Annotated in this window: 48 protein-coding genes and 1 other RNA gene (2 of these 49 running past the window's edge); 12 read left to right on the top strand and 37 right to left on the bottom strand. The window is 72.4% G+C overall.

All coding sequences use genetic code 11. The annotated features are described in order from the left end of the window. Nucleotides 1-241 carry the 5' end (the start) of an FAD-binding oxidoreductase gene (locus ACP4IX_RS00435; protein ID WP_426554405.1) on the bottom strand. Its footprint begins 1,214 nt before the window's first position, so 241 of the gene's 1,455 nt are visible here — the first part of the coding sequence; its start codon is at nt 239-241; its stop codon lies beyond the left edge, outside the window. A gap of 91 nt (nt 242-332) precedes the next feature. Here ACP4IX_RS00435 and ACP4IX_RS00430 point away from each other — a divergent pair, with 91 nt between their 5' ends. Continuing rightward, complete coding sequence (locus ACP4IX_RS00430) at nt 333-1,730, top strand: tetratricopeptide repeat protein (protein WP_426554404.1); 1,398 nt, start codon at nt 333-335, stop codon at nt 1,728-1,730. Nucleotides 1,731-1,743: 13 nt separating this feature from the next. Here the strand turns inward: ACP4IX_RS00430 and hppD are convergent, their stop codons facing one another. Beyond that, nucleotides 1,744-2,889 (bottom strand): 4-hydroxyphenylpyruvate dioxygenase, encoded by a 1,146-nt coding sequence (gene hppD, locus ACP4IX_RS00425; protein WP_426516684.1) that lies wholly within the window; start codon nt 2,887-2,889, stop codon nt 1,744-1,746. A 124-nt stretch (nt 2,890-3,013) separates the two neighbouring features. Here hppD and ACP4IX_RS00420 point away from each other — a divergent pair, with 124 nt between their 5' ends. The 5 genes from ACP4IX_RS00420 (at nt 3,014) to ACP4IX_RS00400 (ending at nt 7,434) form a co-directional block, all read left to right on the top strand. Further along, the gene (locus ACP4IX_RS00420; protein ID WP_426516682.1) at nt 3,014-3,496 is read left to right on the top strand and encodes an Lrp/AsnC family transcriptional regulator; all 483 of its coding nucleotides are present in this window, start codon (nt 3,014-3,016) and stop codon (nt 3,494-3,496) included. A 27-nt stretch (nt 3,497-3,523) separates the two neighbouring features. Beyond that, nucleotides 3,524-4,171: an ABC transporter permease gene (locus ACP4IX_RS00415; RefSeq protein WP_426516680.1), complete on the top strand. Its 648-nt coding sequence runs from the start codon at nt 3,524-3,526 to the stop codon at nt 4,169-4,171. 13 nt (nt 4,172-4,184) lie between these two features. Then, nucleotides 4,185-5,534, top strand: a complete 1,350-nt coding sequence (locus ACP4IX_RS00410) for a betaine/proline/choline family ABC transporter ATP-binding protein (RefSeq protein ID WP_426554403.1) — start codon at nt 4,185-4,187, stop codon at nt 5,532-5,534. 128 nt (nt 5,535-5,662) lie between these two features. Next, nucleotides 5,663-6,466: an ABC transporter permease gene (locus ACP4IX_RS00405; protein WP_426517243.1), complete on the top strand. Its 804-nt coding sequence runs from the start codon at nt 5,663-5,665 to the stop codon at nt 6,464-6,466. Further along, entirely contained in the window at nt 6,463-7,434 is a 972-nt protein-coding gene (locus ACP4IX_RS00400; protein ID WP_426554402.1) for a glycine betaine ABC transporter substrate-binding protein, read from the top strand. The genes ACP4IX_RS00405 and ACP4IX_RS00400 overlap by 4 nt, the downstream gene beginning before the upstream one ends. A 55-nt stretch (nt 7,435-7,489) precedes the next feature. Here the strand turns inward: ACP4IX_RS00400 and ACP4IX_RS00395 are convergent, their stop codons facing one another. From ACP4IX_RS00395 to ACP4IX_RS00385, 3 genes are all read right to left on the bottom strand, one after another. Beyond that, on the bottom strand, nt 7,490-8,269 hold the full coding sequence (locus ACP4IX_RS00395) for a S16 family serine protease (RefSeq protein ID WP_426516674.1): 780 nt from the start codon (nt 8,267-8,269) through the stop codon (nt 7,490-7,492). Nucleotides 8,270-8,414: 145 nt separating this feature from the next. Further along, on the bottom strand, nt 8,415-9,080 hold the full coding sequence (locus ACP4IX_RS00390; protein WP_426516672.1) for an IclR family transcriptional regulator: 666 nt from the start codon (nt 9,078-9,080) through the stop codon (nt 8,415-8,417). Nucleotides 9,081-9,382: 302 nt separating this feature from the next. Continuing rightward, the gene (locus ACP4IX_RS00385) at nt 9,383-11,179 is read right to left on the bottom strand and encodes a DEAD/DEAH box helicase (protein WP_426516670.1); all 1,797 of its coding nucleotides are present in this window, start codon (nt 11,177-11,179) and stop codon (nt 9,383-9,385) included. A 436-nt stretch (nt 11,180-11,615) separates the two neighbouring features. Between ACP4IX_RS00385 and ACP4IX_RS00380 the strand changes: the two genes are divergently transcribed. After that, the gene (locus tag ACP4IX_RS00380) at nt 11,616-11,885 is read left to right on the top strand and encodes a hypothetical protein (protein ID WP_426516668.1); all 270 of its coding nucleotides are present in this window, start codon (nt 11,616-11,618) and stop codon (nt 11,883-11,885) included. Nucleotides 11,886-12,014: 129 nt separating this feature from the next. On the opposite strand, the gene ACP4IX_RS00375 is transcribed toward ACP4IX_RS00380, so the two are convergent. The 10 genes from ACP4IX_RS00375 to ACP4IX_RS00330 form a co-directional block, all read right to left on the bottom strand. Next, nucleotides 12,015-13,067 (bottom strand): SUKH-4 family immunity protein, encoded by a 1,053-nt coding sequence (locus ACP4IX_RS00375; protein WP_426554401.1) that lies wholly within the window; start codon nt 13,065-13,067, stop codon nt 12,015-12,017. Nucleotides 13,068-13,156: 89 nt separating this feature from the next. Then, the gene (locus ACP4IX_RS00370; protein WP_426554400.1) at nt 13,157-15,472 is read right to left on the bottom strand and encodes a xanthine dehydrogenase family protein molybdopterin-binding subunit; all 2,316 of its coding nucleotides are present in this window, start codon (nt 15,470-15,472) and stop codon (nt 13,157-13,159) included. After that, nucleotides 15,469-17,502, bottom strand: a complete 2,034-nt coding sequence (locus ACP4IX_RS00365; RefSeq protein WP_426554399.1) for a 2Fe-2S iron-sulfur cluster-binding protein — start codon at nt 17,500-17,502, stop codon at nt 15,469-15,471. The genes ACP4IX_RS00370 and ACP4IX_RS00365 overlap by 4 nt, the downstream gene beginning before the upstream one ends. Further along, nucleotides 17,499-18,392 (bottom strand): FAD binding domain-containing protein, encoded by an 894-nt coding sequence (locus ACP4IX_RS00360; protein ID WP_426554398.1) that lies wholly within the window; start codon nt 18,390-18,392, stop codon nt 17,499-17,501. Before ACP4IX_RS00360 ends, ACP4IX_RS00365 begins: the two co-directional genes overlap by 4 nt. 383 nt (nt 18,393-18,775) lie before the next feature. Continuing rightward, complete coding sequence (locus ACP4IX_RS00355; RefSeq protein ID WP_426516658.1) at nt 18,776-20,407, bottom strand: beta-N-acetylhexosaminidase; 1,632 nt, start codon at nt 20,405-20,407, stop codon at nt 18,776-18,778. Nucleotides 20,408-20,415: 8 nt separating this feature from the next. Next, nucleotides 20,416-21,261, bottom strand: a complete 846-nt coding sequence (locus tag ACP4IX_RS00350; protein ID WP_426516656.1) for a carbohydrate ABC transporter permease — start codon at nt 21,259-21,261, stop codon at nt 20,416-20,418. Continuing rightward, nucleotides 21,258-22,247 carry a carbohydrate ABC transporter permease gene (locus ACP4IX_RS00345; RefSeq protein ID WP_426516654.1) on the bottom strand — a complete coding sequence of 330 codons (990 nt, stop codon included), beginning with the start codon at nt 22,245-22,247 and terminating at the stop codon, nt 21,258-21,260. Before ACP4IX_RS00345 ends, ACP4IX_RS00350 begins: the two co-directional genes overlap by 4 nt. Beyond that, nucleotides 22,244-23,542 (bottom strand): extracellular solute-binding protein, encoded by a 1,299-nt coding sequence (locus tag ACP4IX_RS00340; protein ID WP_426554397.1) that lies wholly within the window; start codon nt 23,540-23,542, stop codon nt 22,244-22,246. The genes ACP4IX_RS00345 and ACP4IX_RS00340 overlap by 4 nt, the downstream gene beginning before the upstream one ends. Nucleotides 23,543-23,947: 405 nt before the next feature. Continuing rightward, nucleotides 23,948-24,235 (bottom strand): DUF3039 domain-containing protein, encoded by a 288-nt coding sequence (locus ACP4IX_RS00335; protein WP_398130873.1) that lies wholly within the window; start codon nt 24,233-24,235, stop codon nt 23,948-23,950. A 69-nt stretch (nt 24,236-24,304) separates the two neighbouring features. Then, complete coding sequence (locus ACP4IX_RS00330; RefSeq protein ID WP_426516650.1) at nt 24,305-24,877, bottom strand: YqgE/AlgH family protein; 573 nt, start codon at nt 24,875-24,877, stop codon at nt 24,305-24,307. 235 nt (nt 24,878-25,112) lie between these two features. Between ACP4IX_RS00330 and murA the strand changes: the two genes are divergently transcribed. After that, nucleotides 25,113-26,459 (top strand): UDP-N-acetylglucosamine 1-carboxyvinyltransferase, encoded by a 1,347-nt coding sequence (murA, locus tag ACP4IX_RS00325; protein WP_426516648.1) that lies wholly within the window; start codon nt 25,113-25,115, stop codon nt 26,457-26,459. Between the two features lie 78 nt (nt 26,460-26,537). Here the strand turns inward: murA and ACP4IX_RS00320 are convergent, their stop codons facing one another. The 9 genes from ACP4IX_RS00320 to ACP4IX_RS00280 form a co-directional block, all read right to left on the bottom strand. Further along, nucleotides 26,538-26,819 carry an HU family DNA-binding protein gene (locus ACP4IX_RS00320; protein ID WP_004987462.1) on the bottom strand — a complete coding sequence of 94 codons (282 nt, stop codon included), beginning with the start codon at nt 26,817-26,819 and terminating at the stop codon, nt 26,538-26,540. Between the two features lie 351 nt (nt 26,820-27,170). Then, on the bottom strand, nt 27,171-28,586 hold the full coding sequence (locus tag ACP4IX_RS00315; protein WP_426516645.1) for an NAD-dependent malic enzyme: 1,416 nt from the start codon (nt 28,584-28,586) through the stop codon (nt 27,171-27,173). Nucleotides 28,587-29,000: 414 nt separating this feature from the next. After that, entirely contained in the window at nt 29,001-31,337 is a 2,337-nt protein-coding gene (locus ACP4IX_RS00310; RefSeq protein ID WP_426516643.1) for a HelD family protein, read from the bottom strand. An 82-nt stretch (nt 31,338-31,419) separates the two neighbouring features. Further along, complete coding sequence (locus ACP4IX_RS00305) at nt 31,420-32,199, bottom strand: anti-sigma factor family protein (RefSeq protein ID WP_426554395.1); 780 nt, start codon at nt 32,197-32,199, stop codon at nt 31,420-31,422. Between the two features lie 71 nt (nt 32,200-32,270). Beyond that, nucleotides 32,271-32,795, bottom strand: coding sequence for a sigma-70 family RNA polymerase sigma factor (locus tag ACP4IX_RS00300; RefSeq protein WP_426554545.1), 525 nt, complete (start codon nt 32,793-32,795; stop codon nt 32,271-32,273). A gap of 184 nt (nt 32,796-32,979) precedes the next feature. Beyond that, nucleotides 32,980-33,570, bottom strand: a complete 591-nt coding sequence (locus ACP4IX_RS00295) for a CGNR zinc finger domain-containing protein (protein ID WP_426516639.1) — start codon at nt 33,568-33,570, stop codon at nt 32,980-32,982. Between the two features lie 173 nt (nt 33,571-33,743). Then, nucleotides 33,744-34,895 carry a uroporphyrinogen-III synthase gene (locus tag ACP4IX_RS00290; RefSeq protein ID WP_426554394.1) on the bottom strand — a complete coding sequence of 384 codons (1,152 nt, stop codon included), beginning with the start codon at nt 34,893-34,895 and terminating at the stop codon, nt 33,744-33,746. Nucleotides 34,896-34,999: 104 nt separating this feature from the next. Then, entirely contained in the window at nt 35,000-36,361 is a 1,362-nt protein-coding gene (locus tag ACP4IX_RS00285) for a nitrate/nitrite transporter (protein WP_426516635.1), read from the bottom strand. A 343-nt stretch (nt 36,362-36,704) separates the two neighbouring features. Then, nucleotides 36,705-37,082 carry a winged helix-turn-helix transcriptional regulator gene (locus tag ACP4IX_RS00280; protein WP_426554393.1) on the bottom strand — a complete coding sequence of 126 codons (378 nt, stop codon included), beginning with the start codon at nt 37,080-37,082 and terminating at the stop codon, nt 36,705-36,707. 134 nt (nt 37,083-37,216) lie between these two features. Between ACP4IX_RS00280 and ACP4IX_RS00275 the strand changes: the two genes are divergently transcribed. Then, nucleotides 37,217-38,092, top strand: a complete 876-nt coding sequence (locus ACP4IX_RS00275; protein WP_426516631.1) for an NAD(P)-dependent oxidoreductase — start codon at nt 37,217-37,219, stop codon at nt 38,090-38,092. A 156-nt stretch (nt 38,093-38,248) separates the two neighbouring features. Here the strand turns inward: ACP4IX_RS00275 and ACP4IX_RS00270 are convergent, their stop codons facing one another. From ACP4IX_RS00270 to ACP4IX_RS00255, 4 genes are all read right to left on the bottom strand, one after another. Next, on the bottom strand, nt 38,249-39,553 hold the full coding sequence (locus ACP4IX_RS00270) for an acyltransferase family protein (RefSeq protein WP_426554392.1): 1,305 nt from the start codon (nt 39,551-39,553) through the stop codon (nt 38,249-38,251). Beyond that, nucleotides 39,550-41,748, bottom strand: coding sequence for a polysaccharide deacetylase family protein (locus ACP4IX_RS00265; protein WP_426554391.1), 2,199 nt, complete (start codon nt 41,746-41,748; stop codon nt 39,550-39,552). The genes ACP4IX_RS00270 and ACP4IX_RS00265 overlap by 4 nt, the downstream gene beginning before the upstream one ends. Then, on the bottom strand, nt 41,748-42,965 hold the full coding sequence (locus ACP4IX_RS00260; protein WP_426554390.1) for a hypothetical protein: 1,218 nt from the start codon (nt 42,963-42,965) through the stop codon (nt 41,748-41,750). The genes ACP4IX_RS00265 and ACP4IX_RS00260 overlap by 1 nt, the downstream gene beginning before the upstream one ends. 620 nt (nt 42,966-43,585) lie before the next feature. After that, on the bottom strand, nt 43,586-44,557 hold the full coding sequence (locus ACP4IX_RS00255) for a LysR family transcriptional regulator (protein ID WP_426554388.1): 972 nt from the start codon (nt 44,555-44,557) through the stop codon (nt 43,586-43,588). 83 nt (nt 44,558-44,640) lie between these two features. On the opposite strand from ACP4IX_RS00255, the gene ACP4IX_RS00250 reads away from it, so the two are divergent. Further along, nucleotides 44,641-46,050: an MFS transporter gene (locus ACP4IX_RS00250; RefSeq protein ID WP_426554387.1), complete on the top strand. Its 1,410-nt coding sequence runs from the start codon at nt 44,641-44,643 to the stop codon at nt 46,048-46,050. Nucleotides 46,051-46,097: 47 nt separating this feature from the next. On the opposite strand, the gene ssrA is transcribed toward ACP4IX_RS00250, so the two are convergent. The 5 genes from ssrA to ftsE all read right to left on the bottom strand — a co-directional run bounded on the left by ssrA (nt 46,098) and on the right by ftsE (nt 50,093). Next, nucleotides 46,098-46,498: a transfer-messenger RNA gene (gene ssrA / locus ACP4IX_RS00245) on the bottom strand. A 126-nt stretch (nt 46,499-46,624) separates the two neighbouring features. Next, nucleotides 46,625-47,104 (bottom strand): SsrA-binding protein SmpB, encoded by a 480-nt coding sequence (smpB, locus tag ACP4IX_RS00240; protein ID WP_426516619.1) that lies wholly within the window; start codon nt 47,102-47,104, stop codon nt 46,625-46,627. A 102-nt stretch (nt 47,105-47,206) separates the two neighbouring features. Further along, on the bottom strand, nt 47,207-48,388 hold the full coding sequence (locus ACP4IX_RS00235) for a S41 family peptidase (RefSeq protein ID WP_426516617.1): 1,182 nt from the start codon (nt 48,386-48,388) through the stop codon (nt 47,207-47,209). Nucleotides 48,389-48,456: 68 nt separating this feature from the next. Beyond that, on the bottom strand, nt 48,457-49,374 hold the full coding sequence (ftsX, locus tag ACP4IX_RS00230) for a permease-like cell division protein FtsX (RefSeq protein ID WP_426516615.1): 918 nt from the start codon (nt 49,372-49,374) through the stop codon (nt 48,457-48,459). A gap of 29 nt (nt 49,375-49,403) precedes the next feature. Continuing rightward, nucleotides 49,404-50,093, bottom strand: a complete 690-nt coding sequence (gene ftsE, locus ACP4IX_RS00225; protein ID WP_053131878.1) for a cell division ATP-binding protein FtsE — start codon at nt 50,091-50,093, stop codon at nt 49,404-49,406. 253 nt (nt 50,094-50,346) lie between these two features. On the opposite strand from ftsE, the gene ACP4IX_RS00220 reads away from it, so the two are divergent. After that, nucleotides 50,347-50,538 carry a hypothetical protein gene (locus ACP4IX_RS00220; RefSeq protein ID WP_426516612.1) on the top strand — a complete coding sequence of 64 codons (192 nt, stop codon included), beginning with the start codon at nt 50,347-50,349 and terminating at the stop codon, nt 50,536-50,538. Nucleotides 50,539-50,664: 126 nt separating this feature from the next. Here ACP4IX_RS00220 and ACP4IX_RS00215 read toward each other — a convergent pair whose 3' ends face one another. From ACP4IX_RS00215 to ACP4IX_RS00200, 4 genes are all read right to left on the bottom strand, one after another. Next, a complete protein-coding gene (locus ACP4IX_RS00215; RefSeq protein WP_426516610.1) occupies nt 50,665-51,411 on the bottom strand; it encodes a hypothetical protein in 747 nt (248 codons plus the stop codon). A gap of 317 nt (nt 51,412-51,728) precedes the next feature. Then, complete coding sequence (gene prfB / locus ACP4IX_RS00210) at nt 51,729-52,835, bottom strand: peptide chain release factor 2 (RefSeq protein WP_426516608.1); 1,107 nt, start codon at nt 52,833-52,835, stop codon at nt 51,729-51,731. A gap of 143 nt (nt 52,836-52,978) precedes the next feature. Continuing rightward, nucleotides 52,979-54,223, bottom strand: coding sequence for a serine/threonine-protein kinase (locus ACP4IX_RS00205; protein ID WP_426516606.1), 1,245 nt, complete (start codon nt 54,221-54,223; stop codon nt 52,979-52,981). Nucleotides 54,224-54,379: 156 nt separating this feature from the next. After that, on the bottom strand, nt 54,380-56,122 hold the full coding sequence (locus ACP4IX_RS00200; protein WP_426554386.1) for a serine/threonine-protein kinase: 1,743 nt from the start codon (nt 56,120-56,122) through the stop codon (nt 54,380-54,382). Nucleotides 56,123-56,584: 462 nt separating this feature from the next. Here ACP4IX_RS00200 and ACP4IX_RS00195 point away from each other — a divergent pair, with 462 nt between their 5' ends. Further along, nucleotides 56,585-56,913: the start of an FHA domain-containing protein gene (locus tag ACP4IX_RS00195; protein ID WP_426554544.1), read on the top strand. It continues 3,385 nt past the right edge of the window; only the first 329 of its 3,714 coding nucleotides appear in the window; its start codon is at nt 56,585-56,587; its stop codon lies beyond the right edge, outside the window.

Genomic DNA, 56,913 nt, shown 5'->3' with positions numbered 1-56,913 from the left:
CGTCCTCCACGGTGCGCGGCAGGACGACCACGGCGGGGGCGCCGGCCGGGCAGAAGCTCGCCATGTCGTTGGCGTAGGAGGCGGTGACGTCGGGGTCGGTGAGGACGGCCTCGGCGGGGAGGCCGGCGAGCAGCCGGTCGACGAGCGTGCCGGAGGCCGCGGTGGCCGGGTCCGCCGTGGCCGGGTCCGCCGTGGCTGCGTCGTCTTCGTCGCGAGGCGCTTCGATACGGCTCATGATCACAGGTTGGCACTCGGGGCCATCGGTGTGAACCCCGTCGACGGCATCCTCGCAAGCCCGAGTGTGGTTGTCATATGGGCGCACAGTAGGCGTCATGCAGATCGAACACGGGCGGCGAGCCCGCCGCCGCCGGGTGCTGATCGCCTGCGGCGCCGGGGCGGCCGTACTCGGCGGGGTCCTGGTGCTGCTGCCACGGGGCGCGGGTGACGCGCCACCGCCCGCGCCGGGGCCGGCCGCGCTGGCGCGGGGCGCGGTGACCACGGGGACGCCGGCCGCGCTGGGGGACCTGGCGGTGCTGATCGGCGACCGGGAGAAGCACCTGCGGGCGCATCCGCTGGACGGGGCGTCGTGGGCGGTGCTGGGGGCGGCGTACGTCGAGCGGGGCCGGCGGACGGCGGACACCGCGAACTGGCCGAAGGCCGAGAAGGCGCTGCGCACCTCGCTGAAGGTCGGGTCGGAGCGCAATCCGCAGGCCCTGGAGGGGCTGGCGGCGCTGTCGGTGGCGCGGCGGGACTTCCCCGCGGCGAAGAAGTGGGGGGAGAGCGCGGTGAAGGCGGCGCCGAAGCGGTGGACGGCGCACGCGGTGCTGATCGACGCGTACACGGGGCTCGGCGACCACGAGGGCGTGGGGCGGGCCCTGGACAAGGTGATGGAGCTGCGCCCGGACACGCCCGCCGTGGGGGCGCGGGCCGCGGCGGTCTACCGGGACCGGGGCTGGCGGGAGGACGCGGCGGCCCGGATCTCGGACGCGGCGGCGGCGGCCGGGACGCCGGCCGAGCGGGCGGCGTATCTGGAGCAGGCGGGGCGGCTGGCGTTCGAGCGCGGGGACCGCCAGGAGGCGCTGCGGTTCTTCCAGGAGGCGCTGCGCACCGACCCCGACCAGCGGGCCGCGCAGGCCGGGCAGGGGCGGGCGCTGGCGTCACTGGGCCGGACGACGGACGCGCTGTCGGCGTACCAGGCGGCGCTCGTCAAGCGCCCCGGCCCGGAGTACGCCCTGGAGCTGGGCGAGTTGTACGAGTCGCTGGGCCTCGGGCAGGCCGCGCGGGTCCAGTACGACCTGCTGCGGGAGCGGGTGCGGGCGGCCGAGGCGGCCGGGGGCGACGAGCAGCTGGTGCTGGGCCGGTTCGAGGCGGACCACGGGGACCCGGCGTCGGCGGTGCGGCGGCTGCGGGCGGAGTGGGGGCGGCAGCCGGGGACGGCGGTGGCCGACGCGCTGGGCTGGGCGCTGCACCGGGCCGGTGAGCACGGGGAGGCGCTGGAGTTCGCGACGATCGCGACGGACGGCGACAAGGGCGGCGGGGTGCGCAGCGCGCTGTACGTGTTCCACCGGGGGGTGATCGAGAAGGAGCTGGGGCGGTACGGGCCCGCGCGGCGGCATCTGCGGGAGGCGCTGATGATCAACCCGTACTTCTCGCCGCTGTGGGCGCCCGAGGCGGAGCGGGCGCTGACGGAGCTGGGCGAGCCCTCCGTGGAGGACCCGCCCGGCGCCTAGGCCGGCCCGGCCGTCAGAGGTTGCCGCGCTTGGCCTGCTCGCGTTCGATCGCCTCGAACAGGGCCTTGAAGTTGCCCTTGCCGAAGCCCATCGAGCCGTGCCGTTCGATGAGTTCGAAGAAGACGGTCGGGCGGTCCTGGACCGGCTTGGTGAAGATCTGCAGCAGGTAGCCGTCCTCGTCGCGGTCGACGAGGATCTTCAGCTCGCGCAGCGTCTCCACGGGGACGCGCGTCTCGCCCGCCCACTCGCCGAGCGTGTCGTAGTACGAGTCGGGCGTGTCCAGGAACCGGACGCCGTTCGCCTTCATCGTGCGTACGGTCTGGACGATGTCGTTGGTGTTCAGCGCGATGTGCTGGACGCCCGCGCCGCCGTAGAACTCCAGGTACTCGTCGATCTGGGACTTCTTCTTGGCGACGGCGGGCTCGTTGATCGGGAACTTGACCTTGAGCGTGCCGTCGGCGACGACCTTGGACATCAGCGCGCTGTACTCGGTGGCGATGTCGTCGCCCACGAACTCCTTCATGTTCGTGAAGCCCATGACCTTGTTGTAGAAGCCGACCCATTCGTTCATGCGGCCGAGTTCGACGTTGCCGACGCAGTGGTCGACGGCCTGGAAGGTGCGCTGCGCGGGCGGCTCGACCATCGGCTCGGCGGCGGTGTAGCCGGGCAGGTAGGGGCCGTCGTAGCCGGTGCGCTCGACGAGGGTGTGGCGGGTCTCGCCGTACGTGGCGATGGCGGCGAGGACGACGGTGCCGTGCTCGTCCTTGACCTCGTACGGCTCGGCGAGCGAGCGGGCGCCGTGCTCGACGGCGTAGGCGTGGGCGGCGCGCGCGTCCGGGACCTCGATGGCGAGGTCGACGACGCCGTCGCCGTGCTCGGCGACGTGCCGGGTGAGGAACTCGCCCCACTCGGTGGCCGGCTTGATGACGGAGGTGAGGACGAAGCGGGCGGAGCCGTTCTCCAGGACGTAGCTCGCGGTCTCGCGGCTGCCGTTCTCCGGTCCGGAGTAGGCGACCAGCGTCATGCCGAAGGCGGTGGAGTAGTAGTGCGCCGCCTGCTTGGCGTTGCCCACGGCGAAGACGACCGCGTCCATTCCCTTGACCGGGAAGGGGTCGGCCTGCCGGGCGGTGTCGGGAGTGTGGTGTGTGGTCTGCGTCATAGCCGCAGCGTCTCCCGCGTCTGCAAGGTGCGCAATAGTTCGCGCGTTCACTGGGCAACCTGACCAGTGACACGCCGGTGAGGGCGGGCGATCTGTACAGGATGACCAGCCGAGGGGGACGGGAATGGCGATCGACCGACTGGACGGGCGGATCATCGGGCTGCTGGCGCGGGAGCCGCGGATCGGGGTGCTGGAGATGTCCCGGCGGCTCGGGGTGGCGCGCGGCACCGCGCAGGCGCGCCTCGACCGGCTTCAGTCGAACGGAGTCATCCGCGGATTCGGTCCCGAGGTGGACCCGGCGGCGCTCGGCTACCCGGTGACCGCGTTCGCGACGCTGGAGATCCGGCAGGGCCAAGGGGCCGACGTACGGGCCCACTTGACGACCGTGCCGGAGGTGCTGGAGCTGCACACCACCACCGGCACGGGGGACATGCTGTGCCGGCTGGTGGCCCGCTCGAACGCCGATCTCCAGCGGGTGATCGACCGGGTCGTCGGTTTTGATGGCATCGTCCGGGCCGCCACGGCGATCGTCATGGAGAACCCCGTTCCGCTGCGGATCATCCCGCTGGTGGAGCAGGCGGCCCGCGACAACGGCAGCAACGACTGAGACCCGCCGACCCGGAGGTGAGCGCACGTGAACTTCTGGGAGTTCCTGGGCAGCCGCCACCAGCAGTTGCTCACCGACGCCTACCAGCACGCCAGCGCGGTGTTCCAGTGCATGGTCGTCGCGACGCTGCTCGGGGTGCTGATCGGCGTCGCCACCTACCGCAGCGAGTGGGCGGGGAACCTGGCGACCCTGACCACGTCGACCATCCTGACCATCCCGTCGCTGGCCATGATCGGCCTGCTCATCCCGGTGGTGGGCCTCGGTGTGCCGCCGACGGTGACCGCGCTGGTCCTGTACGGGCTGCTGCCCATCGTGCGCAACGCGATCGTCGGTCTGCGCGGCGTCGACCCGGCGCTGGTGGACGCGGCCAAGGGCATCGGGATGTCGGGTCCGGCCCGGCTGCTGAAGGTGGAGCTGCCGCTGGCCTGGCCGCCGATCCTCACCGGGATCCGGGTCTCGACGCAGATGCTGATGGGCATCGCCGCGATCGCCGCCTACGCCTCCGGCCCCGGGCTCGGCAACGAGATCTTCCGCGGGATCGCCTCGCTGGGCAGCAAGAACGCGCTCAACCAGGTCCTCGCGGGCACGCTCGGGATCATCGTCCTGGCGCTGCTGTTCGACGCCGCGTACGTCCTGCTCGGACGGCTGACCATTCCGAGGGGGATCCGTGTCTGAGACAGGAGGGTCCATGTCCGGGACAGGAGGATCCAGATCCGGGACCGGGGGGTCCGGGGCAGGAGGGGCCAGGTCCGGGACAGGGGGGTCCACGGCCGGGGCAGGGGCGTCCAGGTCCGGGAACGGTCAGGGCGCCACCACCGGCGCGACCATCGAGCTGGACTGCCTCACCAAGCGCTACCCCGGCAACCCGCGGCCGGCCGTCGAGAACGTGTCGATGGAGATCGGGGCGGGCGAAACGGTGATCTTCGTCGGCCCCTCGGGCTGCGGGAAGTCCACCACCCTGAAGATGATCAACCGGCTGATCGAGCCCAGCGGCGGACGCATCCGCATCAACGGCGAGGACGTCACCGACATCGACCCGGTGAAACTGCGCCGCAAGGTCGGCTACGCGATCCAGGCGTCCGGGCTCTTCCCGCACATGACCGTCGCCCAGAACATCGCGCTGGTGCCGAAGATGATCGGCTGGCCGAAGGCGCGGATCCGGTCGCGGGTGGAGGAGATGCTCGACCTGGTGGGGCTGGACGCCGGGGAGTTCCACGGCCGCTACCCGCGCCAGCTGTCCGGCGGCCAGCAGCAGCGGGTGGGCGTGGCGCGGGCGCTGGCGGCCGATCCGCCGGTGCTGCTGATGGACGAGCCGTTCGGCGCGGTGGACCCGATCACCCGGGACCACCTCCAGGACGAGCTGATCCGGCTCCAGCGCGAGCTGCACAAGACGATCGTGTTCGTCACCCACGACTTCGACGAGGCGATCAAACTGGGCGACCGGATCGCCGTCCTGCGCGAGCGCTCCCACATCGCGCAGTTCGACACCCCGGAGGCCATCCTCACCAACCCGGCGGACGACTTCGTCTCCGGTTTCGTGGGCGCCGGGGCGGCGCTGAAGCGGCTGAACCTGACCCGCGTGCGGGACGTGGGGGTCACCGACTACCCGACGGTGACCGTGGAGGACCCGCTCCAGCACATCTTCGACCGGCTGCGGGCGGCCGGCACCAACGAGATCCTGCTCCTCGACCGGCGCGGGCGGCCGTACAAGTGGCTCCGGCGTGGCGACCTGATGCGGGCCAAGGGGTCGCTGGCACGGGCCGGGACGCTGGTGCACGACACGGTGACCGGGGACGCGACGCTGCGGGACGCGCTGGAGGCGGTGCTCACCGACAACGCCGGGCGGGTCGCGGTCACCGGGCGGCGCGGCCAGTACGAGGGCGTCGTCGACATGGAGACGCTGATGAACTCCGTGCACGAGCTGCTGGAGGCCGACCGGCTCGACGCGCTGGAGCACCAGCACGACCTGGAGGAGGCCCGGGCCGACCAGACCCATGCCGAGCAGGAGGGCTTCGGAGGGGACGGGACCACAGCGTGAGCACCTCTTCCTCCGGCCCCTCCGGCCCCTCCGGCCCTTCCCGGGGCTCCTCCCGGGGCTCGTCCCGGGGCTCCTCCCGCGGCCCGTCGTCCGGCCGGCGGCCCGAGGGCGAGCTCGAGGTCAGGGGGATCGCCTACCGCGACGAGGGCGAGGCGGAGTACGAGCCGCGCCCGCCGTCGCCGGCCGCGACGAGGCGGCGGGTCGGCTGGCGGAAGCTGACCTTCCTGCCCGCGGTCCTGGTCGCCCTGCTGCTGGCCACCTGGCTGTGGTTCCGGCAGGCCGACCTGGACGCGCTGAGCGAGAACGCCCTGTCGGGCGGCCAGGTCACCAAGGCCCTGTGGCAGCACGTCCAGCTGACCGTGATCTCCACCTTCTTCGTGCTGATCATCGCCATCCCGCTGGGCGTCCTGCTCACCCGCCGGGCGTTCCGGAAGGCCACGCCGGTGGCGATGGCCTTCGCCAACATGGGGCAGGCGACCCCGGCGATCGGCCTGCTGGCGCTGCTGGTGATCTGGCTGGGCATCGGCCGCCGCGCCGCCCTGATCGGCATCATCATCTACGCCGTCCTGCCCGTGCTCTCCAACACGATCGCGGGCCTGAAGGCGAACGACCCCACGCTGCTGGAGGCGGCCCGCGGCATCGGCATGTCCCCGCTGGGCGTGCTCACCCGTGTGGAACTGCCGCTGGCCGTGCCGCTGATCCTGGCCGGCGTGCGCACGGCCCTCGTGCTGAACGTCGGTACGGCGACCCTGGCGACCTTCGGCGGAGGCGGCGGCCTCGGGGTGCTGATCACCACCGGTATCACCAGCCAGCGCATGCCGGTGCTGGTGCTGGGCTCGGTCCTCACCGTGGCCCTGGCGCTGCTGGTGGACTGGCTGGCCTCGCTCGCCGAACTGCTGCTGCGCCCGCGCGGGCTGGAGGCGGGGACATGAGAGGGCGTACGTGTGTGCTGCTGGCCGCCTCGATCCTGGTCGGGGCCGCCGCGGGCTGCGGCCTGACCAGCGGCTCCCCCATGGTCGACGACGTCGGGCCCGGCACCATCGGCAAGGGCCGGCCGCTGGAGGGCGCCGACCTCACCGTCACCTCCAAGGAGTTCACCGAGCAGCTGATCCTCGGCGCGATCATGGGCATCGCCTTCGAGGCGGCCGGCGCGGAGGTGCTCGACCGCACCGGCATCCAGGGCTCCGTCGGCACCCGCGCGGCGGTCGAGAACGGCGACGCCGACGCCACGTACGAGTACACGGGCACCGCCTGGATCACGTACCTGGGCCACACCAGGCCGATTCCCGACCCGCGGCAGCAGTGGGAGGCGGTCCGCGACGCCGACGCGGAGAACGGGCTGACGTGGCTGCCGCCGGCGCCGATGAACAACACCTACGCGCTGGCGATGAACCGGGCCAACCACGGGAAGTACGGCACGAACACGCTGTCGGAGGTCGCCGAGCTGTCGAAGTCCGACCCCGGCGCGGTGACGCTGTGCGTGGAGGGCGAGTTCGCCAACCGCGCGGACGGGCTGCCGGGGCTGGAGAAAACGTACGGCATGGACATCCCGGCCGGGAACATCACGCAGATGGACACCGGCATCATCTACACGCAGACCGCGAAGGGCGCCTGCACCTACGGCGAGGTGTTCACCACCGACGGGCGGATCAAGTCCATGAACCTGGTGGTGATGGAGGACGACAAGAAGTTCTTCCCGAACTACAACGCGGCGCCCATGGTCAGGACCGAGACCCTGGAGAAGTGGCCGGCGATCCGGTCCGTCCTGGACCCGGTCACCAAGGCGCTGACCAACGACGTCGCGCAGACCCTGAACGCGAAGGTCGACGTGGACGGCGAGGACCCGCACCACGTGGCGCTGGACTGGATGACCGAGAAGGGCTTCGTGAAGGAGAACTGAGCGGCGCCCGCCCCAGCAGGCCGGCTTCGTGAAGGAGAACCGAGCGGCGCCCGCCTCAGCAGGCCGGGACCTCGCCCTTGCCCGTCCTCAGGGCCTCGAGCGAGTCGACCGCCCCCTTCAGGGTGGTGACCGGGATCAGGCGGAGCCCCTTCGGCAGCTCGGCCTGCGCGTCGGAGCACTCCGCCTTGGGCACCAGGAAGACGGTGGCCCCGTCCCGCCGTGCGGCCTGCGTCTTCAGCGGCACACCGCCCACGGCGCCGACCTTGCCGCCGGTGGTGATCGTGCCGGTCCCGGCGATGACCTTGCCGCCGGTGAGGTCGCCGGCGCGCAGCTTGTCGACGATGCCGAGGGAGAACAGCAGGCCGGCGCTGGGACCGCCGACGTCCTCGAGGCGCAGCTCGACGTCGACGTCCGACGCGTCGAGCTTCAGGTAGCCCAACGCGGCCGTGGTCGCCGCGTCCTGGGACTCCTTCATCTGCTCCTCGTTGTACTCCTCGATCTCCTCGACGTCGTCGCCGCTCGGGTAGACGGCGTCGCGCGGCATGACCGCGCGCTCGGTGCCGAACCAGCTGTCGACCACGTCGCCGAGGCGGACGTCGGCGTCCGGGCCGGTCGCCTCGATCGTCGTCATCCGCAGCTGGCCGCTCGTGTCGTGCGTCGGCGCGCCCTTGATCGTGATCACGGGCGCGCCCTGGTTCTCCCCCAGCACGTCGGCCGTCAGGCCCGGCTGCGCCACGGAGAACGGCAACGGCGCGAACACGGCGACGGCGAGCACTGCCACGACGGGCAGCGCACAGACGGCGAGGGCCTGGGGACGCGTGAGACGAGAGAGCACGGAGTCAATCTAACGTGACGCTCCTGCCGCCCGGGTGCGGGCATCGCGCGTCGGCGCCGGGAACGGGTGGGGCGCGCCCGCGGGCCGGGCCCGCGGGCCGGGCAGCCCGGCCGGAACCGGGTACCGCCGCGCGGGACGGGCGCTGCTAGCGCAACGCCTCCGCCACCTCGCGCGCCGCGTCCATCACCCGCGCCCCCACCCGCTCCGGCACCACGTCGGACAGCATCACCACGCCGACGCTGCCCTCCACTCCCGTCACCCCGAGGAGCGGTGCGGCGGCCCCGCAGGCGCCCGCCTCCAGCTCCCCGTGGGTGAGGGTGAACCCGGGCCCGTCCACCGCCTCGCCGGTACCGGCCCCCTGCGTATGCTGCCGGGCGGAGAGGATCGCCTTGCCCGCGGCCCCCCGCTCCAGCGGATGCCGGAAGCCCGCCCGGTAGGCCACGTGGTAGTCCGTCCAGGTCGGCTCGACGACGGCCACGGCCAGCGCCTCCGCCCCGTCGACCAGCGTCAGGTGGGCCGTCGCCCCGATGTCCTCGGCCAGCGCGCGCAGCGCGGGCATCGCCGCCTCGCGCACCAGCGGGTGCACCTGGCGGCCGAGTCCCAGCACGCCGAGCCCGACCCGGGCGCGTCCGCCCAGGTCACGGCGGACGAGTGCGTGCTGCTCCAGCGTGGCGAGCAACCGGTACACAACGGTCCGGTTCACGCCCAGTTTGTGGGATAGCTCGGTGACGGTCAGCCCGTGGTCCGTATCGGCGAGCAGTTTGAGGACGCGCAGTCCCCGGTCGAGCGTCTGAGAGGTCTCCGCGGTCACGACGCCCACTCCTTAGTGGTGAGGTCGGCGGCCCCCTCGCGGGTGGTGCGTCACCGAGTCCCGTCAGTGACGCGCTTCAGAGGCCGCCGATCGGCTGACGGCCCGGCCTTGTGCCCGGGCCCAGTCGCTTCACGGCTGCGCTCCGCGGCGGCGCTGCCACGGGGCGTGTGCGTAGCGGGACAGTAACGACCAGGTCCGCTCAGCGGAAGGCTCCGTCCAGAATCCGGGCGGTGACCGGTGTGGACTACCTGTGTTTGTCCCGATACGTACAGCACACGCCTGTGCCGCGCACGCCCCGCCCGTCACTTCATGCGCGTGGCCCACTCCCGCATCTTGTCGATGCGCTGGCGCAGCTGTCCGGCGGTGGCCTCGGCGCTGGCCGGGCCGCCGCACACCCGGCGCAGTTCGGTGTGGATCACGCCGTGCGGCTTGCCGCTCTGGTGGACGTAGGCGCCGACCATGGTGTTGAGCTGCTTGCGCAGCTCCATCAGTTCCTTGTGCGAGACCACCGGCCGCCGCTCGGCGGGCAGTTCGAGCAGGTCTGCCTCGTCGTCGGGCTTCCTGCGGCTGTGCGCGATCTGCCGGGCCTGCCGCTTCTGGAGCAGCAGCTGCACCTGGTCGGGCTCCAGCAGTCCCGGGATGCCGAGGTAGTCCTGCTCCTCCTCGCTGCCCGGGTGGGCCTGCATGCCGAACTCGGCGCCGTTGTACATGACCCGGTCGAAGGTGGCCTCGGACTCCAGCGCCTCGAAGGAGAACTGCTCCTGCTCGCCGGTGTCCTCGTCCTGCTCCCGGTTCGCCTCGTCCATCTCCTTCTCGGACTCGGCGTACGGGTCCTCCTCGCCCTCCTTCTTGGGCCTGTCGAGGACGTGGTCGCGCTCGCGCTCCATCTCGTTGGCGAAGGTGAGCAGGTCGGGCACGGTCGGCAGGAAGACGGAGGCGGTCTCGCCGCGCCGCCTGGACCGTACGAAACGGCCGACGGCCTGGGCGAAGAACAGCGGCGTGGAGATGGTGGTGGCGTACACGCCGACCGCGAGGCGGGGCACGTCGACGCCCTCGGACACCATGCGGACAGCGACCATCCACCGGTCGGTGTTCGCGCTGAAGTCGTCGATGTTCTTCGACGCGCCGGTGTCGTCGGACAGGACGACGGTGGCCTTGCTGCCGGTGATCTCGCGGATCAGCTTGGCGTAGGCGCGGGCGGAGTCCTGGTCGGCGGCGATGACGAGGGCGCCGGCGTCCGGGATGGCCTTCCTGACCTCGGTGAGCCGCTGGTCGGCGGCGCGCAGCACGGCGGGCATCCACTCGCCGCGCGGGTCCAGCGCGGTGCGCCAGGCCTGGCTGACGGCGTCCTTGGTCATGGGTTCGCCGAGCCGGGCGGCGATCTCGTCGCCCGCCTTGGTGCGCCAGCGCATGTTGCCGCTGTAGCTCATGAAGATGACCGGGCGGACGACGCCGTCGGCGAGCGCGGAGCCGTACCCGTAGGTGTAGTCGGCGGCGGAGCGCCGGATGCCGTCGTTGCCCTCCTCGTACGTCACGAAGGGGATCGGGTTGGTGTCCGACCGGAACGGCGTACCGGTCAGCGCGAGGCGCCGGGTGGCCGGCTCGAACGCCTCCAGGCAGGCCTCGCCCCAGGACTTGGAGTCACCGGCGTGGTGGATCTCGTCGAGGATGACGAGGGTCTTGCGCTGCTCGACGCGGTTGCGGTGCAGCATGGGGCGCACGCCGACGCCGGCGTAGGTGATGGCGATGCCGTGGTACTCGCGGCTGAGCGGGCCGGCGCTGTACTCCGGGTCGAGCTTGATCCCTATCCGCGCCGCGGCCTCGGCCCACTGCTTCTTCAGGTGCTCGGTCGGCGCGACGACGGTCACCTGCTGCACGACGTGGTGGTGCAGCAGCCAGGACGCCAACGTCAGGGCGAAGGTGGTCTTTCCGGCGCCGGGGGTGGCGACCGCCAGGAAGTCCCGGGGCTGCTCCTGGAGGTACTTCTCCATCGCCCCCTGCTGCCAGGCCCGCAGCTTGCTGGCGGTGCCCCACGGGGCACGGCCGGGGAAGGCCGGGGACAGGTGGTGCGAGGTGCTGGAGCTGGCGGTGGTAGTCACGGTCTCCGAAGGGGGTAGAGCGGTCGGCCACGTATGACAACCGGGCCACCCTACCGGCGCCCGGACGCGATCGACGCTCCCACCGGGGCGGCTCGCCCCCGGGTGGGACCGACGTCACAGTCGCCTGTTCCCGTCGACGAGCGCGTCGTCGCGGGCGAGGGACTCCCTCGCGGCCGCGGGCCTCCCCCCGGACGTCCGGCAGGCCTCCTGGCCGGACACGCCGGCCCGGGGCCGAGCCGGCGCCGACGCCACCCGCTCGGAGCAATACCGCCCCCAGTGGCCCTTCGTTCACCACTCGGTGACGCGCACGGACCGGGTGCCTCGCGGAAATCGGTGTCCGCACGGACAGGGAATCCCGTGAACGCGTACGGGCGGTCGGCTGTGCAGCCCTCCATCGAGGCACCGACACGGAAATCCCCCGGAAGGCAGGACGACCATGAAGTTCAGGAACGCCATCGCCTGCACGTTCGCCGCCCTGGCCGTCGCCGGCGGTACCGCCTCGACCGCACAGGCGGCCGACGACGACACGGCGAAGTTCGACAACAGTGAGCAGGTCCTCAGCTGCGACGTCATCGAGATCATCGACCAGCCGAACCTCGGGCCCGCGGACAACAACATCGACTGCTCCCGGAACAACAAGGAGGAGGAGACCACGTTGACGCACATGGTGGGCGAGGTGCTCCTCCCCCAGCATCAGCAGCGCTGATCACGCGGCTCGTCCGGTCACGCGGCACGTCCGGTCACGCGGGCCGTCCGTCCTTCCCACCGGGGCCGGCCGCCCGCCTGTTCCCGGCTGTGGGCTCCGCCGCGCCGGACGGCCTCCCGGCAGCGTCCGCTACGCGCACGGCCCGCCGCCCGCGCGGTCCTCGAACATGCCCGGCCAGGAGCACCAGTCGTCGTCCGCCGGCGTCGTGCGGCCGACCGGGTCGCGGGTGAGGGTGTCCACGGCGGCCCAGGTGCGGATCATGGTGTCGGCCAGTCGCCCGTAGGCGTCGGTCAGCTCGTGTTCCACGTCCCGTGCCTTCTGGCGGTGGAGCAGCCACAGGGTGAACGCGAGCGTGGAGACGTCGGTGCTGAGCGGGCGCGGGGCGGACTCGCCCTCGCTCCAGGACAGGACCTCGCCCGTGGCGCCGTCGACGACGAGGCCGGCGCCCCCGGCCAGGCAGCCGAGGCGTACCAGGCGCTCCGCTCCGCGTGGCAGGGGCGCACGGCGGGGGGCGTCGTCGGCCCGGTACTCCTCCAGCGTCGGCAGCGGCACGTCCGTGTCCGGGGAGAACCACGGGCCGCCCTCCGGCAGGCCCACCCGCCGCAGGAAGCGGCGGGTCGGCTCGTGCGTGAGCGCGGCCGGGAAGTCGATCTCCTCGAAACGGACGATCGCCGCCGCGCCGCACTCCTCGTCCAGGAGGCGGGGCGGCAGGTCCAGCGTCAGGCCGGACCGCCCGCCAGGACCCGCCGCCGGGGCCAGCGGACGGATGAGGGCCGCCGTCCTGCGCGGCGGGGCCGGTTCGGTGCCCGCATCCCCCTCCTCGAAGGCCGCGAGCAACCGGCGGGACGCCTCCGTCGCGGCCCGCGGCCCGTGACGGTCCACGTAGGAGGCGAACTGACCGCGCAGGTCCGCCAGTTCGTCCACGGCCGCGGCGCAGCCGGCCAGTGCCCGCAGTACGGGCGCGAGAGGCGCGCGGTCCCTCGGGGCCGGGCGGTCGCAGCGGACGTACGGCGTCGGGAGGTCGCCCGTCGCACCGTCCGGCAGGCCCCGGTCGGCCGCCGTGCCGCCGCGTCCCGGCAGCTCCCCCGTCAGCAGCCGGTCGCGCGGCTCCTCGGCCGGCCGGCGGCGCGACAGGCCGTGCGTGACGTACGGGTCGAGCTGAACCTCGGCCAGTGTGATCATCGTTCCCCCGTGCGTGCCGTCCGTCCCACCACCCACGACACTACGGCCCACCACTGACAACGCCGCGGCCCGCGAAGGCGCTCACGGGCTCAGACGGTCACCACCGCGGCCTGCGGCCGGATCGGCAGCCGGTTCACCGGGCGTCCCGTGGCCGCGCGCACGGCGGAGGCGACGGCCGCCGGGGAGGCCACCACCGGCGCCGCGCTGACCGCCTTCGCGCCGAAGGGGGCGACCACGTCGCGTTCCTCGACGAGCTTCACGATCCGGATGTCGGGGGCGTCGAGCGCGGTCGGCAGGGCGTAGCCGGTCAGGTCGGGGTGGCGGATCAGGCCGCGCGGGGTGCGCAGGTTCTCCGTCAGCGCGATGCCGACGCCCTGGGTCACGCCCGCCTCGATCCGGGCGGTCAGCTGCGCCGGGTTCAGCACCCGGCCCACGTCCTGCGCGACGGCCAGTTCCACGACCCGTACCGAGCCGATCTCGACGTCGACGTCGACCACCGCGCGGATCGCGCAGAAGGCCATGCCGACGAAGGCGTCGCCCTGACCGGCCTCGTCCAGCGGCTCGGTCGGGTGCGGACGGCACTGGGCGGTGGCCCACAGCTCCTTGCCGTCCAGCGCCTCGGCGACCGTGGTCGACAGCACGCCGTCGTACGAGGTGATCTTGCCGTCGGCGATCTGGAGCAGCTCGGTCGACATCCCGAACTGGTGCGCCAGCGGCTGGAGGAGCTGGGTGCGGACCATCTTGGCCGCCCGCTCCACCGCGCCGCCCGACACCCACGTGTGGCGGCCCCGGCAGCCCGCGCCCGCCGGGGGCTGGTCGGTGTCGACGGGCGCCACCTGCACCTCGTCGACGCCGAGGGTGTCCTGCACGATCTGCCGGGCCAGTGTGGAGAAGCCCTGCCCGGTCTCGACCGCCGCGCACAGCACCGTCGCCACGCCGTCCTGGACCTTCACGGTGGCCGTGGAGACCTCGTCCGCGCCCTCCGCGCCGAGCATGTGCACCATGCCGATGCCGTAGCCCACGCCCCGGCGCACCGCGCCCGGTTCGCCCGCGCCCTCGGGGCCGCCGGGCAGCAGCCACTCGTCCTCGGGCGTGTCCTTGGGCAGGGCGGGGAGGGGAAAGTCGCGTACGGCCTGGAGGAGTTCGGCGACCGGGGCCGGGCAGGTGACCGTCTGGCCGGTGGGGAGCACGTCGCCGGTGGCCAGTACGTTGCGCAGCCGCACCTCGGCCGGGTCGAGGCCGAGCTTCTTGGCGACCTTGTCCATCTGCGCCTCGTACGCGGCGCACACCTGCATGGCACCCTCGCCGCGCACATGGCCGGAGGGCGGGTTGTTGGTGCGCACGGCCCAGCCCTCGATGAAGGCGTTGGGGACGACGTACGGGCCGCAGGCGAAGGCCACCGCGGCGGCCAGGGCGTCCGAGGAGGTGTCGGCGTAGGCGCCCGCGTCGAGCAGGATCTGCGCCTCGACCTTCACCACCCGGCCCTCGGCGTCCGCGTGGTGGCGGTAGCGCAGGAGGGTGGGGTGGCGGTGGACGTGGCCGAGGAAGGACTCCTCGCGCGTGGCGGTCAGCTTCACCGGGCAGCCGGTCTTCAGGGCCAGCAGGCCGAGCGGCAGCTGGAAGCCCTGGTCCTCGCGGTCGGCGGTGGCGCCGGGCACCCCGGTGACGACGATTTTCACCTGTTCGGGTGCCAGGCCGTAGCACTCGGCGGCCGTGTCGCGGTCGGCGTGCGGGTCGGTGGAGGCCAGGTACAGCTCCACGCCGCCGTCCGGGCGCGGCACCGCGAGGCCCGCCTCGGCCCCTATGGGCGCCGGGTCCTGGCGGCCGATGCGGTACAGGCCCTCGACGACGACCTCGCCGGCCGCGTCCGGGTCGCCGTGCCGCAGCGGGATGTGGCGGATCAGGTTGCCGTCGGGGTGCAGCGGCTCGGCCTCGAAGGCCTGCTCCGGGTCGGTCACCGGGGCGAGCACCTCGTACTCGACGATGACGGCGGCGGCGGCCATCCGCGCGGTGTCCGGGTGGTCGGCGGCGACGGCCGCGATGGGCTCGCCGTGGTGGCGTACGACCTCGGAGGCGAACACCGGGCGGTCCGCCCGGCCGCCGCGTCCGTGCAGCGGGGTGCCGGGCACGTCCTCGTGCGTGACGACCGCCCGTACGCCGGGCATCTCGCGCGCGTGGGTGGTGTCGATGGACACGATGCGCGCGTGCGGGTGCGGTGAGCGCAGGACGGCCGCCCACAGCAGGCCCTCGGCCCACAGGTCGGCGGCGTACGGGAAGGTGCCCTCGGTCTTCGCGCGGGCGTCGGCGGGCGGCAGGGACGCGCCGAGGCCGTGCGGGATCGGCTCGGGCGCGGGGGCCGCCTCGGCGGTTCCCGCGGCCTCCGCAGTCGCGGCGTCGTTGCTCACGCGTGGCCTCCGTCCTGGCCGTGGGGGCCGCCCTGGCCGTGCGGGCCGTGGGGGTCATGGCCGTGGGGCTGGTCGCCGTAGGGCTGGGCGCCGTAGGGCTGGTCGTGCGGGCCCCGGGAGTGCGGTCCCGGGGTGTCCGGATTCCCGGGCGGTGTTCCGGGCGGCTCCTGGGACTCGAACGCCGACGGGTTGACGCCGCCCGCGCCCGGACCCGCCTGGTGCGGGATTCGGGGTGCGTCGGTGTCCGCGTCGTTCGCCTCGGCGGCGGCGTGCGCCTCGCGCTCGGCGACGACCTCCTTGACCGCCTCCAGGACACCCCGGTAGCCGGAGCAGCGGCACAGGTTGCCGCACAGGGCCTGCCGGGCCTCCAGCTCGGTCGGCGCCGGGTTGCCCTCCAGGAGGTTGTGCACGGTCATCGCCATGCCGGGCACGCAGAAACCGCACTGCACCGCGCCGCGCCGGGCGAGCGCCCGCTGCACGTCCGACGGCCGCCCGTCGGCGGCGAGGCCCTCGACCGTACGCACCTCGCTGCCGGCACTGGTCACGGCCGGGACCAGGCAGGAGGCGACGAGCCGTCCGTCGACCTGCACGTTGCAGGCGCCGCACTCGCCCTGCGAGCAGCCGTCCTTGGCGCCCGCGAGGCCGAGCCGCTCCCGCAGCACGTACAGCAGGGACTCGCCGATCCAGGCGTCGGTGACGGGCCGGTCGGCGCCGTTGACGCGCAGGACGTACGAGGCGAGGGGGTGCTCCTCGTGCGGTCCGGCCGGGGCCTGGCCCCGGGGGGCGGCCGGGGCGGCCCCGGAAGCAGCCGCTTCGGGGTCGGGGGCCTGGTCCGGGTCCGGGGCCTGGTCCGGGTCGGGGGCCTGGTCCGGGTCGGGGTCGGCGGTGCGGGGTTCCGCCTCCGGGGCCCGCTCGGGCTCCCGCCCGGACTCCTCCCGCGCGGCGACGGGCTCCGGACCCGCCACGGGCTCCTCAGCGGCCTCCGGGGCGGATTCCGTCTCCACGTCCCCGGTGGTGCCCGCGGGCGACTCTCCGGGGCCCTCGACGGCCTCCTCGGCCCCCTGGGGCTCACCGGTCGCCGTCCCGTCGGCCTCCGGGGCCGGGAGGCCGGTCTCCGTGACGGATTCGGTGGGCGCCTCCGCGTCCGGAACGACGGCCGGCCGGGGCGCCTCGGGCTCGGCCCGGTGCTCGGCCTGGTGCTCGGCCTGGTGCTCGGCCTGGTGCTCGGCCTGGTGCTCGGCCTGGTGCTCGGCCTGGTGCTCGGCCTGGCGTGCCGCGCCCGCCGGCGCGGCCTCCGCCGGGCGGTCGCCCCAGGGCTGCCCGGCCTGCTGCGTCGCCCAGGGCGCGGGGGCGCCGCCGGGCAGGGTGGCCGGTGCGGTGCCGCCCCACTGCTCGGCCAGGGACGACTGGGTGAACTCTCCCGACTCGTCGGGAAGGTCGCCGTCGGCGACGGGGATGGACCACTGGCCGGTCACGTCCTGCCCGGTCACGTCCTGCCCGGGCAGGTCCCCGCCGGACGCGGCGCCGGGCTCGGGCGCGGCGCTCTGCCCGGCCGCCGCCTCGGAGAAGTCCCACTGGGCGGTGGCCCCGGGCCGGTACGTGAACCGGTCGTCCTGTCCGGCGTCCGTGTCGTACGGCGCGCCCGTGCCGTACGGCGTGCTCCCGCCGTACGGGTCCGGCTGCGGGTACTCGGCGTACCCCTGGTGGCCGGCGGACTCCGGCGCCGCGTCCGGGACCTGCCACTGTGCGCCGTCCACGGGTGCGGACGGCATCGCCCAGGAGCCGGTGGCCGCCGGGTCGGTACCGGCGGTCGTGGCGGGCGCGACCGTGATCTGCGGCGGCACGTAGCCGTGCCCGGGCGCGGCGAGCGGGCTGTCGGCGGAGGCCAGGAGCGCGTCCACACCGCCCTCGGGGAGTGCGAAGAAGGCGGTGGCGCCGTCGTCGTAGTCGCCCTGGGGCAGCGGGTCCCAGCGTCCGCCGCTCGGGGGCGTGCCCTCTCCGTGCTGGTCGCCGTGCTGGTCGTCGGTCACGACAGCGCCCTCCCCAGTGCTCGTCGGGCCAGCGCGGCGACGGTGCGCCGCAGGTGCAGTACGGCCGGCGGGAGCTGCGGTACGGAACCGTCCTCGGCCGGGGCCGCGTCGGGGATGCAGGCGGCGGCGACGTACTCGCCGAAGGCGCTCAGGGCCTCCGGGACGATCGCGCGGCCGTTGTCCCAGTCGATGAGGGAGGCCACCCACTGCTCGGCCTCCAGGGGCCGCAGCGGCATCGGCGCGATGGCGCCGACCGCGCACCGCACCCCGCGCCGGGCGGGGTCGAGGACCAGCGCCACGGAGGCCATCGCGCGGCCCGGGCCGGTCCGGCCGGTCGCCTTCAGGAAGACCTGCGGCGCGTGCAGCAGCGGCACGCGCACGTAGCCGATGAGCTCGCCCGCGCGGAGCATCTCCATGCCGGCCAGCAGGTGCGAGACCGGCATCTCACGGCGGGCCCCGTCCGCGCCGGCGATGATCAGCGTCGCCTCCAGCGCGGCCAGCACCGGCAGCGCGTCGCCGGTGGAGGAGGCCGAGGCGATGTTGCCGCCCAGCGTGCCCGCGTTGCGGATCTGCGGCGGTCCGGCGGCGCGCGCGGCTGCGGCGAGCGCCGGGATGAGCGCGGCGAAGTCGGGGCGGCCCATGCGGGCGTGGGTGAGTCCCGCGCCGAGCAGCGCGTGACCGTCCTGGTACTGCCAGCCGCGGATCTCGCTGATCCGGCCGAGGCCCACCAGCGCGGCGGGCCTGAGCTGCCCGGAGTTGACGGCGGTCATCAGGTCGGTGCCGCCCGCCACCGGAACGGCGGCGGGCACGGCGGCCAGTGCCGCCACGGCCTCGTCCAGTGTCGTGGGCAGCGTGACGGCCTGCGCCGCCTGCGGTGCGTGCGTGGTCAAACCGACTGCCCCTTCCCGCTGTCCCACCTGGTCCCGCCCATGTCGCCGTACGGTACGACCTGACAGGGCGGACGTGGCAACTCTGGCACATCTTCGCAGGACCCGGACGCGGGGGTCCGCCAGGAGGTGTTCACCCATGTCGTCCGCGGGACGGTCCGTTTCGTGCGGGATCGCCGCCAATCGTCCGACAGTCGGAGGCGCGCACGACGGGCGGGAGTTGTCACTCTTCAGTGACGTTTCGGGGCGTTCCTTCCCTGCTGGCCTTACTTGTTCACCTTGGCCGTTCCCTCCTCGTTCTCCCTGCGTTCCCCTCCTCGTTCGTCTGCTCGTTCCCTTCCTCGTTCACCTGCTCGTTCACCTGCTCGTTCACCCGCTCGTCCGCCTCACTTGTCCGGTGGCGGGCCGTCGATCGGCCGGCCGAGCACTCCGGGCCGCCGCTGCCAGGGCAGCGGGCCGCCGGGCGGCCGGTAGGCGACGCCCAGGGCGTCAAGTCGCCGGTAATGGGCGGCCATCCGCCGTTCGAACCCGGCGAAGTCCCGGTCGGCCGGGGCGGGCAGCGCGCTCCAGGCCACCTCGGCGAACGCGGCGAGCCTCGGGAACGTCTGGTAGTCCACGCGCCCCTGGTCCTCCATCACCTCGGTCCACACGTTCGCCTGGGTTCCGATCACGTGTCCGGACTCGTCCGGCGTCAGCTCCGCCGGAACCGGCTCGAACCGGTAGACGTCCTCCAGGGTGCGCACGAAGCCGATCGGCACCGGTTCGTCCTCGCCCGCGTGCTGCCGGTGGTCCAGGTACACCTGCTGCTCGGGGCACATGACGACGTCGTGTCCCGCGCGCGCGGCGGCGACCCCGCCCGCGTACCCGCGCCAGGAGGACACGGCGGCGCCCTTGGCGAGTCCGCCCTCCAGGATCTCGTCCCAGCCGATGAGCCGCCGTCCGCGTCCGGCGAGCCAGGTGTCGAAGTGCTGGACGAACCAGGACTGGAGTTCGTCCTCGTCGGCGAGGCCGAGTTCCCCGATGCGTGCCTGCGCGGTGGCCGAGCGCCGCCACTGCTCCTTGGGGCATTCGTCGCCGCCGATGTGGATGAACTCCGAGGGGAACAGCCCGAGCACTTCCTCGAACACCCCCTCGTAGAAACGCAGGGTGGTGTCGGTGGGGGCGAGTACGTTCTCGCAGACGCCCCAGGTGTCCCAGACGGAGAGGGCGGTGGTGTCGACGACATCCGTGTTGCCGAGTTCCGGATACGCGGCGATGGCGGCCTGCGAATGCCCGGGAACGTCGATTTCGGGGACGACGGTGATGTGCCGTTCGGCCGCGTAGGCGACGATCTCCCGGATGTCGTCCTGGGTGTAGTAGCCGCCGTGGGGTTTGTCGTCCCAGAGCGGCGAGGCCCGGTGGCCGAATTTGGTGCGCGCCCGCCAGGAGCCGGTCTCGGTGAGCTTCGGGTGGCGTTCGATCTCGATGCGCCAGCCCTGGTCGTCGGTCAGGTGGAAGTGCAGGACGTTGAGTTTGTGGGCGGCCATCAGGTCCAGGTAGCGCAGGACGCCTTCCTTCGGCATGAAGTGCCGGGCGACGTCCAGCATCAGGCCCCGCCAGGGGAACCGGGGCGCGTCCTCGACGCGGACCAGCGGCAGCCGCCACCGGCGGCCGGGCAGCGGCGCGCGCCGGAAGGCGTCCGGTCCGAGCAGTTGCCGGAGCGTCTGGGCGCCCCAGAAGAGGCCGGCCGGGCCCCCGCCCGCGAGGTGCACGCCGGCCGGTGTGACGGCGAGGCGGTACCCCTCGGCCGCCAGCTCACCGTCGAGGGACAGGCGGACGGTGTTCTCCTCGCCCTGCCCCGGCGCGAGCGGCAGGCCGGTGGCCGCGCCCAGCGTGGCGCGCAGCCAGCGTTCGGTGCCCTGCGTGCCGTCGCCCGCCACCACCCCGGTGTCCGGTCCCAGCTCGAAGGAGCCGCCGCCGTGGAGCGCCACCTGCCGGGGCCGGGGAATCGCGTCCGTCCCGTCGGTCACGTCAGTCATGTCAGTCCTCAGTCCTTCACCGCTCCGCCGAGGCCGGAGACGAGTCGTCGTTGCACGAGTACGAAGAAGACCAGCACCGGAATCGTCATCACCGTGGACGCGGCCATCACCCCGCCCCAGTCGGGATCGTCCGGCTTGTAGAAGACCAGCAACGCCATCGGCAGCGTCGACTGGGAGGTGTCGCTGATGATGAACGACTTGGCGAACAGGAAGTCGTTCCAGGTCGAGATGAAGGAGAAGACGCTGGTGGCCACCAGCCCCGGAAAGACCAGCGGGAAAAGGATCTGCCACAGGAATCGCGCCCGGCTCGCCCCGTCGAGGTAGGCGGCCTCCTCCAGGGCCTCGGGCACCGCTTTCACGAAGCCCCGCAGCATCCAGATCGCGAAGGGCAGCGAGAAGGCGATGTGGGGGAGGATCAGCGAACCCAGCGTGTTCAGCTGGCCGAAGTCCCGCATGAGGAAGAACAGCGGAATCGTGAGCGCCTCCACGGGCACCATCTGGGCCACCAGGAACATGATCAGCAGAGTGGTCCGGAAACGGAACCGGAAACGCGTCACCGCGGTCGCCGCGAGGAACGCGATGAGCGCCGAGGCGATCACGACGGTGCCCGCCACCAGCAGGCTGTTGAGGAAGTAGCGGCCGAATTCCTGCTGCCCGAAGACCCGCCGGAAGGAGTCCAGCGAGGGCGCCAGGGTCCACGGCCGCGGCTCGCTCGACTCGATCTCCCCGGCCGGCTTGAAGGCGCTCAGCACCATCCAGTACAGCGGGAAGGCCACCACGACCGCGATCAGCAGCGCCGACGCCTCGGCCGCCAGCCGCCACGGACGGCGCACCCGCACACGCGGAAGATTCACAGCTCCTCCCCCTGGCGGCGCAGCAGCCGCAGGTAGACCAGCGTCACGGCGAGCAGGATCAGCAGCATCACGACACCGATCGCGGAGCCGAGGCTGTACTGCGAGGACGCGAACGCCTTCTGGTAGGCGTAGACGTTGAGGACGAGGTTCTGGCCGGCGATGCCGCCGCCGTTCGTCATGACGTAGATCTGGGTGAAGACCTTGAAGTCCCAGATGACCGACTGGATGGTGACGACCACCAGGATCGGCCGGAGCATCGGGGCGAGCACCGACCGCCAGATGCGCCACTGGGAGGCGCCGTCGAGCGCGGCGGCCTCCAGCACCTCCGCCGGGACGGCGCGGATACCGGCGTAGACGGTGACCATGACGAACGGGAAGGAGCACCAGACCACTTCGAGCAGGACGAGGGCGAAGGCGCTGTAGCGGCCGTACGTCCAGGAGTGGTCGCCGATGCCCAGCATCCGGTTGACTGGCCCGAAGTCCGGGTCGAACAGCAGCAGCCACACCGTCGACCCGGTGACCGCCGGGGTCGCCCAGGCGCCCAGCGCGGCGAGCATCAGCGCGAGCCGCGGCACGGCACGCACCCGGGTGAGCAGCACGGCGAGCGCACACCCGACGGCCAGCGTCGACACCACACAGGCGGCCGCGAAGACGACGGTGGCCGCCAGCACCTGCCAGAACTGCGTGTCCCCGAAGAGCTCGGCGTAGTTGCCGAATCCGCGGAAGGTGGTCGGCTCCCCACCGGAGACCTGTGCCTGGGTGTACTCCAGGAAGGAGATCAGTCCGAGCTGGTAGACGGGGTAGACGAGCAGCCCGCCGAGGACCACGAGAGCGGGCGCGAGATACAGCCAAGGCGTACGGGAGCGGCTCCCGAAGGGGCGCGGGGCCGTGCCGGGTTCGCGGCCACCGCCGCGTGGGCGCGGCACGCCACGACTCACCCGCACCCGCCCACGCACCGCGCCCCCCGAGCCGGAGGGCGCACTCATCCGGCGGAGCCGAACGCGTCGTCCATCTTCCGGGCCGCGTCCCCGGCGGCAGCGCCCACGTCCTTCTTGCCGCTGACCACCTCCTGGAACAGGGTCGGCAGCACCTGCGACGAGTCGATCGCCGCCCAGGCGGCCGAGGCCGGCACGAACTTCGTGCCCGCGGCGAGGGTGTCGACGAACGGCTTCACGAACGGCTCCTCGGCCGCGACCCGCTGCCGTACGTCCGTGAAGGTGGGCAGGAAGCCCATCGCGTCGAACATCTCGCCCTGCGCCTCCTTCGACGCGAGCCGCTTCATCAGGTCGACGGCGAGGGTGCGGTGCGAGGTGCTCTTCAGGACGCCGATGTTGTTGCCGCCCGCGAAGGCCGGGGCGATCGAGCCGGGCTCGGCCCCGGGCAGCGGCACGACCGCGTACTTGCCCTTCGCCGTCCCGGCCTCCACGGCCTGGCGGCTGAAGTCGCCGCCGATCGCCATGGCCGCCTTGCCGGAGGCGAACGCGGTGACGGTGTCGTTGCCGCCCATGCCGGCGCACTTGGCGGCAGGGCAGTTGTGGTCGCCGAAGAGGGACGTGTACGCCTCGATGCCCTTTTGGGCGGCGGCGCTGTCGATCGCCGAGGCGTACGAACCGCCCTTGCCGGTGGCGAGTTCGCCGCCGTTGGCCCAGATGAAGGGCATCGCACCGTAGGTGTAGGCGCCGCCGACGGCTATGCCGTAGAGGTCGGGCTTCGCGTCGCGGACCTTCTTCGCGGTGGACGCCAGTTCGTCCAGTGACTCGGGGGCCTTCAGGCCGAGTTCGTCGAAGACGTCGGTCCGGTAGTACAGGGCGCGGACTCCGACGAAGTAGGGGGCGCCGTAGATCTTGCCGTCCACGGTGACGGACTGCCGGGCGGTGGGGTCGGTGTCCTCGGCCTCGTCCCAGGCCCCGAACTCCTCGGTGACGTCCAGGAGTCCGCCGTCCTTGACGTACCCGGCGGTGTCGGTGTTGCCGTACTCGATGACGTCGGGGGCGCTGGCGGGGTCGTTGAAGGCGGCCTTGATGCGCTGGGCGCGGGTCTCGACGGGGATGTACTCGACGTCGACCTCCGTGTCCTCGTGCGCCTTCTCGAAGCCGGCCAGGACGGCGTCGACGACCTTCTCCTTCGGCTCGGTGTTGACCTCCTGGAAGAGCCAGACACGTAGCGTGCCGCTCTTCTCGTCCTTGCCGGAGGAGGAGTTGTCGGACGTCTGGGGGGCGCAGGCGGTCGCGGTGACGACGGCGGCGGCCAGCAGTACGGCCAGGCGGGGGGCGAGCTTCATGGAGTGTTCCTCCGGGCGTGCGTTGCAACATACGCAATGACGGTTTCGCTCTGCACAACAAGCAGGAGAGTAGGGAGTACATGAACATGTCCACAAGAGGTCTCGACCGGTTCGTGACGCACTACGGCCGCTCGGGGCGCCTCCAGCCGCACGAAGACCGCCCGGTGCCCCGTGCCGCACGAAGACCGCCCCCGGGCCCGCCCTGACGCACGAAGACCGCCCCCGGGCCCGCCCTGACGCACGAAGACCACCTCCAGGCCCGCCCTGACGCACCAAGACCGCCCCAGGTCCGCCCTGACGCACGAAGACCGCTCCGGGGCCTCCCCGACGCCCACGGCGCACGAAGGCCCCCGGAGCGCGCGCGGGCACGCTCCAGGGGCCTTGGAGACCTCGGTCGGGGAACTGCTACTTCTTCTTGTCGCCGCCCTTGCCCTCGTCGCCGCCGCCGCTCATGGACTCGTAGATCTCCTTGCACATGGGGCAGACCGGGTACTTCTTCGGGTCGCGGCCCGGTACCCAGACCTTGCCGCACAGCGCCACGACGGGGGTGCCGTCGAGGGCGCTCGCCATGATCTTGTCCTTCTGGACGTAATGGGCGAAGCGCTCGTGGTCACCGTCACCGTGGGAGGTCTGCGGTGTCGGCTCTACGAGGGTCCCCGTACCAGTCCCGCGCTCGGGCTCGAGAGTGCTCATGCCTGCCAGGGTACTGAAAGCCGGAGTATCGAAGCTCACACGGACCGGCACCGCCCGCCCGACCGGAGTTCAGTTGAGCGAGGGGTCGTCCGGATACGTCGCCACCATCGCCAGTTCACCCCGCTGGCGGCGCAGCACCTCGCGCCAGAGTCTGTCGGGGACCGGGCAGGACACGTCGCCGGGTTCGGACTCGACCACGTACCAGGCGCCCTCCGACAGCTCGTCCTCCAGCTGGCCGGGGCCCCAGCCGGCGTACCCGGCGAAGATCCGCAGCGCCCCCAGGGCGGGGGCCAGCAGCTCCGGCGGCGCCTCCAGGTCGACCAGGCCGATCGCGCCGTGCACCCGGCGCCAGCCCAGCGGCGCCGCCTCTCCGGCCGCCCCGCCGGGGACGACGGCGACGCCCAGGGCCGAGTCGAGCGACACCGGTCCGCCCTGGAAGACGACGCCGGGCTCGCCGGTCAGGCCGGCCCAGCCCTCCAGGATGTCGCCCACGTCGACCGGCGTCGGGCGGTTGAGGACGACACCGAGGGAGCCCTCCTCGTCGTGGTCGAGAAGGAGCACCACCGCGCGCTCGAAGTTCGGGTCCGCCAGGGCGGGTGTTGCCACGAGCAGCCGCCCTGTGAGCGAGGACACCTCGGTCATGCCAGACATGATCCCGCATGTTCCCCTCCCGTGGGGAGGCAATCGGGGGCACGGGGGTGAACGCGGACGCCGCGCGCGCCCCGCCGCGGTGACCGCACGTGCCCACCGGGGAACGGTTCGTGTTGTGACACACCTATGACGTTGTCCGACCGCGCACGGGCTTACTCGAGGGGGGTCCCAGGCGATTACCCTTTCCCTTCTGGCCCCTGCCCAACCCCCACGGAACGCGAGATTCATGACCGTCAACGGCGCTGATGACGTACTGCTTGTCCACGGCGGAACCCCGCTGGAGGGCGAGCTCCGGGTCCGCGGTGCGAAGAACCTCGTGCCGAAGGCCATGGTGGCCGCCCTGCTGGGCAGTGCGCCGAGCCGGCTGCGCAATGTGCCGGACATCCGCGACGTGCGGGTCGTACGCGGACTGCTGCAACTGCACGGGGTGACCGTCCGCCCGGGTGAGGAGCCCGGCGAGCTGGTGCTCGACCCCTCGCACGTGGAGAGCGCGAACGTCGCCGACATCGACGCCCACGCGGGCTCGTCGCGCATCCCGATCCTGTTCTGCGGCCCGCTGCTGCACCGCCTCGGGCACGCCTTCATCCCGGGCCTGGGCGGCTGCGACATCGGCGGCCGGCCCATCGACTTCCACTTCGAGGTGCTGCGGCAGTTCGGCGCCAAGATCGAGAAGCGGGCGGACGGCCAGTACCTGGAGGCCCCGCAGCGGCTGCGGGGCACCAAGATCCGGCTGCCGTACCCGTCCGTGGGCGCGACCGAGCAGGTGCTGCTGACGGCGGTGCTGGCCGAGGGCGTCACCGAGCTGTCCAACGCGGCCGTGGAGCCGGAGATCGAGGACCTGATCTGCGTCCTGCAGAAAATGGGCGCGATCATCGCGATGGACACCGACCGCACGATCCGCATCACCGGTGTGGACGAGCTCGGCGGCTACACCCACCGTGCCCTCTCGGACCGCCTGGAGGCCGCCTCCTGGGCCTCGGCGGCGCTGGCGACCGAGGGGAACGTCTACGTCCGGGGCGCCCAGCAGCGCTCGATGATGACGTTCCTGAACACCTTCCGGAAGGTGGGCGGCGCCTTCGAGATCGACGACGAGGGCATCCGCTTCTGGCACCCGGGCGGCCGGCTGAAGTCCATCGCCCTGGAGACGGACGTGCACCCGGGCTTCCAGACGGACTGGCAGCAGCCCCTGGTGGTCGCCCTGACGCAGGCCACGGGCCTGTCCATCGTCCACGAGACGGTCTACGAGTCCCGTCTCGGCTTCACCTCCGCGCTCAACCAGATGGGCGCGCACATCCAGCTCTACCGCGAGTGCCTCGGCGGCTCCCACTGCCGCTTCGGCCAGCGCAACTTCCTGCACTCGGCCGTCGTGTCCGGCCCGACCAGGCTGGAGGGCGCCGACCTGGTCATCCCCGACCTGCGCGGCGGGTTCTCGTACCTCATCGCCGCCCTCGCGGCCCAGGGCACCTCCCGGGTCCACGGCATCGACCTGATCAACCGGGGCTACGAGAACTTCATGGAGAAGCTCGTGGAGCTGGGCGCCAAGGTCGAGCTGCCGGGCAAGGCACTCGGCTGACGGTACGGACCCGCGCCGACGGCGCGCGGACATGAAAGGGGCGGCCACCCGTAGGTGGCCGCCCCTTTCACATCAGGGTCACTTGCCCTTCGCGGCTTCCTTCAGCTTGGAGCCCGCGGAGACCTTGACGCTGTAGCCGGCCGGAATCTGGATCGGCTCGCCGGTCTGCGGGTTGCGGGCGGTGCGAGCGGCACGGTGGGTGCGCTCGAAGGTCAGGAAGCCGGGGACGGTGACCTTCTCGTCGCCCTTGGAGACGATGTCGCCGACAACCTCGGCGAACGCGGCCAGCACGGCGTCGGCGTCCTTGCGGGTCACCTCGGCGCGGTCGGCCAGCGCGGCCACCAGCTCACTGCGGTTCATGTTGTTACTCCCGTGTTCTTCTTGCCGTTGAGGCGTGCCACGCGGCGGAGCCGCATGTTGGGCACAGCGATGCCGATGCTGCCAGGGCCCTCGGACATTCCCCGGACCCGGGTCGGTCGTCAGACCCTCGCGCCCAGGGAGGCATCCTGCCTCCACCTGCGGCGGTAAAGCCAATCCGGCACCCCCAGGAGTCGTGAGAACACCCTTGGGAGTCACACGAAGAGAGGGCCTGAGCCTTGCGCAACCCTAGAGGGCGATTCAAGGCCCCACATCCCGCGACGCGCCGGACGGGCGGCCCGCCGTGGTGATCCTCACCACCACGCCACGGGCCGCACACATTCCGTCCGGCTGCTACGCCACCACTCCGGCGGCCTTGGCGGCGTCCCGCACGGCGCCCGCGACGGCACCGGCGACCTTGTCGTTGAAGACGCTGGGAACGATGTAGTTCGGGTTGATCTCGTCCTCCGTCACCACGGCCGCGAGGGCCTGCGCGGCGGCCAGCATCATCTCGGTGTTGACCGTCCGGGACTGGGCGTCCAGCAGACCGCGGAACACACCGGGGAAGACCAGCACGTTGTTGATCTGGTTCGGGAAGTCGGAGCGGCCGGTGGCGACGACCGCCGCGGTCTGGCGGGCGACGGCCGGGTCGACCTCGGGGTCGGGGTTCGCGAGCGCGAACACGATGGCGCCGTCCGCCATGGCGGCCACGTCCTCGCCGTCCAGGACGTTGGGGGCCGAGACGCCGATGAAGACGTCGGCGCCGTGCACGGCCTCCTTCAGCGTGCCGGTGAGGCCCTCGGGGTTGGTGTTGTCGGCGATCCAGCGCAGCGCCGACTCCGGCGCGGCGTCGACGAGGTCGGCGCGGCCGGCGTGCACGACGCCGTGGATGTCGGCGACGACGGCGTTCTTGACGCCGGCGGCGAGCAGCAGCTTCAGGATGGCCGTACCGGCCGCGCCGGCACCGGACATGACGACCCGTACGTTCTCGATCGGCTTGTCGACGACGCGCAGCGCGTTGGTGAGGGCGGCGAGGACGACGATGGCGGTGCCGTGCTGGTCGTCGTGGAAGACGGGGATGTCGAGGGCCTCGCGCAGCCGGGCCTCGATCTCGAAGCAGCGGGGCGCGGAGATGTCCTCGAGGTTGATGCCGGCGAAGCCCGGGGCGATGGCCTTGACGATCTCGACGATCGCGTCGGTGTCCTGGGTGTCGAGGCAGAGCGGCCAGGCGTCGATGCCGGCGAAGCGCTTGAACAGGGCCGCCTTGCCCTCCATGACCGGCAGCGCGGCCTTCGGGCCGATGTTGCCGAGGCCCAGCACCGCCGAGCCGTCCGTCACGACCGCAACGGAGTTGCGCTTGATGGTGAGGCGGCGGGCGTCCTCGGGGTTCTCGGCGATCGCCATGCAGACGCGGGCCACACCGGGCGTGTAGACCATGGACAGGTCGTCACGGTTGCGGATGGGGTGCTTCGACGCCATCTCGATCTTGCCGCCGAGGTGCATGAGGAAGGTACGGTCGGAGACCTTGCCCAGGCTGACGCCCTCGATGCCGCGCAGCTGCTCGACGATCTCGTCCGCGTGGGAGGTCGAGCCGGCCGCGATGGTGACGTCGATGCGGAGCTTGTCGTGGCCGGAGGCCGTGACGTCGAGGCCGGTGACCGAGCCGCCGGCGGACTCCACCGCGGTGGTGAGCTGCGAGACCGCTGTCCCGCCCGCGGGCACCTCCAGTCGGACCGTCATCGAGTAGGAGACGCTGGGCGCCGTTGCCATGGCCGACTTCCTCTGCTTTCACCGTGTAACTGCGTTGTGCCGTCCGATCGTCGCACCTACCACTGAGTACGTGGTAGCCACCCCGGATTGCGAACTTTGTGTTCGCGCGCCGTCCACCACCGGTAAGGGCACTTTCGGAAAACGACTTCCACCATACGAGAAGTGGCGGTTGGACGGAAGAGGGAAGCCCGCCCGGGAAAGAACCCGGGGGACGGGAATGGTCCCGCGGGGATCGTTTGTTACCTTGGACGTGGCATCGGCTCGATCCAAGCCCCCGGGCCCAACCATCGTCGCTACGAGCGACCACTTGCCGCGAGGCGAGCATGGCGGGTCGGTGCCACTTGACGAGGGACGAGAGGCCCGCGCCGTCCGACGGCGCGGGCCTCTCGCATGTCCGGGCGCTGTCCCGGCGCCTCAGTCGCGCAGCAGGTCCGGCACCCCGGCCGCGTCCGGCTCGTCCCGCTCGCAGGAGACGACCGTCAGCTGCTGGGTGGCCCGGGTCAGGGCGACGTACAGCACGCGCAGGCCGGCGGGCGACTCGTCGGCGATCTCGGCCGGGGAGACGACGACCGTGGCGTCGTACTCCAGGCCCTTGGCCTCCAGGCTGCCCAGCGCCACCACGCGGTCGCCGAGCCCGGCCAGCCAGCGCCGGGCCTCCTCGCGGCGGTTCATGGCGACCACGACGCCGACGGTGCCGTCGACGAGGCCGAGCAGCCGGGCCGCCTCCGCCCGGACCGACTCCGCGAGGCCGTCCCCCACCACCGCGAAGCGCGGTTCCACGCCCGTCGACCGCACCGCCGCCGGGGACCGGGAGCCGGGCATGGCGAGGGCGAGCACCTTGGCCGCCAGCTCGGCGATCTCCGCCGGGTTGCGGTAGTTGACGGTCAGCTCGAAGCGGCGGCGCGGGCGGGTGCCCAGGGCCTCGTCGCGGGCCGCCGCCGCCTCGTCGGGGTCGGACCAGGAGGACTGGGCCGGGTCGCCGACGACCGTCCACGTGGCGTGCCGGCCGCGGCGGCCCACCATCCGCCACTGCATGGGGGTGAGGTCCTGGGCCTCGTCGACGATGACGTGCGCGTACTCGGTGCGTTCCTGGGCGAGGCGCTCGGCGCGCTCCCACTGGGTCTCCTCGCGCTGCGGCATCAGCTCGTCCAGGCCGGTGAGCTGGTCCAGCGGGTCCAGCTCGCGCCGCTTGCGGGGGCGGGCCGGGGTGCCGACGATCGCCTGGAGCTCGTCGAGCAGGGCGATGTCGTGCACGGAGTGGCCCTCGCGCCGCAGCGAACGGGCCACCTTGCGGACCTCTCCCGGGTTGAGCACCCGGCGCGCCCAGCGGCCCAGCCTCCGCTCGTCCGCCATGGCCGCCAGCACGGCGCCGGGGGTCAGCTCCGGCCACCAGGCGTCGAGGAAGCCGGTGAAGGAGTCCTCGGAGCTGACGTCCTCGTCGAAGGAGGAACGCAGCTCGGCGGCCAGCTCCGGGTCGCTGTGCCGGGTACCGGCGCCCGACTTGGACCACAGGGCGTCCAGGAGCAGCCGGCGGGCGCGGGGGCGCAGCAGGTTGACCGGTGCGGTGCCGCCGAGGACGGTGCGCCGGATGCCGGCCAGCTCCTCGGCCTCCAGTTCGAGCCGCCGGCCGAAGGCGACGACCCTGAGCAGGGTCGGCGAGTCGCTCGGCTCCAGTGCCCCGCGCGCGGCCCGGCGCAGCACCCGGAGCATCCGGGACGAGCCCTTGGCGCGGGCGGTGGCCGGGGAGTCGTACAGCGTGGCCTCGGCGCCGTCGACCAGTGAGCCGATCGCGCGGATGGCGACCTGCCCCTCCTCGCCGAGGGAGGGCAGCACGCCCTCGGTGTACGCCACCAGCAGCGGGGTCGGCGAGACGATCAGGATGCCGCCCGCGTACCGGCGCCGGTCCTGGTAGAGCAGGTACGCCGCCCGGTGCAGGGCGACGGCGGTCTTGCCGGTGCCGGGGCCGCCCTCGACGTACGTCACGGAGGCGGCCGGGGCGCGGATCACCAGGTCCTGCTCGGCCTGGATGGACGCCACGATGTCCCGCATGGAGTGCGTACGGGCCTGGCCGAGGGCGGCCATCAGGGCGCCGTCGCCGACCACGGCCAGTTCCTCGCCGTCCAGGCTCGCCCTGATCTCGGGCCGCATCAGGTCGTCCTCGACGCCGAGGACGCGCCGCCCCTTGGAGCGGATCACCCGGCGGCGCACGACCCGGCCCGGGTCGACCGGCGTGGACCGGTAGAAGGGGGCCGCGGCGGGCGCCCGCCAGTCGATGACCAGCGGGGCGTAGTCCTCGTCCAGGACGCCGATGCGGCCGATGTGCAGGGTCTCGGCGATGTCGGCGGTGCTGTCGGGCCGCAGGGCGCCCTCGGCGGGCTCGACCGCCGTGTACGCGCCGTCCGGGCCCTTCTTGCCGTCCTTGCCGAGGAGCAGGTCGATCCGGCCGAAGAGGAAGTCCTCGAACTCGTTGTTCAGCCGGTTGAGGTGGATGCCGGCCCGGAAGACCTGCGCGTCGCGCTCGGCCAGCGCGCCGGGCGTGCCCACGTGGCCGCGCTGCGCGGCGTCCTGCATGAGGAACTCGGCCTCGTCGATCTTCTCCTCGAGGCGGCGGTACACCCGGTCCAGGTGTGCCTGTTCCACGCTGATCTCTCGGTCCCGAACGGAGTCCTCCCGTACGGAGTCGTGTACGGCTTCCCCCGCGGCGCCGTGAACCGAGTCGACCGCTGAGTCCTGCTGAGCCTGTGCGGCCACCGGGCCCCCTTCTGACGTGCTGGGCAGCCGTCAAAGGTACGCGAAGGGGGCGCCGGAAGCTACGGCCGGTACCGCGGCGGGGCTACGCGTCCACCTCCACCAGACGCTCCCCGTCGAAGGTCATGACCTCGAAGTGGTCGATCTCGTTGGGGTCGAAGGCGGCGCCGCCCTGCACGTAGAGGGGTTTTCCGCCCTTGTCGCCGGCCGCGTCCGGAATGCCGTAGCCCCAGTCCGGGACGGACCAGGAGGTGACCGTCTCGCGTTCGCCGTTCTTGCCGACGGCGATCAGGGAGCACTTCTCGGGGCCCTTGAGGTTCTTGAGTTCCAGGACCGTGCCCGTGCCCCAGGGCTTCCTCTCCAGGGCCACGGTCGCGCTGACCCGGGTGGACGGGTCGGTCGCCGTGACGCGGTCGGGCAGGGCGGCGAAGGCGGACTCGGCGGTGCCCGCGGCCGGCCGCACCGCCTCGGTCCTGCGGCCACCGCCGTCACCGCCGCCTCCGTCCGTGGTCGCCACGGCGGCGAACGGTCCGCCGATGATCAGCGCGGCCGCGGTGCCCACCAGGTAGAAGTTGCGGCGGCGTTTGCGCGCGCGGCGTTCGGCGACCTCGTCGACGAGCTTCTCCGCCAGCCGCGGGCCCGGCCGCGCCGTCAGCGACTCGGCGATCGCGGGGGTCCCGGCGCCCGGCAGGCCAGCGAGCGCGGCCATCATCGGCTCCATCCCGGCCAGCTCGTCGAGTTGCCGGGCGCACCATGCGCAGCCGGCGAGGTGCGCCTCGAAGGCGGTCGCCTCCGCGTCGTCCAGGATGCCGAGGGCGTAGGCGCCGACGGTCTCGTGCTCGTCCGGCGCCGGTGGTCCCTGCATGGGGGCAGAACTACCCGTATCACCCGGGCCGAATCCCCCGCCGAATCCCTGAACTCCCCCGTACCCGCTCATCACGCCGTCACCCCCCGCTCCTCCAGAGCCAGCTTCATCGAACGCAGGGCGTAGAACACCCGGGAGCGCACGGTGCCGCTGGGTATGCCGAGTGTCTGCGCCGCCTCATTGACGGTACGCCCCTTGAAGTACGTCTCGACGAGGACCTCCCGGTGGGCCGGGGTCAGGTCGTCGAGCGCGTCCGACAGCGTCATCAGCCACAGCGCCTTGTCGATCTCGTCCTCCGCGGGGATGACCTCCAGCGGCGACGGATCGACCTCCTGCGGCCGGGCCTGCCGGCTGCGGTGGACGTCGATGACGATGCGCCGGGCGACCGTCACCAGCCAGGGGCGTACCGATCCGGTCGCACGGTTGAGCTGACCGGCGTTCTTCCAGGCACGGATGAGCGTCTCCTGGACGACGTCCTCGGCGCGCTGGCGGTCCCCCGCCACCAGACGCAGCACGTACGCCAGCAAGGGACCGGCGTGCTCCCGGTACAGGGCGCGCATCAGCTCCTCGTCGGGTTCCGAGGACGACTGGGGCATGCGATGCCGGGCCCTCGCACCACGTTCACCGGCCACGACGGAATCCTTGCGCACGCCCACCTCCGATGTCCGGGGGTTCCCCCAGTCGATCGCTCGCCCATGCGGTACGGACGTGAAGTGCGCGGTGTTCAAAGCGAGGTGACGGGTTATCGGGGAGGGCGTGACGAACGGGGCGCGGAAAGACTTATCGGGCGAGGGCGGCGCGGCGGCGGTGCCGGGCGACGCGCTCCCGGTTGCCGCAGAGCTCGCTGGAGCACCAGCGCCGGCGGCGTCCGCGGGAGGTGTCGACGTACACGATCGGGCAGTTGTCGCCCTCGCACTGCCTGAGGCCGGCCCGCGCGACGGGGTCGGTGAGCAGTTCCACGACGTCTCGGGCGAGGGCCCCGAGCAGCGCCGCGCACTCCGGCGGGCCGGTCAGCTCCCGCACCAGCGCGCCGTCCTCGCCGCGGACCGCGCGCGGGGCCGGGGGTGCGGCGAGGGCGAGTACGTTGACGCGGGCGAGCGCGAGACCGTACGGGTGGGCGCCGGGTGCGGCCCTGGAACGGATCAGACGGGCGGCGTGGAGGCGCAGTTCGCGGAAGCCGGCCAGCCAGGAGGTGTCGGCGTGGGCCAGCGGGGTGCCGGGCGGGACGAGCCCGGAGCCGGTGATCCAGGCACGCAGCACCTCGACGGAGGCGAGCCGTTCCATGGGGTGGGTGGTGGCGATGAGGTCCAGGCAGACTCGCCCGGTGTCGAACCGCAGCTCGTACGGGTCGGTGGCCGTACCCAGTGCCATGTTCCTGTCACCGCCTAGGGTCGCCCGGCGGAACGGGCCGGGAAGGGGAGCGGGTGGACCGCTCCCTCTACAGTGCCTGCCCGCCCCCGCGCCCGGAACCCCTCGTACCGCCTCCGGCCGCAAGCCCGTCCGTGCGCCCCCGCGCCCGGACAGCGGATTTCCGGCGGCGCGTGTCAGCCGTCCGTGTACTTGGCGTCCGTGGCCGGGTCCAGGGCCAGGCGGTAGCCGCGTTTCACCACCGTCTGGATCAGCTTCGGCGCGCCGAGGGACGTGCGCAGGCGGGCCATCGCCGTTTCGACGGCGTGTTCGTCACGGCCGGTGCCCGGCAGGGCGCGCAGCAGCTCCGCCCGGGGCACGACCCAGCCCGGCCGCCGGGACAGGGCCCGCAGCAGGGACATCCCGGCGGGCGGCACGGCCCTGAGCTCCCCGTCGACGAGGACCGCGTGCCCGCGGACCTCCAGGCGGTGCCCGGCGACCGGCAGGACACGGGCGCGGGCCGGCAGCTCCCGGCACAGCAGCTGGACGAGGGGGCCGAGCCGGAAGCGCTCGGGCTGGACCGTGTCGACGCCGTGCGCCTGGAGCGGCACCGCGGTGACCGGGCCGACGACGGCCGCCAGCACGTCGTGGCCGAGAGCGGCGAGCAGCTCGGGCAGCATGCCGCGCTCCTCGGCGCGGGAGAGCAGGGACGCGGCGGCGGGCGCACTGGTGAACGTCACGGCGTCCACCCCGCGCGAGACGGCCGCGTCCAGCAGCCGGTCCACGGGCCCGAGGTCCTCCGGCGGCAGCCACCGGTAGACGGGCACGCCCACCACCTCCGCGCCGCCCGCCCGCAGCGCCTCCACGAACCCCGGCAGCGGCTCGCCGTGCAGCTGTACGGCGATCCGGCGGCCGTCGACGCCCTGCTCCAGCAGCCGGTCCAGCACCTCGGCCATCGACTCGGAGGCCGGCGACCACTTCTCCGTCAGCCCGGCGGCCCGGACCGCGCCCTTGACCTTGGGTCCGCGCGCGAGGAGCTCCACCGCGCGCAGCCGCGCCAGCAGGGCGTCGCCGAGTCCCCACCCGTCGGCGGCCTCGACCCACCCCCGGAAACCGATGGCGGTGGTGGCCACGACGACGTCCGGCGCCTGGTCGAGGAGCTGCTCGGTCGCGGCCAGCAGCTCGCTGTCGTCGGCGAGCGGCACGATCCTGAGCGCCGGCGCGTGCAGGACGGCGGCACCGCGCCGCTGGAGCAGCGCGCCCAGTTCGTCGGCCCGGCGGGCGGCGGTCACGCCCACGGTGAATCCGGCGAGGGGTCCGTGGTCGGGTCGCCGCTGTCCGTCGTCCATCACTGTCGCCCCGATCGTCCCGGTCGTCGTCCTGCCTGCACGGCGACCGAGCCTGTCAACGGTGCGTGACAGGCTCGGTTCCGCTTCATGTCACCAGTGTTACGTCATACCTCGGCGTAACGGGGCCGCGCCTTCGTCCGCGCCGGGCCCGCCGGGCCGGCCGGCGTGCCTGCGGCCGGACGGCGAAGGTATACCGCCCATGTGACGGCGAAGCAGACGGCGTAGAAGGCGAGGAACGCGACGAAGGCGCCGGTGCCGGAGCCGACGGAGAGGAAGGACTGCCGGAAGGCGAGGTTGATGGCGACGCCGCCGAGCGCGCCGACCGCGCCGATCAGCCCCATGGAGGCACCGGAGAGCCGCCGCCCGTACGCCACGGCGTCCTCCCCCGTCAGTCCCTCGGCGAGCGCCTTGTTCTGGAAGATGCCGGGGATCATCTTGAACGTCGAGCCGTTGCCGAGCCCGCTGAGCACGAACAGCGCCACGAACACGGCGACGAACAGCCCGAGGGACTTCGTCATGCTGGCCGCGACGAGTACGGCGGTGGCGGCGGCCATGGCGACGAAGTTCCACAGGGTGATCCGCGCGCCGCCGTACCGGTCGGCGAGCCTGCCGCCCAGCGGCCGGACGAGGGAGCCGAGCAGCGGGCCGATGAAGGTCAGGTAGGCCGCCTGCAGCGGACTGCGCCCGAACTGGGTCTGCAGCACCTGCCCGAAGGCGAAGCTGTACCCGATGAACGACCCGAACGTGCCGACGTACAGCACGGCCATGATCCAGGTGTGGGCGTCCCGGGCGGCGTCCTTGGCGGCCCCGGTGTCGTTCTTCACGGAGGCGAGGTTGTCCATGAAGCGGGCGGCGAGGACGGCGGCGACCAGGATCAGCGGGATGTAGACGCCGAGCAGCACCCGCGGCCCGCCGCCCGCCCCGATGATCGCGAGTGCGGCCAGCTGGATGACCGGCACGCCGATGTTCCCGCCCCCGGCGTTGAGACCGAGCGCCCAGCCCTTCTTCCGGAGCGGGAAGAAGGCGTTGATGTTGGTCATGGAGGAGGCGAAGTTGCCGCCGCCGATGCCGGCCAGCAGCCCGACGAGGAGGAAGGTCGAGAAGGACGTCCCCGGCTCCATCACCGTGAACGCCGCGACGGTCGGCACGAGCAGCAGCCCGGCGGAGACGATCGTCCAGTTCCGCCCGCCGAAGACCGCGACGGCGAAGGTGTAGGGCACCCGCACGACGGCCCCGACGAGCGTCACCACGGACGTCAGCAGGAACTTGTCGGCCGGCGTCAGCCCGTACTCCGGCCCCATGAAGAGCACCAGCACGGACCACAGCGTCCAGACCGAGAACCCGATGTGCTCGGAGAGGACGGAGAAGAACAGGTTCCGCCGGGCGACCCGCTCCCCCGTCTCCTTCCAGAAGGTCTCGTCCTCCGGATCCCAGTGCTGGATCCAGCGGCCGCCAGGGACAGTCATGACGCCTCCACGGTGCTCCGTAGCTCGGTTGCACCGACGGTAGGCAGGGCGCGTTTCGGGCCGGTGGGGCTGTGGATGACCGGAAGGGAACGTTGCTCTCACCCGGCGCGGGAGCGGGGTGAGAGGTCGTCGCCGTCAGCGCCGCGGGGCCTGCGGCGGGGCGTACGGGTCCTGGGGTTGCTGCGGCTGGCCACGCACGGGCCGCCTGAGCCGGGGACGGCGGCTGTGGCGGCTGCAGCGGCTGCGGCTGCGGCTGCGGCTGGGCGTACGCTTCGGCGATCACGGAGTCGCGACGCGCCGTGATCACCGGGAGACCGGTATCCGCGATCCGGTCCGTCCGCTTCTACCGCCGGGCCGTCGCGGCGAGGTCGCCGGAGATCCTTTCGGCCCCGATCCGCCGCATGCGTTCGGTGCCCCATTCTCCCAGGGCGGCCAGGGCCGCGTTGAGTGTGACGCCGTGTTCCGTCAAGGAGTACTCGACCTTCGGAGGCACCTCGGGGTACACCTCACGGCGCACGAGCCCGTCTTCTTCCATTTCCCGCAGATGCTGGATCAGCATCTTCTCGCTGACACCGGGCAGACCGCGGCGAAGCTCGGCGAACCGGCGGGTTCCGTAGTGGTGGAGCTCCCAGAGGATGAGCGACTTCCACTTGCCGGCGACTACGTCCATCGCCGCGTCGATGCCGCAGAAGTAGGGACCTCGTCGCGCTGCGGTTGGCATCCGCCCTCCAAGAGGCACTTACTCACGGGTGAGTACCCAACTAATTAGTCCGTACTGGTCAACCTTACTGGCCGCGGGGAGGATCGAGCCGAAGGACGAAAGCCGAAGGACGAAGCATGAGGGGGAGCACCAGAATGACAACCGACGACAGCGTCCAGGTGACTGTTCTCGGGCTGGGGGCCATGGGCAGCGCTCTCGCGCGTGCCCTGGTGAAGGCCGGCTACGCGACCACGTGCTGGAACCGCTCACCGGGGAAGGCGGACGACCTCGTCGCGCAGGGCGCCAAGGCCGCCGACACGGCCGCCGACGCGGTCCGGGCCGGCCGCGTGGTGATCGCATGCCTGCTGGACCACGCGTCGGTCCGTGAGGTACTCGATCCGCTCTCCGACGAGCTGGCCGGACGCACCCTGGTCAACGTGACGACGACGTCACCCGCTCAGTCACGGGAGTTGGCCGACTGGGCCGCCCAAGCCGGAGTCGCGTATCTGGACGGCGGCATCATGGCCGTACCGGACATGATCGGCCGGCCCGGGGCATCGATCCTCTACAGCGGATCGGCCGATGTCTTCCATCAGTACAGGCCGCTGCTCGACCTGTGGGGAACCAGCACCTACTTCGGTGAGGATGCCGGGCTGGCGTCCCTGTACGACCTCGCCCTGCTCGCGGGCATGTACGTCATGTTCGCCGGATTCATGCACGGCGCCGCCATGGTCACCCCGGCCGGCGTGACGGCGGGCGAGTTCGCCGCGCACGCCGCACCCTGGCTGACCGCCATGACCGGCGCCTTCGAGGGCTTCGCCGCGGTCATCGACGGCGGGGACTACACCGTCGAAGGTCAACAGAGCCTCCGGTTCTCCGACCTCGGTGACATCCTGGCCGCCAGTGCCGACCAGGGCATCGGCACCGAGGTGGTCACCATGGTCCAGCGGCTCATCCAACGTCAGATCGACGCAGGCCGTGGAGAGGAGGGCTTCGCCCGCATCATCGAGAGCATCAGGCAGCCGGGCTGAGAACCCGCGCTGAGGGGCGTGGGCCATGGTCGCCTGATGGACCGGCCGTGTCCGGCTCGGCCGGCAGAAGGCGGTGGAGCCGCGCGAAGACCCCCGGCCTCCTGCCAGGTCACCACGTCGGTCACGCCCGGCCCGGGCCCCCTCGGCAAGATCCCGTCACGAGCGCTTCGCGCCGTTCGGCCACAGCCGTGGCTTCCGCTTCGCCGCGAGGTCCTCGACCCACCCGACCGCGAGGACCATCAGGCCGATGAGCGGCCAGACGAGGGCGAACATCCAGAGGGTGTACGCGCCGTCGAGGGCGTTCATCGCCCGCTCGTTCTGCATGAACGGGAGCCGGTAGGCCAGGTCGATGATCGGGACCGTCGCCATGATCAGCAGGTTGTGCCACAGGTAGATGGTGACCGCGCGGTTGTTGGAGAGGGTGATCAGCTTGTCCCACTTCGCCAGCCGCCCGGGGAGCTCCTGCCACGACGGGGAGTACTGGAGCAGGATCACGACGAAACCGAACGACCAGGTCGCCTGGGCCAGCGGGATGTCGTTGAGGTCCCAGCCGTCGGGGCCCAGGTGGTCGGAGGCCCACCACAGGCCGAAGGCCATCACCAGGGACGCGCAGGACACGGAGATGTACCGCGGGATCTGCTTCAGCAGGCCCTCCTGGTGGGCGAAGCCCAGGACCCAGCAGCCGCCGTAGACCGCGAAGTCGGTGATCGCGAGGCCCGTCTCGCCGGGGATGGTCACCACTCCGGTGCCGACGATCGCCGTCAGGCCGAGCGGCGCGAGCATCGTCGGCCAGGGGGCCTTGCGGAACAGCCACAGCAGCAGCGGGGAGGCGATGACGAACCACAGGTAGGCGCGCAGGTACCAGAGCGGGCCCGCGGCCTGTACCGCCCAGGTGTCCTCCAGCAGGCCGGACGGGGAGCCGACGTGCCACGGGTAGGGCGGGGCGCCGATCGGGACGATGTAGTTGAACAGCTCGACCAGGCCCCAGGCAGCGCCCTCCGGGTCCTCCGTGGGCTTCCAGCCGTTCACGAACATCATCGTCAGCACGACCGCGGCGAACGCCCACATCGGCGGCAGGAGCCGGCGCACGCGCCCGCGGATCACGCCCATCGCCGGACGCTTCAGCGAACGCGCCATCAGCGACCCCGCCAGCGCGAACATCACGCCCATCGACGGGAACAGCACCGACAGCCAGGCCCAGCCGAAGAGGTGGTACACCACGACGCGGACCAGGGCGATGGAGCGCAGCAGGTCCAGGTACCGGTCGCGGCCCGGTTTCCTGGCAGCCGGGGCGGCCGGGGCGGGAGCGGGCTCCGCTGGGGGCGCGGGCGCCGTCGTGCGCTGCCGCGGGACGGGGTACGGCACTCCCGCGGCCCCGTTCGGGTCACCCGCGTACGGGGAGCCGTACGGGCCGGCCGGCTCCGGGTTCGTACCCGTACCGGTCGTGTATCCGTGGGTCATGCCACGGGCCTCCGATCATCGCTGCTCTGCGAAGGCTGCTGCGGCACGGAGCCGCCGGGCGCCCCGACCACGCCGGTGCGCCGGAGCTTCTGCCAGCGCAGCCGGCCGCCGGTGAGCGCGGTGATCCAGGACTGGAGCAGCACCACGTACATGAGCTGGCGGTAGAGGATCTGCTGCAGCGGCAGCGAGATCAGGTGGGTCATGCGTTCACGGTCGAGGCGGAAGGCGTACGCCGCGCAGACCGCCTGGAGGGCCAGGACGCCCAGCCACGCCATGATCGTCTTCTGCGTGGGGCCGAAGACGATGCCATAGAGCAGGAAGACGTCGATCAGCGGGGCCAGCAGCGGGGCCAGGACCATGAAGAGGGAGACGAACGGCAGGCCGACGCGGCCGAAACGGCCCGAGGGGCCCTTGTCGATCAGCGCGCGGCGGTGCTTCCAGATGGCCTGCATGGTGCCGTAGGACCAGCGGTAGCGCTGGGACCACAGCTGCTGGACGGTCTCGGGCGCCTCGGTCCAGGCACGGGCGTTCTCGGCGTAGACCACGCGCCAGCCGGCGCGGTGCAGCGCCATGGTGACGTCGGTGTCCTCGGCGAGGGTGTCGTCGCTCATGCCGCCGATCGGGGCCAGCGCCGAGCGCCGGAAGGCGCCCACGGCACCGGGGATGGTCGGCATGCAGCCGAGGATGTCGTACATCCGGCGGTCCAGGTTGAAGCCCATCACGTACTCGATGTGCTGCCAGGCGCCGATGAGGCTGTCCTTGTTGCCGACCTTCGCGTTGCCGGCCACGGCGCCGACCTTCGGGTCGCCGAAGGGCTGGACGAGTTCGCGGACGGTGGAGGGTTCGAAGACGGTGTCGCCGTCCATCATCACGACGATGTCGTGGCTGGCGTTGGCGAGGCCCCGGTTCAGCGCGGCCGGCTTGCCCGCGTTGAGCTGGCGGATCACCCGGACGCCCGGCAGGCCCATGGCCTCGACGATCCGCGCGGTGCCGTCGGTGGAGCCGTCGTCGATGACGATGACCTCGACCGGGTGGTCGCTGGACATCAGGGAGAGGACGGTGTTCTCGATGCACTTGGCCTCGTTGTACGCCGGGACCAGCACCGTCACCGGTTCGGTCACCGGCGGGCCCCAGCTGAAGCCCTTGCGGCGGACCCGGCGGGCGTGGAAGCCGGAGAGGAGCAGCATCAGCACGAAACGGCCGATGACCAGCGTGCCGATGACCGCCAGGCCCACCACCAGGCCGTCGGTGATCTTCTCCGAGGCCTGGACGAGGAAGATCCATGCCTTGCCCTTCCAGAGTTCGGCGCCGGTCACCGGGGTCATCGCGCTGGGCGCGTCCAGGGCCTCGGTGAGGTTGTCGAACTCGTAGCCCTTCTTCTGCAGGTCGGGCAGGAACCTGTCCAGCGCCGCGACGGTCTGGCTGCGGTCACCGCCCGAGTCGTGCATCAGGACGATGGCGCCCTTGCCGTCCTTGGGCGTGGCGCGGCGGATGATCTCGTCGACGCCGGGCCGCTGCCAGTCCTCGCTGTCGGTGTTGTTGACGACGGTGATGTAGCCGCGGCTGCCGATGTACTCGGTGACGGGCCAGGACTTGTTGTCCATGGCGTCGGCGAAGGAGGAGTACGGCGGGCGGAAGAGCGAGGTGCGGATCCCGGCCGCGCCGGTGATCGCCAGCTGGTTCTGCGACAGCTCCCAGTCGATGCGCTTCTTGGACTGGAAGGAGAGGTCGGGGTGGTTGAACGTGTGCAGGCCGACCTCGTGGCCCTCGTCGACCATGCGCTTGACGAGGTCGGGGTAGCGGGAGGCCATGGTGCCGGTGACGAAGAAGACCCCGTGCGCGTCGTGCTTCTTCAGCACGTCCAGCACCTTCGGCGTCCAGGTCGGGTCCGGGCCGTCGTCGAACGTGAGGACCAGGCGGTGGTCGGGCACGCTCAGGCTCTCGGTGCGGCCGCCGCGGGCGTCGATGACCGGGCCGCCCTCGAGGATCTTCTCCGGCACCTGGTCGGTGGCGGCGGGCGGCTGGACGCGGTGGTCGGCGAGGATCTCGCTGTGCACGTATCCGCGCAGCATGAGCATCGCCGCCAGGGCGACCAGGACGAGCAGCGGAAGCAGCAGACGCAGGGGCAGGCGGCGGCGCCGGGAGCCCTCACGGGCGCTGCGCGCGGCCCCTTGACGGCGGGTGCGGGATGCCATCAGAGGGTGTTCTCCGGGGACAGGGAAGGGGACGTGGAGGTGTGGCCCGGACCGGCGGCGGTGACCTGCCGGTCGGCGGGTCCGGCGGCGGAGAGGGGACCGCTCGCGCCGTTGACGGCCGTACCGTCGGCACCGGGGCCGGTGCCCGTGGTGGGGTCCGGGGGCTGGGTCGGCTCGACCGGGGTTTCGCCGCCGTCCGTCGGCGTCGACGGGTCCGCGGTGCCGGGGGGCGGCACCTGCGTCGACGGCGTCGGGTCCAGGCCCGGGTCCGGGGCGGTCGCGCCGCCGCCCGGCAGCGTGTCGCCCTCGGTCGCCGAGGGCTCGGGGCCGACGCTGATGCCGGGCTCCAGCGCGGTGCCGGACGTGCCGGGCGCGGGGCCGTCGGCACCCGGTGCCGGCGTCGTGCCGGTGCCGGCCGAAGCGCCGGTCCGCGGGGCGGCGCTGCCCGTGCCGGAGGGCTGCGCCGACTGCGAGGGCAGCGGGGTGGTGTCGACCTGGCCGGCCGGCTTGTCCTTCTGCTGGCCCTCCACGGGCAGCCACGGCGCGTTGGAGTTGCCGGACAGCAGCGTGGAGACGATGACGACGGCGTAGACCGCGCAGGCGACGCCGACGGCGATGCCGAGACGGCGGTACAGGCGGCTGCGGCGTCCCGACGCGTCGACGAAGACCGGACCGTCGGAGCTCTCCGGGCCGCTCTCGCGGTCCCCTGCGTCGACCCTGCGGATCACGCCGTCACTGAGCTGGACGGCGTCGAGCTGGACCGTCACCTCGTGCGGGTCGTGGGTGAGGCCGCCGGCGTCGGGGACGGCGCCTGCGCCTGCGTCGGGGACGGCGTCCGGGGTGTCCTGCCAGGGGTCGCGAAGGACGGAGGTGGCGGGGCCGGGCGCGGTCGTGGGGAAGGCGCGGGTCGGGGCGGCCGGGGAGGCCTTGGAGAACTGGGGGGCCGGGGGGGCCTTGGAGAACTGAGTGGCCGAGGTGGCCGAGGTGGCCGAGGTGGCCGAGGGGAGGATGTCCGTCTTGTCGGCGTCCGGGCCGGTGCCGTGCTGGCCGGCGCTGTTCTGGCCGGCGCCGGTCGCGGCGGTCCCGACCGGATCCGTACCCGGCGGGTTCGTACCGGCCGGGTTCGTACCGGCCGGATTCGTACCGGCCGGATTCGTACCGGCCGGATTCGTACCAGCCGGATTCGTCCCGCCCCAGGTTATCCGTCCTGGGATCATCGGTTCGCGGCCTCGGTCCCGGCTCGGGCGTTCTCCGCTCACCGGGTCGCCGTCTATTCGCTGCCGGACTATTCGTGCCCCGGGAACCCCGGTCCCGGCGGCGCCGGCGTTCGTCAAGGGGTCGAGGAGCCGGGTCTCGGTGGCGTCCGGCGACGGCTGGGCCGCGGCGTCACGCGCGCTGTCCGGTCCGGCGGCGCCCGCGCTCCCGAACCACCCTGCCTCGGAACCGGCGGCCCCCGCGGAGTCGCCAGAGGTGCCGGAGTCGCCGGACGGCGTGGGCCGGGCGGGCCGGGCGGGCCGGGAGGACGACGCTCCGGTCGTCGGGGGCTGCCCGGTCACCGGGAAGTCCCTGGTCGCCGGAAACACCTCGGTGACGTCAGCATCCTGTTTCGCCTCTGGGAGATCACGCATTCCGGACACGGCCTCGGCCCCCTCCGGTTGGGCGTTTTTTTGCCATTTCTTCACGCGCACGCACTCCCCCCACGGGCCACTTCGGGGTGCGCGTACGACTCCGAGCACCTGTCGGCCGAACCGAACCCACCAGGTCGGGGCGCCCCCTGTACCACACCGTGCTCAGGCGAAGAATGTAGCGCACGCGGAGGACGCGTGGTTGCCGCGTGTCAGTCGTGAACGGACATCAAGGCGGCGTCGGCTGCCGGAATCCATCCTCCCTCGGGTCTGCGGAGCCAGCCGTTTTCGGCCGCAACCTGGGACGCCGCCCGGCGCAGCGCGCCCAACGCGGGGTGCACCAGCCCCCTTCGCCAGACCAGCGAGACCGGCGACAGCGGTACGGGGTCGACGAGCGGGCGCACCACGGTCGACCCGATGGCCGGAAAGCCCACCACGGCGAGGATCGGGGTGCTCGCCCTGTCCATGAGCCGCTGGAACTCCTCCTCCCCCACCGCCAGCGGAGCGGGTGCCGCCACCTCGATGCCGCGCCCCTCGAACAGGCGGTGCGCCAGGTCCGTCCACTCCGGCGTCCGCGGATTGCCGGCCCCGGCGTACACGGTCTCGCCCTCCAGCGCGGCGAGCGGCACCTCCGTCAGCCGGGCCAGCGGGTGGTCCTCGGGCAGCACCACCGCCATGGGCTCGTAGCGGACCGGTTGCTGGCCGAGGCCCGCCCGCAGCGCCGGGGCGAGGCCGGCGAACCGGCCGAACGACGCGTCGACGCGGCCCGCGAGCAGTTCGGCGGCGGCGCCCGTCAGCCCGCTCTCGTATCGCGCCATCAGCTCCTGCTCGGGCGCGAGTTCGCGGGCCCGTTCCAGGACCAGGCGGCCGGTGACGAGTCCCGGGGAGTTGAGATCGACCAGCAGCGGGCGGGCCTGCCCGAAGGCGGCCAGGAGGTCGTCCTGCGCCTGGAGGACGCGGCGGGCGTACGGCAGCAGCCGCTCGCCGTCGGCCGTCAGGGTCACCTGCCGGGTGGTCCGGACGAACAGCTCGGCGCCCAGCTCCCGTTCCAGGCGCCGCACGTCCCGGCTGAGCGCCTGCTGGGCGACGTACAGGCGGGCGGCGGCGCGGGTGAAGTGCAGTTCGTCGGCGACGGTGACGAAGCCGCGCAGGAGGCGGGGGTCGAGGTGGGCGGGTGTGGGCATCCGGCGAATTTACAACGGGGGTGCGTGAACGGGTGCGGAGAAGGTGTTGGACCCCTCGATCGCCCCCGGGCGACGGTAAGGGCATGCCGCAACCGACCTACGAACGCCCGTCCCCGCAGTCCACCGTCACCGCCGTCACCGCCGTCACCGCCGACACCCTCGTCACCGCCGACTTCCGCCCGCGCACCCGGCGCCGGCCGCCCGGCCCGTACCGGCGGCTCCTGGCCATACCCGGCGCCCGGGCGTTCACGGTCGGGAATCTCATGGCGCGGCTGCCCATGGGCATGTTCAGCGTGAGCGCGGTCGTGATGATCGCGGACACCCGCGGTTCGTACGCCCTCGCGGGTGCCGTCACCGCGACGGGGCTGGCGGCCACGGCGCTGGTCGCCCCGTGGACCGCTCGGCTCGTGGACCGGCACGGCCAGGCCCGGGTGGCCGTGCCCGCCACCCTGGTCGCCGCACTGGGCTCGCTCGCCCTGCTGCTGTGCGTGCGGTACGGCGCGCCCGCCTGGACGCTGTTCGCCGCGTACGCCGCCACCGCGACGACGCCCAACACCGGCGGCATGGCCCGCGCCCGCTGGGCCCACCTGCTGAAGGACGGCGAGGCCGGCACGGGCGCCGGTGGCGACCGCAGTGACCGGAAGGACGGGAAGGACGGGAAGGACGGGCGGGACGGGCGGGACGGGAGGGACAGCAGGGTCGCCGACGCCCTCCACACGGCGAACTCCTTCGAACAGGCCGCAGACGAGCTGTGCTTCATGCTCGGCCCGGTTCTCGCGGCCTTCCTGTGCACGGCGTTGTTCCCGGAGGCGGGCACGCTCGTCGGGGTGGTGCTGCTGGTGAGCGGCATGCTGCTCTTCACCGCCCAGCGTTCGACCGAGCCGCCGGCCCGGCCGCGCCCGACGGCGAAGGCCCCCTTCCGTGTCCCGGGCATCCCGCCGCTGCTGGTCGTGTGCCTGGCGATGGGCGGGGTGTTCGGGGCGATGGAGGTCGTCACGATCGCGTTCGCGGACGCACAGGGACATCGTGCGGCGGCCGGTGTGGTCCTCGCGCTGCAGGCGGCCGGTTCCTGCGCGGCGGGTCTGCTGTACGGCGCGCTGAAGCCGGCCGGGCCGGCCGAGCGCCGCCTGCCGTGGTGTGTCGCGGCGATGACGGCGCTGCTGACGCTGCCGCTGCTCGCGGCGTCCCTCACCGGCTCCCTGCCGCTGCTGGCGCTGACGCTGCTCGTCGCCGGGATGGCGACGGCCCCGACGATGGTCACCACCATGACGCTGGTCCAGCACCGCACCCCGGAGGGCCGCCTGAACGAGGGCATGACCCTCGCGGTGACCGGCCTGCTCGGCGGCATCGCCTGCGGCAGTGCGGCGGGCGGCTGGACGGTGGAGCACGCCTCCCCCACGGCCGCCTACGGCGTACCGGTCACGGCGGCCGCGGTGGCCCTGCTGCTCGCCCTGGCCCCGGCTCGGGGCTCGGCGGGACGGCCGCGGGCATGACGAAGGCCCCGCCGCGCGGAGCGGCGGGGCCTTCGCCCACATGGGAACTGTGGAGATGGCGGGAATCGAACCCGCGTCCAACGGTGCGGAACCAGGGCTTCTCCGTGTGCAGTCCGCTTCGATTTTCTCAGCCCCGGAGATCACGCGGACAAGTCTCCGACGGGCTCAGTCACTGTGTGGTTTCCCTCTTCACCCCGTGACCGGGATCAAGGTTTAGTCCCCTAGCTGATGCCAGGATCCGGGTCGGGAACAGCCCCGGGCTGACACTCCCTTGAGTAGGAGGCTCGCTCTGCTACCTGAGATCAGGCAGCGAGGGCGAAGGCCTGCTGGGAGGAATCGCGCTTGGTGTTGGCGATTATTTTTTTCGGCCTGTGGTTTACGAGATCATGGCCGCTTCCTCGACACGCTTCCCCTGCTTCGACATCCGCTGTCGAAACCGATCATCCCCATGTTGATTTTTCAATCAGCGCACCCGCTCGGGGTGCGTTCACCATCGTACGTGACCAACGCACGCGGGTGCCAGCCTATTCCCCGGGGGCACGTCCGGGGGCGGCCCGGGGTCCGGACCCGGGAGTCAGGCCCGCTGCTTGCGCCGGATCGCCGAGATCGTCCGCTCCGCCTCACGGCGGTCCTGCTTCTCCCTGAGCGTCTGCCGCTTGTCGTACTCCTTCTTGCCGCGCGCCAGCGCGATCTCGATCTTGGCCCGGCCGTCCTTGAAGTACAGCGCCAGGGGCACGATCGTGTGACCGGACTCCTGGGACTTCGACTCGAGCTTGTCGATCTCCACGCGGTGCAGCAGCAGCTTCCGCTTGCGGCGGGCGCTGTGGTTGGTCCAGGTGCCCTGGCTGTACTCCGGCACGTGCACGTTGTGCAGCCACGCCTCGTGCCCGTCCAGCTGCACGAAGCCGTCGGCCAGCGATGCCCGCCCCTGGCGCAGCGACTTCACCTCGGTACCGGACAGGACCAGGCCGGCCTCGTACGTGTCGAGGATCTGGTAGTCGTGCCGCGCCTTCTTGTTCTGCGCGATCAGCTTGCGCCCTTTTTCCTTAGCCATAGTGCAGCCCATTTTGGCACTACGGAGGGGGTCCGCGGGAAGCCGATTAACGGAGGGTGACCCTGCCGCCCCGGTCTGCCGCCCCCGCCTGCCGCCCCGGTCCTACCGCCCTACGCCGCTCAGCACCGTCCGCGCCCGCCCCAGGGCGTCCGGGTCCGCCGGGTCGATCTCCAGGTCGGGCGTGATGCCGGTGCCGTCGACCCCGTGGCCCGAGGGGGTGCGGTAGTGCCCGACGGTCAGCTCGGCCACCGAGCCGCCGGGCAGCCGGCTCGGCATCTGCACCGAGCCCTTGCCGAAGGTGCGGGAGCCCAGGACGACCGCCCGTCCGCGGTCCTGGAGGGCTCCGGTGAGGAGTTCGGCCGCGCTCATCGTGCCGCCGTCGACGAGTGCGACCAGGGGTCTGGTCGTGTCGCCGCCGGGTTCGGCGTGCAGGGCCCGCTGGTCGCCGTCCACGTCGTACGTGGCGACCAGGCCGCCGTCCAGGAAGGCGGAGGCGGCGGTGACGGCCTCGGCGACCAGGCCGCCGGAATTGCCGCGCAGGTCGAGGACGACGCCGGTGCCGGACGGCAGCCGCCGCACGGCGCCGCGCACCTGTTCGCCGACGCCCTTGGTGAACGAGACGACCTTGACGACGGTGACGCCGTCGGCGAGCGTGCGCACGGTCACGGGGTCCGTGGACAGCCGCGCCCGGCGGACGGTCTCGGTCCACGCGCGCGTGCCGCGTTCCAGGCCGAGCCGGACGGTGCTGCCGGCGGGCTCGTCCTCGGCGTCGCCGCGCAGTATGGAGACGACCTCGGTGACGGGGCGCCCGTCGACCCGCTCCCCGTCGACGCTGCGCAGCCGGTCGCCCTCGCGGATCCCTGCGTCGGCGGCGGGCGAGCCGGAGCGCACCCGGGTCACCGCGATGCGGCCGTCGCGCTCGCGGCGCGCGGAGAGCCCGACGCCGGTGTACCGGCCGTCGAGGGCGTCCTCCAACTCCTCGTACTCACCCGGTGAGTAGACGGCCCCCCAACGGTCCCCGCTGCGGCTAACGGCGCGTTCGGCGGCTTCCACGGGGGACTTGCCGTCGGCCATGGCGTCGGCCGCCGCCCGCGCGACGTCCTCGTGCCGGCCGTGCTGGCCGACGGGGACGGCCGGAGGGACCGTGCCCGGCGCGGACACCCGGTCGGCGTCGGGGAGCGAGCCGGTGGCCGCGCCGGTGACGAGCACGCTCGCGAACACCAAGGTCAGGGCGGCCCCGTGGCGTGTGCGACGGGGCTGACAGAACAGGTCACGACCTGACATGCCGGTGAGTCTAGGACAACGCGTAAGGGCCGCACGGTCGCTCGCCCGTGCGGCCCTCTTGGTATGTGTCACACCTTCAGGTACTTGCGCAACGCGAAGAACGCGGCCAACGCGGGCATCAGCAGGCTCGTGGCCAGGATGAGCGGCAGCTTCGTCAGCAGGGCGTCCCAGCCGATGAAGTCGATCAGGGCCAGCTTGTCGGCCAGGGCGAGTCCGTGGTCGATGATGAAGTACCGCGCGGTCACCAGGAAGCCGCAGGCGACCACGCCGCCGATGAGGCCGGCGACCGCCGCCTCCATGATGAACGGCGCCTGGATGTAGAAGCCGGAGGCGCCGACCAGCCGCATGATGCCGGTCTCACGCCGCCGGCTGAACGCCGAGACGCGCACCGTGTTGACGATCAGCATCAGCGCGACGACCAGCATGAGCGCCATCACCGCGCGCGCCGCCCAGTTCATGCCGTTGAGGAGTTCGAAGAGGTTGTCCAGGGTCGCGCGCTGGTCCGCCACGGAGTGCACGCCGTCCCGGCCGTCGAAGGCGGTCGCGATGACCTGGTACTTCTCCGGGTCCTTCAGCTTGATCCGGTACGACTCCTGCATCTGGTCCGGAGTGAGCGAGCTGGCCAGCGGCGAGTCGCCGAACTCGTCCTTGTAGTGCTTGTACGCCTCGTCCTGCGACTCGTACGTCACCTTGTCCACGACCGACAGCTCTTCGAGGTCGGCGAGGATCTGCTTCTTCTGGTCCTCGGTCACCGCGCCCTTGGCACAGGCGGGGTCGGACTTCGCGTCGCTCTTGTTGCAGAGGTAGACCGTGACGTTGACCTTGTCGTACCAGTAGCCCTTCATGGTGTTGACCTGGTCGCTCATCAGCAGCGAACCGCCGAACAGGGCCAGGGACAGCGCGACGGAGACGATGACGGCGAAGGTCATCGTCAGATTGCGGCGAAGACCGACACCGATCTCCGAGAGCACGAACTGGGCGCGCATGGCGTCTCGTTAAGCCTTTCCGTTCCTCGTCAGTGCTGGTAGCCGTAGACGCCGCGTGCCTGGTCGCGGACGAGACGGCCCTTCTCCAGCTCGATGACGCGCTTGCGCATCTGGTCCACGATGTTCTGGTCGTGGGTCGCCATGATCACGGTGGTGCCCGTCCGGTTGATGCGGTCGAGCAGCTTCATGATGCCGACGGAGGTCTGCGGGTCGAGGTTGCCGGTGGGCTCGTCGGCGATCAGCAGTTTGGGCCGGTTGACGAAGGCGCGCGCGATGGCGACGCGCTGCTGCTCACCGCCGGACAGCTCGCCCGGCCTGCGGTCCTCCTTGCCGCCGAGCCCGACGAGGTCGAGCACCTGCGGCACGGACTTGCGGATCTCGCCGCGGGACTTGCCGATGACCTCCTGGGCGAAGGCGACGTTCTCACCGACCGTCTTGTTCGGCAGCAGGCGGAAGTCCTGGAACACCGTCCCCAGCTGGCGCCGCATCTGCGGCACCTTCCAGTTGGACAGGCGTGCGAGGTCCTTGCCCAGAACGTGCACCTGTCCGTGGCTGCACCGCTCCTCGCGGAGGACCAGCCGCAGGAAGGTGGACTTTCCGGAGCCGGAGGACCCCACGAGGAAGACGAACTCGCCCTTCTCGACCTCCAGGGAGACATCCCTGAGGGCTGGGTGGTTTTGTTTGGGGTAGACCTTGGAGACGTTGTCGAATCGGATCACGGATGCACCACGGGTCGCCGGGGGTAGATGTGCGTGACCATACGCGAAGCGGGGAGCGGACCGCAGTCACCGGTCGGGGTTGCGCATCAGTTGCGCGTTTTGTCCTCACCCGGTCCGGCGGCCGGGCCCGCGTCCCGGTCCCGCCCGGGGGAGGGCGCGCGGCGCCCCACGGAACCTGGCACAGTGGAAGGGGGAACGTTCGCGCCGGTGCGGGCGTTGTCCTGACGGAGCCGGTGGCAAGGAGGGCGAGCGCATGACGTACGACCGGTTGGTGTGCGCGAACTGCGCGGCGCCCGTGAGTGAGGGCAGGTGCCCGGTGTGCCGGGCGAACCGCGAGCGGCTGCAGCAGGGGAACTTCCTCGCGGGGCTGAACCCGATGACGCTGGTCGCGCTGCTGGCGGTGCTGATCGCGGCGGTGGCCCTGTTGGCCCACCAGACCGCCTGATACCCGCACGAGGCCCCCGGGGGTCTCGGGACGCGGGTTCGGACCCGGACGGCAGGAGGGGCCCGGAGCATAGTGTGCTCCGGGCCCCTTCGCGCGCGTAAGCGGTGCGTACGCGGGCGACTACCGTCAGGCGGCAGCGCCGCCGCGGCCGTTCACCAGACGCGGCAGGAAGCGGAAGCCGATGCCGCCGGCGATCATCGTGGCGGCGCCGACCAGCAGGAACGTGGTCTGCGCGGCGCCGGTCTCGGCGAGCTCCTCACCACTGCCCTGGGCGGCGGTGTCGGAGACCTGGGCCGCCTCACCGGTGTCGGTCAGGGCCGAGGAACCCTGGTTCTGGGTGACGTTGTTGTTGCTGCCACCGTCGGGGGTGGTGTTGTTGCCCCCGCCGTTACCTCCGTTGCCGCCACCGTTACCCGGCCCCTCGGCGTTACCGCCGCCGTTACCCGGCCCCTCGGTGTTACCGCCGCCGTTACCCGGCCCCTCGGTGTTGCCACCGCCGTTACCCGGCCCCTCGGTGTTGCCACCGCCGTTACCCGGCTCCTCGGTGTTACCGCCGCCGTTACCCGGCTCCTCGGTGTTACCGCCGCCGTTACCCGGCTCCTCGGTGCCACCACCGTTACCCGGCTCCTCGGTGCCACCACCGTTACCCGGCTCCTCGGTGCCACCACCGTTACCCGGCTCCTCGGTGTTGCCACCGCCGTTACCCGGCTCCTCGGTTTCGCCACCCTCCTCGCATTCCGGAGTGACGACGATGTCACAGATGGGATTCTCGTCGTCGGCCTGCGCGACGCCCGTCACCATCAGCGACGCACCCGCGGCGACCACGGCGCCGGCTGCAATGCGTGCGACGCGGATCCGCGTCTTCTTCATCATGTGTGTGCTACCCCCAGTAGCTGATCGTCAGAGAGGCCGCGCTCGGGGCCGTGATCGACGGAGGTAGCTGTACTGAGGTCCCCCGGTTCACATGCGCCCCAGGAATACGCATGCCGCGCCTCACCCTTACGAATGTTCAAAGCGGCGTCAAGGCCATTGCGTACGCGATGTCCAGGTAAGGGATGTATGCCGGACACAATGGGTGTGAGTGTGATGTAAAACCCAGACATCACCGGCGGATTCGGCTAAGACAAAAGGCAACCGCCGCCGGGAGGGCGGCAGTTGCCTTGTCGACAAAACGCTGTTTCGGCTTCGCGTTACTTTTCCTGCTGCTTGCGCCAGCGAATGCCGGCCTCCAGGAAACCGTCGATCTCACCGTTGAACACGGACTCGGGGTTGCCCACTTCGTGCTCCGTGCGCAGGTCCTTGACCATCTGGTACGGGTGCAGCACGTACGAACGCATCTGGTTGCCCCAGGAGTTGCCGCCGTCCCCCTTGAGGGCGTCCATCTTGGCCTGCTCCTCCTGGCGGCGCCGCTCCAGGAGCTTGGCCTGGAGGACGTTCATGGCGGTGGCCTTGTTCTGGATCTGCGAGCGCTCGTTCTGGCAGGAGACCACGATGCCGGTGGGGAGGTGGGTGAGCCGCACCGCGGAGTCGGTGGTGTTGACGCCCTGGCCGCCGGGCCCGGACGAGCGGTACACGTCCACCCGCAGCTCGGACTCGTCGATCTCGATGTGGTCGGTCTGCTCGACCACGGGGAGGATCTCGACGCCCGCGAAGGAGGTCTGGCGGCGCCCCTGGTTGTCGAACGGCGAGATGCGCACCAGGCGGTGCGTGCCCTGCTCGACGGAGAGCGTGCCGTAGGCGTACGGCGCCTGCACGGCGAAGGTCGTCGACTTGATGCCGGCCTCCTCCGCGTACGACGTCTCGTAGACCTCGGTCTTGTAGCCGCGCTGCTCGGCCCAGCGCAGGTACATGCGCTGGAGCTTCTCGGCGAAGTCGGCGGCGTCCACGCCACCGGCCTCGGCGCGGATGTTGACGAGCGCCTCACGGGCGTCGTACTCGCCCGAGAGCAGCGTGCGGACCTCCATCTCGTCCAGCGCCTTCTTCACGGCCGTGAGCTCGGACTCGGCCTCGGCACGGGTGTCCGGGTCGTCCTCCTCCTCGGCCATCTCGAAGAGCACGGCGAGATCGTCGATCCGGCCACGCAGGACCTCGGCCTTCCGCACCTCGGCCTGGAGGTGCGAGAGCTTGCTGGTGATCTTCTGCGCCGCCTCCGGGTCGTCCCACAGGGAGGGCGCGGCCGCCTGCTCCTCGAGCACGGCGATGTCTGCCCTCAGCCTGTCGAGGTCCAGGACGGCCTCGATCGACTCCATGGTCGAGGAGAGGGACTTCAGCTCTTCGGATACATCGACGACTGCCACGCATCCAGCGTAACGGCTCCGCCAACCGGCCTTCGCCGGGTCGGTACGCGTCGGTAGCGGAACGGCGTGCCCGGCGTCACGCCGGACGGCGCCGGGCGCGCGGCGAGGCCGGTGCCGGATACACGGGGAACCCGGCACCGGATTCACGGCGAGGCCGGTGCCGAGTTCCTCGTGTCCTGGGGTCCCGCCCCGCCGTCCTCACCGCTCGTGGCCAGCCACGTACCGGCGCCGATCGCCGCCACCAGGGCGACCGCGCCCGCGCCGACGGCCAGCCGGCGGCGGCGCGCGGTGGCGCGGTTGCGGGCCGAGCCGGGGCGCGGGGCGCCGGACGCGCGCGGGGCGCGGGCGGTACCGCGGGCGCCGCCGGCCAGCTCGTCGGGGGCCGGCACGCGCATGGAGGTGTGCGTGTCCCGGTTGGAGTCGGCCGGCTTCGGCCCCGGCACCAGCGGCACCGCTCCCCTGCGCCGTACCGGCTCCCCGGCGGGCGCGGGGGACGCCTCGGGCTCCTCGGGTGCGTCCTCCTCCTGCTCCGCGCCGGGCTCGTCCACGTCCAGCGGGCCCATCCCGGCCAGCATCGGCAGCAGCTCGCGCAGCCGGGCGCCCAGCTCGGAGGCGCGCAGCCGGGAGGCGGGCGCCTTGGCGAGGCACTGCACGAGAAGCTGCCACAGTTCGTCCGGGATGCCGGGGAGGGGGACGACCGTCTCGGTCACATGGCGGCGCAGCACCGCGCCGGGGTGGCCGCCGCCGAACGGGGTGAAGCCCGCCAGCAGCTCGTACAGCACCGTGGCCAGCGCGTAGATGTCCACCGCCGCGCGCGGGGGCAGGCCCTCGACGATCTCCGGGGCCAGGTAGTCCGGCGTGCCGATGATCTTCGTGGCGCGGGTGCGCCGCGGGGTGTCGATGAGTTTGGCCACCCCGAAGTCCGTCAGCAGGGCCGGGTGCGAGCCGCCGGGGCCGAGCGGGCCGCGCATGTCGAGCAGCACGTTCTCGGGCTTGACGTCGCGGTGCACGACCCCGGCGGCGTGCGCGGCGGCCAGGCCGTCGGCGACGTCGGCGACGATGGCCACCGCGGCCTCGGGCGCCAGGCGCCGCTCCCGGTCGAGGCGGGTGCGCAGATCCGTCCCGCGGATCAGGTCCATGACCAGCGCGAGGTCGTTGCCGTCGACCACCAGGTCGCGCACGGAGACGACGTGCGGGTGCTCCAGGCCGAGCAGGGCGGTGCGCTCCTGCACGAAGCGCGAGACGAGTTCCTGGTCCGACGCCAGGTCCTCGCGCAGCAGCTTGATCGCGACGGGCCCCTCGGGACCCTCGCCCAGCCACACCGTGCCGGCGCTGCCCCGCCCGAGGATCTGGTGGGCGGTGTACCGGCTGCCGATCTTCCGTGCCAAGACTGCTCCTACCGACGCGTGTTGCGCTTAAAAGTACGCGTCCGGGGAGCCGGCCTTCACAGGGGAGGCGGAAATCACCCGCTGGGTGTCGACAAATCTCCAGACTCGCCGTCGGAGGCCGTCCCGGAATCGGGCGGAGCGCGGTCCGCCGTCGGCTCAGTTGCCGGTCGAGGACCCGCCGCCCGAGCCGCTGTCGCCGCCCAGTTCCCCGATCCAGTCGGTCGCGGTGGTGAACCAGTCGGTGAGCTGCTCCCAGTAGCCCTTGCCCGTGCCGATCCAGTCCTGCAGCGGGCTCAGCTCCCAGATCAGCCACCCGGCCACGAACAGGATGACGATCGTGACCAGGCACCCCTTGAGGCAGCCGAGCCCGGGGATGCGCATGGGGTTGGCGCTGCGCTGCCGCGGCGGCCTGGGCTCACGCCGGGGCGGCTGGGGCTCGGGCGCGGGCGGCGGGGCGTAGCGCTGCGGCTGGGGCCGGGGCGGCTGGGGCTGCGGGGGCTGCGGGGGCTGCGGAGTGGCGTAGCGCTGGGGCTGTTGCTGCTGCTGCTGCTGCTGCGGGTAGCCGTAGCCGGGCTGCTGGGGCGGCGGGCCCTGCGGGGGCTGGTGGGGCTGCTGCGGGCGGGAGACCTGCCGCTGGGGGCGGCGGCGCAGCGGGTCCTCGTTCGGGTCGAGGTACTGGACCTGCGTCTGCTCGTTGCGGTCGCGGGCGGCGCGCAGCTGGTTCTGCCACGGGTGCGGGTCCTCGGGCCCACCGGGCTGCCCCTGCCCCGGCCCGCCCGGCTGCCCCGGCGGCACCGGGGGCATGACGGCGGTCGGGTCGGCCGCGCCGCGGTTCGGGAGTACGGCGGTGGGGTCGGCGGCGCCCGCCGTGCTGCCGGCGTGCGGCAGGACGCTGGTCGCGCCGTTCGGGTCGTGGGCGCCGGGCGGGTTCTGCGGCAGGACCTGCGTCGGGTCGGCGGCCCCGGGGGCGCCCGGGACCTGTGCGGGCGCCGGGTCGGGCGCGAGCAGCGCGCCCACGCTCTCGGCGGCGCCGATCTGCGCGCTGTTCGCGTGCACGCCGATGCCCTCGGCGACGACGCGCAGGCCGCGGGCGAGGTTCTCGGCGCTGGGGCGGTCGTCGGGGTTCTTGCGCAGGCAGCGCTCGATGACCGTCCACAGCGGGTCGGGGACGGTCGAGGGGCGGCGCGGTTCGGCGCTCAGGTGCTGGTGCAGTACCTCCAGGGCGGAGCCTCCGCCGAACGGGGGCCGGCCGGTGACCAGCTCGTACAGCAGGATGCCGGCGCCGTAGACGTCGACGGCGGAGGTCTGCGGGCGGCCCTCGGCGGACTCCGGCGCCACGTACGCGGGCGTGCCGACGAACTCGTGGGTGCGGGTGAGGCCGGGCGAGTCGGCGAGGCGGGCGATGCCGAAGTCGGTGAGCATCGGGTGCATCTCGCCGCCGTCCTGCTTCAGCAGCACGTTGGCCGGCTTCAGGTCGCGGTGGACGACACCGTCCGCGTGGCTGGCGCCGAGGGCGTCGGCGATCTGCGCGGTGAGCAGGGCGGCGGCCACCGGGCTGAACGGCCCGTTCTCGCGCAGGTAGCGGTGCAGGTCCGGACCGTCGACGAGGTCCATGACGAGCGCCAGCAGCTCACCCTCGACGACCAGGTCGCGGACCCGGACGATGTTGGGGTGGGTCAGCCGCAGCAGGACGGAGCGCTCCCGCAGGAAGCGCATCACGATGTCGGGGTCGCTCGCGAGCTCCTCCTTGAGGACCTTGATCGCGACGGTCTCGCCGGGCTGCCCGGCCACGGCCGCCTCGGCGCCCGCGGTCTCCCGCTGGCGGGCGCGCCAGACGGTGCCCGTGGCACCGCGACCGAGGGGCTCCTCGAGGAGGTACTTGCTGCCTACCGGCCGCACGTCATGCGCTCCCTGTTGCTCGCTGACTTTTCCGCCCCACTGTAGTGCCGCGCTGCGGGCACCGGGCTGTCGTCGTCCTGTGGTTCCCATTGGTCCGCCGGTGCGCCTTACGTTCCGCTTCCGCGCACGTTCCGCTTCCGGCGCACGTTCCGCTTCCGGCGGGTTCGGGGGGAAGACGCGCGACCCGGTCCGTTGGTTGCCGGGCCCGGACGTGACCGATCTCAAGTGGACGCCGTTCGATCACCGCCGTGACACCTGTCGGGCATTTTTGCGGGCAGAGCCGACCAATCAAGATCATTTGACGGCGGGCGACGGGCGCGTTGTCCGTGGCAGGTGCGAGGATGCGTGCAGTACTGGCCGACGTGCTCGTGTGGCGGTGGGGGAAGTCCGCGGTGGGGGACCGTGGTGAACAACTTCTGTCCCCGGCGCGCGGGCGCCCGCGCGAAGGGACCGCTGACGGCGATGCAGATCCGGCTGACCGTCGTAGACCCGCTGGGCCCGCATGCTTCGGTGGGGGGCCGCGCCGCGAGCTGCGACGTGCTGGTCACCGCGCCGGCCGGCACGGCCCTGGCCGCGGTCGCCTCCGCGCTGGCCGCCGCGCTCCCCGGCGGTGAGGCTCCGGGCTCCGGCCAGGTGGTGCTCCACGCCGGCGCGCAGCGGCTCGACGCCCAGCGCAGCACCCTGGGCGAGCCCCCGCTGACCGACGGCGCCGTGCTCTGCCTGGGCGCCCCGGGCGAGCCCGACCCGCACGCCGAACCGGCCGACGTCCCGGCCCAGCTCCACGTCGTCGC

Origin of the sequence: Streptomyces sp. WG5, assembly GCF_049974565.1 — a bacterium.
GTDB lineage: Bacteria > Actinomycetota > Actinomycetes > Streptomycetales > Streptomycetaceae > Streptomyces.
This window is presented reverse-complemented; position numbering and strand designations above follow the sequence as displayed.

What these genes read in the sequence shown, in the direction of transcription:
- ACP4IX_RS00430 (WP_426554404.1), top strand. Translation starts at nt 333, where the DNA reads ATGCAGATCGAACACGGGCGGCGAGCCCGCCGCCGCCGGGTGCTGATC.
- hppD (WP_426516684.1), bottom strand. Translation starts at nt 2,889, where the DNA reads ATGACGCAGACCACACACCACACTCCCGACACCGCCCGGCAGGCCGAC.
- ACP4IX_RS00420 (WP_426516682.1), top strand. Translation starts at nt 3,014, where the DNA reads ATGGCGATCGACCGACTGGACGGGCGGATCATCGGGCTGCTGGCGCGG.
- ACP4IX_RS00410 (WP_426554403.1), top strand. Translation starts at nt 4,185, where the DNA reads ATGTCCGGGACAGGAGGATCCAGATCCGGGACCGGGGGGTCCGGGGCA.
- ACP4IX_RS00400 (WP_426554402.1), top strand. Translation starts at nt 6,463, where the DNA reads ATGAGAGGGCGTACGTGTGTGCTGCTGGCCGCCTCGATCCTGGTCGGG.
- ACP4IX_RS00380 (WP_426516668.1), top strand. Translation starts at nt 11,616, where the DNA reads ATGAAGTTCAGGAACGCCATCGCCTGCACGTTCGCCGCCCTGGCCGTC.
- ACP4IX_RS00375 (WP_426554401.1), bottom strand. Translation starts at nt 13,067, where the DNA reads ATGATCACACTGGCCGAGGTTCAGCTCGACCCGTACGTCACGCACGGC.
- ACP4IX_RS00355 (WP_426516658.1), bottom strand. Translation starts at nt 20,407, where the DNA reads ATGACTGACGTGACCGACGGGACGGACGCGATTCCCCGGCCCCGGCAG.
- ACP4IX_RS00345 (WP_426516654.1), bottom strand. Translation starts at nt 22,247, where the DNA reads ATGAGTGCGCCCTCCGGCTCGGGGGGCGCGGTGCGTGGGCGGGTGCGG.
- ACP4IX_RS00340 (WP_426554397.1), bottom strand. Translation starts at nt 23,542, where the DNA reads ATGAAGCTCGCCCCCCGCCTGGCCGTACTGCTGGCCGCCGCCGTCGTC.
- ACP4IX_RS00335 (WP_398130873.1), bottom strand. Translation starts at nt 24,235, where the DNA reads ATGAGCACTCTCGAGCCCGAGCGCGGGACTGGTACGGGGACCCTCGTA.
- ACP4IX_RS00330 (WP_426516650.1), bottom strand. Translation starts at nt 24,877, where the DNA reads ATGACCGAGGTGTCCTCGCTCACAGGGCGGCTGCTCGTGGCAACACCC.
- murA (WP_426516648.1), top strand. Translation starts at nt 25,113, where the DNA reads ATGACCGTCAACGGCGCTGATGACGTACTGCTTGTCCACGGCGGAACC.
- ACP4IX_RS00320 (WP_004987462.1), bottom strand. Translation starts at nt 26,819, where the DNA reads ATGAACCGCAGTGAGCTGGTGGCCGCGCTGGCCGACCGCGCCGAGGTG.
- ACP4IX_RS00315 (WP_426516645.1), bottom strand. Translation starts at nt 28,586, where the DNA reads ATGGCAACGGCGCCCAGCGTCTCCTACTCGATGACGGTCCGACTGGAG.
- ACP4IX_RS00305 (WP_426554395.1), bottom strand. Translation starts at nt 32,199, where the DNA reads ATGCAGGGACCACCGGCGCCGGACGAGCACGAGACCGTCGGCGCCTAC.
- ACP4IX_RS00300 (WP_426554545.1), bottom strand. Translation starts at nt 32,795, where the DNA reads ATGCCCCAGTCGTCCTCGGAACCCGACGAGGAGCTGATGCGCGCCCTG.
- ACP4IX_RS00295 (WP_426516639.1), bottom strand. Translation starts at nt 33,570, where the DNA reads ATGGCACTGGGTACGGCCACCGACCCGTACGAGCTGCGGTTCGACACC.
- ACP4IX_RS00290 (WP_426554394.1), bottom strand. Translation starts at nt 34,895, where the DNA reads ATGGACGACGGACAGCGGCGACCCGACCACGGACCCCTCGCCGGATTC.
- ACP4IX_RS00285 (WP_426516635.1), bottom strand. Translation starts at nt 36,361, where the DNA reads ATGACTGTCCCTGGCGGCCGCTGGATCCAGCACTGGGATCCGGAGGAC.
- ACP4IX_RS00280 (WP_426554393.1), bottom strand. Translation starts at nt 37,082, where the DNA reads ATGCCAACCGCAGCGCGACGAGGTCCCTACTTCTGCGGCATCGACGCG.
- ACP4IX_RS00275 (WP_426516631.1), top strand. Translation starts at nt 37,217, where the DNA reads ATGACAACCGACGACAGCGTCCAGGTGACTGTTCTCGGGCTGGGGGCC.
- ACP4IX_RS00270 (WP_426554392.1), bottom strand. Translation starts at nt 39,553, where the DNA reads ATGACCCACGGATACACGACCGGTACGGGTACGAACCCGGAGCCGGCC.
- ACP4IX_RS00265 (WP_426554391.1), bottom strand. Translation starts at nt 41,748, where the DNA reads ATGGCATCCCGCACCCGCCGTCAAGGGGCCGCGCGCAGCGCCCGTGAG.
- ACP4IX_RS00260 (WP_426554390.1), bottom strand. Translation starts at nt 42,965, where the DNA reads ATGATCCCAGGACGGATAACCTGGGGCGGGACGAATCCGGCTGGTACG.
- ACP4IX_RS00255 (WP_426554388.1), bottom strand. Translation starts at nt 44,557, where the DNA reads ATGCCCACACCCGCCCACCTCGACCCCCGCCTCCTGCGCGGCTTCGTC.
- ACP4IX_RS00250 (WP_426554387.1), top strand. Translation starts at nt 44,641, where the DNA reads ATGCCGCAACCGACCTACGAACGCCCGTCCCCGCAGTCCACCGTCACC.
- smpB (WP_426516619.1), bottom strand. Translation starts at nt 47,104, where the DNA reads ATGGCTAAGGAAAAAGGGCGCAAGCTGATCGCGCAGAACAAGAAGGCG.
- ACP4IX_RS00235 (WP_426516617.1), bottom strand. Translation starts at nt 48,388, where the DNA reads ATGTCAGGTCGTGACCTGTTCTGTCAGCCCCGTCGCACACGCCACGGG.
- ftsX (WP_426516615.1), bottom strand. Translation starts at nt 49,374, where the DNA reads ATGCGCGCCCAGTTCGTGCTCTCGGAGATCGGTGTCGGTCTTCGCCGC.
- ACP4IX_RS00220 (WP_426516612.1), top strand. Translation starts at nt 50,347, where the DNA reads ATGACGTACGACCGGTTGGTGTGCGCGAACTGCGCGGCGCCCGTGAGT.
- ACP4IX_RS00215 (WP_426516610.1), bottom strand. Translation starts at nt 51,411, where the DNA reads ATGATGAAGAAGACGCGGATCCGCGTCGCACGCATTGCAGCCGGCGCC.